50 protein-coding genes (2 of these 50 cut by a window edge) are annotated in these 57,671 nt (G+C 42.2%); 27 read left to right on the forward strand and 23 right to left on the reverse strand.

Going from position 1 to position 57,671, the window contains the following annotated elements; all coding sequences use genetic code 11:
* The 6 genes from V7K44_RS30020 to V7K44_RS30045 form a co-directional block, all read left to right on the forward strand.
* Positions 1-637 carry the final stretch of an MFS transporter gene (locus V7K44_RS30020; RefSeq protein ID WP_334937251.1) on the forward strand. It extends 665 nt beyond the left edge of the window, so 637 of the gene's 1,302 nt are visible here — the last part of the coding sequence; its start codon lies off the left edge, out of view; it ends in the stop codon at positions 635-637.
* Between the two features lie 35 nt (positions 638-672).
* Positions 673-2,799, forward strand: a complete 2,127-nt coding sequence (locus tag V7K44_RS30025) for an acylase (protein WP_334937253.1) — start codon at positions 673-675, stop codon at positions 2,797-2,799.
* Between the two features lie 5 nt (positions 2,800-2,804).
* Entirely contained in the window at positions 2,805-3,542 is a 738-nt protein-coding gene (locus V7K44_RS30030) for a hypothetical protein (protein ID WP_334937255.1), read from the forward strand.
* Positions 3,535-4,566 (forward strand): FecCD family ABC transporter permease, encoded by a 1,032-nt coding sequence (locus V7K44_RS30035; RefSeq protein WP_334937257.1) that lies wholly within the window; start codon positions 3,535-3,537, stop codon positions 4,564-4,566. The genes V7K44_RS30030 and V7K44_RS30035 overlap by 8 nt, the downstream gene beginning before the upstream one ends.
* Positions 4,563-5,615 carry a FecCD family ABC transporter permease gene (locus tag V7K44_RS30040; RefSeq protein WP_334937259.1) on the forward strand — a complete coding sequence of 351 codons (1,053 nt, stop codon included), beginning with the start codon at positions 4,563-4,565 and terminating at the stop codon, positions 5,613-5,615. The genes V7K44_RS30035 and V7K44_RS30040 overlap by 4 nt, the downstream gene beginning before the upstream one ends.
* Before the next feature lie 308 nt (positions 5,616-5,923).
* Positions 5,924-6,739: an ABC transporter ATP-binding protein gene (locus V7K44_RS30045; RefSeq protein WP_334937261.1), complete on the forward strand. Its 816-nt coding sequence runs from the start codon at positions 5,924-5,926 to the stop codon at positions 6,737-6,739.
* A 38-nt stretch (positions 6,740-6,777) separates the two neighbouring features.
* On the opposite strand, the gene V7K44_RS30050 is transcribed toward V7K44_RS30045, so the two are convergent.
* Complete coding sequence (locus V7K44_RS30050) at positions 6,778-6,978, reverse strand: hypothetical protein (RefSeq protein ID WP_334937262.1); 201 nt, start codon at positions 6,976-6,978, stop codon at positions 6,778-6,780.
* Positions 6,979-7,028: 50 nt separating this feature from the next.
* The gene (locus V7K44_RS30055; RefSeq protein WP_334937264.1) at positions 7,029-9,095 is read right to left on the reverse strand and encodes a vWA domain-containing protein; all 2,067 of its coding nucleotides are present in this window, start codon (positions 9,093-9,095) and stop codon (positions 7,029-7,031) included.
* Positions 9,096-9,424: 329 nt separating this feature from the next.
* Here V7K44_RS30055 and V7K44_RS30060 point away from each other — a divergent pair, with 329 nt between their 5' ends.
* Both V7K44_RS30060 and V7K44_RS30065 read left to right on the forward strand, forming a co-directional pair.
* Positions 9,425-10,273, forward strand: a complete 849-nt coding sequence (locus V7K44_RS30060) for an alpha/beta hydrolase (protein WP_334937266.1) — start codon at positions 9,425-9,427, stop codon at positions 10,271-10,273.
* Between the two features lie 136 nt (positions 10,274-10,409).
* Positions 10,410-11,867, forward strand: coding sequence for an alpha-amylase (locus V7K44_RS30065; protein WP_334937268.1), 1,458 nt, complete (start codon positions 10,410-10,412; stop codon positions 11,865-11,867).
* A 633-nt stretch (positions 11,868-12,500) separates the two neighbouring features.
* On the opposite strand, the gene V7K44_RS30070 is transcribed toward V7K44_RS30065, so the two are convergent.
* Positions 12,501-13,898, reverse strand: coding sequence for an ATP-binding protein (locus V7K44_RS30070; protein WP_334937270.1), 1,398 nt, complete (start codon positions 13,896-13,898; stop codon positions 12,501-12,503).
* A gap of 181 nt (positions 13,899-14,079) precedes the next feature.
* Positions 14,080-15,096, reverse strand: coding sequence for a FecCD family ABC transporter permease (locus tag V7K44_RS30075; protein ID WP_334937272.1), 1,017 nt, complete (start codon positions 15,094-15,096; stop codon positions 14,080-14,082).
* Positions 15,097-15,565: 469 nt separating this feature from the next.
* Here V7K44_RS30075 and V7K44_RS30080 point away from each other — a divergent pair, with 469 nt between their 5' ends.
* Positions 15,566-15,745: a hypothetical protein gene (locus V7K44_RS30080; protein ID WP_334937274.1), complete on the forward strand. Its 180-nt coding sequence runs from the start codon at positions 15,566-15,568 to the stop codon at positions 15,743-15,745.
* 166 nt (positions 15,746-15,911) lie between these two features.
* Here V7K44_RS30080 and V7K44_RS30085 read toward each other — a convergent pair whose 3' ends face one another.
* Positions 15,912-16,895 carry a CHAD domain-containing protein gene (locus V7K44_RS30085; RefSeq protein WP_334937276.1) on the reverse strand — a complete coding sequence of 328 codons (984 nt, stop codon included), beginning with the start codon at positions 16,893-16,895 and terminating at the stop codon, positions 15,912-15,914.
* 269 nt (positions 16,896-17,164) lie between these two features.
* On the opposite strand from V7K44_RS30085, the gene V7K44_RS30090 reads away from it, so the two are divergent.
* Positions 17,165-18,232, forward strand: a complete 1,068-nt coding sequence (locus V7K44_RS30090; RefSeq protein ID WP_334937278.1) for a DUF3616 domain-containing protein — start codon at positions 17,165-17,167, stop codon at positions 18,230-18,232.
* 30 nt (positions 18,233-18,262) lie between these two features.
* Here the strand turns inward: V7K44_RS30090 and V7K44_RS30095 are convergent, their stop codons facing one another.
* Positions 18,263-18,667 carry an NIL domain-containing protein gene (locus tag V7K44_RS30095; RefSeq protein WP_094347724.1) on the reverse strand — a complete coding sequence of 135 codons (405 nt, stop codon included), beginning with the start codon at positions 18,665-18,667 and terminating at the stop codon, positions 18,263-18,265.
* A gap of 591 nt (positions 18,668-19,258) precedes the next feature.
* Here V7K44_RS30095 and V7K44_RS30100 point away from each other — a divergent pair.
* Entirely contained in the window at positions 19,259-20,017 is a 759-nt protein-coding gene (locus tag V7K44_RS30100; protein WP_099100838.1) for a sterol desaturase family protein, read from the forward strand.
* Positions 20,018-20,124: 107 nt separating this feature from the next.
* Here the strand turns inward: V7K44_RS30100 and V7K44_RS30105 are convergent, their stop codons facing one another.
* Both V7K44_RS30105 and aroF read right to left on the reverse strand, forming a co-directional pair.
* Positions 20,125-20,427, reverse strand: a complete 303-nt coding sequence (locus V7K44_RS30105; RefSeq protein ID WP_094347947.1) for a hypothetical protein — start codon at positions 20,425-20,427, stop codon at positions 20,125-20,127.
* A 272-nt stretch (positions 20,428-20,699) separates the two neighbouring features.
* On the reverse strand, positions 20,700-21,569 hold the full coding sequence (aroF, locus tag V7K44_RS30110) for a 3-deoxy-7-phosphoheptulonate synthase (protein ID WP_334937282.1): 870 nt from the start codon (positions 21,567-21,569) through the stop codon (positions 20,700-20,702).
* Between the two features lie 835 nt (positions 21,570-22,404).
* On the opposite strand from aroF, the gene V7K44_RS30115 reads away from it, so the two are divergent.
* The 4 genes from V7K44_RS30115 (at position 22,405) to V7K44_RS30130 (ending at position 25,280) form a co-directional block, all read left to right on the forward strand.
* Positions 22,405-22,899 (forward strand): hypothetical protein, encoded by a 495-nt coding sequence (locus V7K44_RS30115; RefSeq protein ID WP_094347731.1) that lies wholly within the window; start codon positions 22,405-22,407, stop codon positions 22,897-22,899.
* Between the two features lie 141 nt (positions 22,900-23,040).
* On the forward strand, positions 23,041-23,700 hold the full coding sequence (locus V7K44_RS30120; RefSeq protein ID WP_334937284.1) for a pentapeptide repeat-containing protein: 660 nt from the start codon (positions 23,041-23,043) through the stop codon (positions 23,698-23,700).
* Positions 23,701-23,901: 201 nt separating this feature from the next.
* Complete coding sequence (locus V7K44_RS30125) at positions 23,902-24,756, forward strand: DUF72 domain-containing protein (protein ID WP_334937286.1); 855 nt, start codon at positions 23,902-23,904, stop codon at positions 24,754-24,756.
* Positions 24,757-24,839: 83 nt separating this feature from the next.
* The gene (locus V7K44_RS30130; protein ID WP_334937288.1) at positions 24,840-25,280 is read left to right on the forward strand and encodes a hypothetical protein; all 441 of its coding nucleotides are present in this window, start codon (positions 24,840-24,842) and stop codon (positions 25,278-25,280) included.
* Positions 25,281-25,378: 98 nt separating this feature from the next.
* Here V7K44_RS30130 and V7K44_RS30135 read toward each other — a convergent pair whose 3' ends face one another.
* The 4 genes from V7K44_RS30135 to V7K44_RS30150 form a co-directional block, all read right to left on the reverse strand.
* Positions 25,379-25,786, reverse strand: a complete 408-nt coding sequence (locus V7K44_RS30135) for a VOC family protein (protein ID WP_334937290.1) — start codon at positions 25,784-25,786, stop codon at positions 25,379-25,381.
* 92 nt (positions 25,787-25,878) lie between these two features.
* Positions 25,879-26,289, reverse strand: a complete 411-nt coding sequence (locus V7K44_RS30140; protein ID WP_334937292.1) for a VOC family protein — start codon at positions 26,287-26,289, stop codon at positions 25,879-25,881.
* Positions 26,290-26,311: 22 nt separating this feature from the next.
* On the reverse strand, positions 26,312-26,716 hold the full coding sequence (locus V7K44_RS30145) for a YybH family protein (RefSeq protein ID WP_334937345.1): 405 nt from the start codon (positions 26,714-26,716) through the stop codon (positions 26,312-26,314).
* 69 nt (positions 26,717-26,785) lie between these two features.
* On the reverse strand, positions 26,786-27,145 hold the full coding sequence (locus V7K44_RS30150; protein WP_334937294.1) for a YciI family protein: 360 nt from the start codon (positions 27,143-27,145) through the stop codon (positions 26,786-26,788).
* Positions 27,146-27,393: 248 nt separating this feature from the next.
* Between V7K44_RS30150 and V7K44_RS30155 the strand changes: the two genes are divergently transcribed.
* The gene (locus V7K44_RS30155; protein ID WP_334937296.1) at positions 27,394-28,647 is read left to right on the forward strand and encodes an RNA polymerase sigma factor; all 1,254 of its coding nucleotides are present in this window, start codon (positions 27,394-27,396) and stop codon (positions 28,645-28,647) included.
* Positions 28,648-28,676: 29 nt separating this feature from the next.
* Here V7K44_RS30155 and V7K44_RS30160 read toward each other — a convergent pair whose 3' ends face one another.
* A complete protein-coding gene (locus tag V7K44_RS30160) occupies positions 28,677-28,817 on the reverse strand; it encodes a hypothetical protein (protein WP_334937298.1) in 141 nt (46 codons plus the stop codon).
* 18 nt (positions 28,818-28,835) lie between these two features.
* Entirely contained in the window at positions 28,836-29,189 is a 354-nt protein-coding gene (locus V7K44_RS30165; RefSeq protein ID WP_334937300.1) for a GNAT family N-acetyltransferase, read from the reverse strand.
* A gap of 423 nt (positions 29,190-29,612) precedes the next feature.
* Here V7K44_RS30165 and chrA point away from each other — a divergent pair, with 423 nt between their 5' ends.
* Together chrA and V7K44_RS30175 are read left to right on the forward strand one after the other, a co-directional pair.
* On the forward strand, positions 29,613-30,833 hold the full coding sequence (chrA, locus tag V7K44_RS30170; protein ID WP_334937301.1) for a chromate efflux transporter: 1,221 nt from the start codon (positions 29,613-29,615) through the stop codon (positions 30,831-30,833).
* A 667-nt stretch (positions 30,834-31,500) separates the two neighbouring features.
* Positions 31,501-32,718, forward strand: coding sequence for a glutathione S-transferase family protein (locus V7K44_RS30175; protein WP_334937303.1), 1,218 nt, complete (start codon positions 31,501-31,503; stop codon positions 32,716-32,718).
* Positions 32,719-32,926: 208 nt separating this feature from the next.
* Here the strand turns inward: V7K44_RS30175 and V7K44_RS30180 are convergent, their stop codons facing one another.
* The 5 genes from V7K44_RS30180 to V7K44_RS30200 all read right to left on the reverse strand — a co-directional run bounded on the left by V7K44_RS30180 (position 32,927) and on the right by V7K44_RS30200 (position 39,392).
* Complete coding sequence (locus tag V7K44_RS30180) at positions 32,927-34,234, reverse strand: CO2 hydration protein (RefSeq protein WP_334937305.1); 1,308 nt, start codon at positions 34,232-34,234, stop codon at positions 32,927-32,929.
* A gap of 169 nt (positions 34,235-34,403) precedes the next feature.
* Positions 34,404-35,900, reverse strand: a complete 1,497-nt coding sequence (locus V7K44_RS30185) for an NADH-quinone oxidoreductase subunit M (RefSeq protein ID WP_334937307.1) — start codon at positions 35,898-35,900, stop codon at positions 34,404-34,406.
* A gap of 167 nt (positions 35,901-36,067) precedes the next feature.
* Complete coding sequence (locus V7K44_RS30190; protein WP_334937309.1) at positions 36,068-36,781, reverse strand: carbonic anhydrase; 714 nt, start codon at positions 36,779-36,781, stop codon at positions 36,068-36,070.
* Positions 36,782-36,958: 177 nt separating this feature from the next.
* Positions 36,959-38,836, reverse strand: coding sequence for an NAD(P)H-quinone oxidoreductase subunit F (locus V7K44_RS30195; RefSeq protein WP_334937311.1), 1,878 nt, complete (start codon positions 38,834-38,836; stop codon positions 36,959-36,961).
* Positions 38,837-39,206: 370 nt separating this feature from the next.
* On the reverse strand, positions 39,207-39,392 hold the full coding sequence (locus V7K44_RS30200; protein WP_334835192.1) for a hypothetical protein: 186 nt from the start codon (positions 39,390-39,392) through the stop codon (positions 39,207-39,209).
* A 451-nt stretch (positions 39,393-39,843) separates the two neighbouring features.
* Here V7K44_RS30200 and V7K44_RS30205 point away from each other — a divergent pair, with 451 nt between their 5' ends.
* From V7K44_RS30205 to V7K44_RS30225, 5 genes are all read left to right on the forward strand, one after another.
* The gene (locus V7K44_RS30205) at positions 39,844-40,089 is read left to right on the forward strand and encodes a hypothetical protein (RefSeq protein ID WP_334937313.1); all 246 of its coding nucleotides are present in this window, start codon (positions 39,844-39,846) and stop codon (positions 40,087-40,089) included.
* 75 nt (positions 40,090-40,164) lie between these two features.
* The gene (locus V7K44_RS30210) at positions 40,165-42,084 is read left to right on the forward strand and encodes a pentapeptide repeat-containing protein (protein ID WP_334937315.1); all 1,920 of its coding nucleotides are present in this window, start codon (positions 40,165-40,167) and stop codon (positions 42,082-42,084) included.
* Positions 42,085-42,406: 322 nt separating this feature from the next.
* Positions 42,407-43,954 (forward strand): FAD-dependent oxidoreductase, encoded by a 1,548-nt coding sequence (locus tag V7K44_RS30215; protein WP_334937317.1) that lies wholly within the window; start codon positions 42,407-42,409, stop codon positions 43,952-43,954.
* Positions 43,955-43,977: 23 nt separating this feature from the next.
* Positions 43,978-44,682: an actin-binding WH2 domain-containing protein gene (locus tag V7K44_RS30220; RefSeq protein ID WP_334937319.1), complete on the forward strand. Its 705-nt coding sequence runs from the start codon at positions 43,978-43,980 to the stop codon at positions 44,680-44,682.
* Positions 44,683-44,724: 42 nt separating this feature from the next.
* Positions 44,725-45,432 (forward strand): actin-binding WH2 domain-containing protein, encoded by a 708-nt coding sequence (locus tag V7K44_RS30225; RefSeq protein WP_334937321.1) that lies wholly within the window; start codon positions 44,725-44,727, stop codon positions 45,430-45,432.
* A gap of 223 nt (positions 45,433-45,655) precedes the next feature.
* Here the strand turns inward: V7K44_RS30225 and V7K44_RS30230 are convergent, their stop codons facing one another.
* Complete coding sequence (locus tag V7K44_RS30230) at positions 45,656-46,078, reverse strand: lysozyme inhibitor LprI family protein (protein WP_334937322.1); 423 nt, start codon at positions 46,076-46,078, stop codon at positions 45,656-45,658.
* 737 nt (positions 46,079-46,815) lie between these two features.
* Here V7K44_RS30230 and crtR point away from each other — a divergent pair.
* A complete protein-coding gene (gene crtR, locus V7K44_RS30235) occupies positions 46,816-47,877 on the forward strand; it encodes a beta-carotene hydroxylase (RefSeq protein WP_334937324.1) in 1,062 nt (353 codons plus the stop codon).
* Positions 47,878-48,025: 148 nt separating this feature from the next.
* Here the strand turns inward: crtR and V7K44_RS30240 are convergent, their stop codons facing one another.
* Together V7K44_RS30240 and V7K44_RS30245 are read right to left on the reverse strand one after the other, a co-directional pair.
* On the reverse strand, positions 48,026-48,952 hold the full coding sequence (locus V7K44_RS30240; RefSeq protein ID WP_334937326.1) for a phosphodiester glycosidase family protein: 927 nt from the start codon (positions 48,950-48,952) through the stop codon (positions 48,026-48,028).
* Positions 48,953-49,247: 295 nt separating this feature from the next.
* Positions 49,248-50,504 carry a DUF4912 domain-containing protein gene (locus V7K44_RS30245; RefSeq protein WP_334937328.1) on the reverse strand — a complete coding sequence of 419 codons (1,257 nt, stop codon included), beginning with the start codon at positions 50,502-50,504 and terminating at the stop codon, positions 49,248-49,250.
* A 476-nt stretch (positions 50,505-50,980) separates the two neighbouring features.
* Between V7K44_RS30245 and V7K44_RS30250 the strand changes: the two genes are divergently transcribed.
* Both V7K44_RS30250 and V7K44_RS30255 read left to right on the forward strand, forming a co-directional pair.
* The gene (locus tag V7K44_RS30250) at positions 50,981-51,127 is read left to right on the forward strand and encodes a hypothetical protein (protein ID WP_334937330.1); all 147 of its coding nucleotides are present in this window, start codon (positions 50,981-50,983) and stop codon (positions 51,125-51,127) included.
* A 23-nt stretch (positions 51,128-51,150) separates the two neighbouring features.
* Positions 51,151-51,348 carry a hypothetical protein gene (locus tag V7K44_RS30255; protein ID WP_334937332.1) on the forward strand — a complete coding sequence of 66 codons (198 nt, stop codon included), beginning with the start codon at positions 51,151-51,153 and terminating at the stop codon, positions 51,346-51,348.
* Positions 51,349-52,264: 916 nt separating this feature from the next.
* Here V7K44_RS30255 and V7K44_RS30260 read toward each other — a convergent pair.
* Positions 52,265-52,408, reverse strand: a complete 144-nt coding sequence (locus tag V7K44_RS30260; protein WP_334937334.1) for a hypothetical protein — start codon at positions 52,406-52,408, stop codon at positions 52,265-52,267.
* Here V7K44_RS30260 and V7K44_RS30265 point away from each other — a divergent pair.
* Positions 52,407-57,671, forward strand: partial view of a translocation/assembly module TamB domain-containing protein gene (locus V7K44_RS30265; RefSeq protein WP_334937336.1) — the 5' portion only. It continues 144 nt past the right edge of the window; the window shows 5,265 of its 5,409 coding nt (coding positions 1-5,265); it begins with the start codon at positions 52,407-52,409; the stop codon falls past the right edge of the window. The genes V7K44_RS30260 and V7K44_RS30265 overlap by 2 nt on opposite strands.

The following is a 57,671-nucleotide window of genomic DNA, read 5'->3' on the forward strand; positions in this document are numbered from 1 at the left end:
CAAAAGCCTACTAGCTTTGTTGATGACGGGAATGCTGTTTTGGTTTTTTCACGATGTTGGTAATGCTGTTTACACACCGATGATTCTGGCACGTTCGGGCAATAACACTCTTTTGTTGGGCAGTTTAGCCTCAGCAGCAGGTATAGGTGGTGTGATGGGAGCATTAATCATGAGTGCTTGGGGTGGATCGAAGCATCGAATTAAGGGCGTTTTATGGGGAATGGTCGGTGCAGGGTTGAGTAAAACCATTTTTGGGTTGGGAAATACAGCCTTCGTTTGGATTGGCGCTCAATTTTGTTCTTCGGTTAATTTCCCCTTAAATGGAAGTTCAGAAAATGCCATTTGGCTATCAAAAGTTACTCCTGAAGTACAAGGTCGAGTTTTTGCAGTGCGATCGCTACTTTTCCAGATATTCTCAGCTATCGCCTATTTAATTACCGGGCCTCTGGCCGATCGAGTTTTTGAACCAGCAATGAAACCAAATGGTCAGCTAGCATGGCTTTTTGGCAATATATTTGGCATCAATAAAGGCGCTGGAATGGCACTGTTATACGTTCTATGTTCTTTATGTATGTTGCTGGTGGGTGTGTTTGGATTTAATGTCCGTTTGCTACGGAATATAGACGAAAGGCACTAAATTTTTCCAGTCAAATTAATTTAATTAAAACCATCATGTTGAATATTAAGGTGTATTTGTGGCTATTTGACCAGCCAATACTGAAAAGAAAATTATCTCGATTTTTAGCTTTTATCCTCAGTGCCATTTTAGTTGTCGTTTTGGCAAATAATAGTTTTGCCACTGCGCCCAGAACTACAGAAATACTATGGGATACTTACGGCATACCACATATATATGGTAAAGATGCTCCAAGCGCTTTCCAGGCATTTGGTTGGGCGCAGATGCAAAGTCATGCTAACTTGCTGTTGCGCCTCTACGGTCAAGCTAGGGGAAAAGCAGCCGAATACTGGGGGGAAAAGTATTTAGAATCTGATAAATGGGTACTGACGATGGGAGTGCCCAATCGTGCTAATTCTTGGTATCAGGCGCAAAGTCCAGCTTTTCGTAGTTATATAAATGCCTTTGCCATTGGGATAAATACTTATGCCAAAGCTCATCCTGATTTAATTGACGAGCAAGTAAAAATAGTCTTACCTGTGAAGCCAGAGGATGTGTTGGCGCATTTGCAAAGAGTGCTGTATTTTACTTTTATTGTCAATCAAGAACAGGTAGCAGATATGACTCATACTCAATCTGAAGCTGGTTCTAACGGTTGGGCGATCGCACCCAAACACTCTGCCAGTGGCAAGGCAATGTTGTTGGCAAACCCCCACTTGTTTTGGTCGGATTTATTTGTCTGGTACGAAGCCCAAATTACTGCGCCAGGGATGAATGCTTCTGGAGCAGCCTTAGTGGGAATTCCGGTTTTAGCGATCGCTTTTAACGATTATTTAGGTTGGACTCATACCGTCAATACCCATGATGGTTGGGATGTATACAAGTTGAAATTGGCTAATAATGGTTATCTTTTTGATGGCAAAGTCCGTCCTTTTACAACATCAAAGTTTTTGTTAAAAGTCAAGCAAAAAAATGGCTCATTAGTCGAACAACCATTATTAGTCAAAAGTTCCGTCCACGGTGCAGTCGTTCAAGAAAAAGATGGGTTTGCTGTGGCGTTGCGGGTTGTCGGTGCAGACCGTCCCGGTGTGTTGGAGCAGTGGTGGGATATGGCACGTTCCCAAAACTTAACCCAATTTCAAAAGGTATTGAAACGCTTGCAACTACCGATGTTTACCGTCATGTATGCAGACAGAGAAGGGCACATCATGCACCTATTTAACGGTCTGGTGCCAATTCGTCAACAAGGAGACTTTCAATACTGGGAAGGTTTAATTCCTGGCGACACATCCAAAACTTTGTGGACAAAAATGCACCCATACAAAGATTTACCGCGTGTAATTGACCCGCCTAGCGGTTGGTTGCAAAATGCTAATGATGCACCTTGGACAACTACTTTCCCCCCTGTCATCAAAGCAGATGATTACCCTGCTTATATGGCTCCACGAGGAGAGATGTCTTTCCGGGCACAAAGTTCTGCAAAAATGCTGGCTGAAGATCCAAAAATCTCTTTTGAGAAAATGATTGAGTACAAACATTCCACCAAAATGGAACTTGCAGAACGCATCCTCGATGACCTAATTCCTGCTGCTCAAAAATATGGCGATGAATTAGCCCGTCGTGCTGCTGATATTTTGGCTGCTTGGGATCGGAATGCTGATGCTGATAGTCGAGGCGCGGTGTTGTTTTCCTTTTGGTGGGAAGAAATGGATGAAAAGCAAATCTTCAGTATTCCTTGGAGTGAGAACTCGCCGCGCACCACACCCGATGGTTTAAAAGACCCAGAAAGTGCGGCGAAAGCGCTACAAATAGCAGCAACAAAAGTCGAAAAAGCTTATGGAAAGCTAGATGTTGCTTGGGGTGAAGTCTTCCGAGTGCGTAGCGGAAACTTGGATTTACCTGCCAATGGTGGCCCTGGGGATCTAGGAATATTCCGCGTCCTCCATTTTGCTCCAGCTAAGGATGAACGCTTTCAAGCCGTATTGGGTGATAGTTATGTTGCAGCCATTGAGTTTTCGCAACCAGTAAAAGCAATGGCTCTCACGAGCTACGGTAACGCGACTCAACCCGGTTCGCCCCACATTACCGACCAACTACCACTGTTTACTCGCAAGCAATTGCGTCCTGTTTGGCGAACTCGTACAGAAGTACTAGCAAACTTGGAGGAACGCAAAACTTTTTGACAGCTATGAGTTATGAATCAATTGCCTGTCTGTACAGTTGGAAAATTGTTCTGGCGATCGCACTTATTAGTCTACCTTTACCAGCGTTGTCAGAAAACAAACAGCTGAATAATTATCAACCACAAATTCTTCAGACAGAGATTAGCGATCGCGATCTGAAAATTATTGAGCAGTTAGTTGCGATCGCCCAACGTCAGTCTTCACATGTACAAAAGGCAAAAGCTGCAATGGGATGGGGTGCTTTCACCGATGTTTTAAGTGTTGAGTTTTCACCATCTCAAAGCACGATCGATTACAACTTACCCGATCTAGTATCTGAAAGTGAGCGCAGTTTTGCGATCGCCATGACAATTGACCCCATTAAAGTTTTGAGCATCATACAGCAATTACCGATAAGAGAAGCTCGCTGGCATGAAGTTAAACAGCAAAAACGAGTAGTAGTAGTACAGTACTACCTTGCTTACTTAAAAGCCCGTCAAGCGACGAAAATAGCTGCTTATCGAATGCAACAGCTTGCTCTGGTGGGAGCAAAAACTGAGCGGATTGCTAGCATGAATTCCCAAGTAACTTTATCCGATCGAGTTAGTCAAATGGCGAATCCTGATTATGTTGCAGCTGCAACGGAAATGCTAAATACAAACGCACGCGATCGCTTGGCATTAGAAGAACTAGCAGCTTGTGTTGGCTTATCTTCACAAGCAACAATTACACTGCTTGAAGCCAGTAATTTGAACAATGAGTAGATCGATTCCTTCATCAGCCAGAGGATTTTTATCATCCCTAACATTTCCCGTTGCGGGTTTAATTGTGGGATTGTTAATTCTTTTAACTTGTCTAATTTTCAGCGTTTCATTTGGCGCAGCAGATATTCCTCTGCATCAGATACTCACTGCCTTTATTCAATTTGACGGTTCCAGAGAACATTTAATTATTCAAACTGTTCGCTTACCGCGATCGCTTTTGGCAATGTTGGTGGGTGCAGCAATGGCTACTGCTGGTGCAATTATGCAGGGTGTGACTCGTAACCCATTAGCCGATCCTGGTATTTTGGGGGTAAATGCAGGTGCAGCTTTTGCTGTAGTCATTAGTATTTTTCTATTTGGAACATCCGCACCAAGTGTTTATATTTTGTGTGCGTTTCTTGGTGCAGGTGTCGCGGTTGTCAGTGTCTATATTTTTGCTTCTCTGGGACGTAACGGTATAACTCCTTTAAATTTGACAATTGCGGGTGCCGCTATTAGTAGCTTACTCTCTTCACTTACAACAGGAATTTTAATAGTCAGTCAGCGAACTTTGGAAGAAATTCGCTTTTGGTTAGCTGGTTCCTTGGCAGGTATGGATGAAGGTATTATTTTTCAAGTCTTGCCTTACATTTGTATTGGCACGATCTTGGCATTTGGTTTAGCAAGACAAATCACAATTTTAAGCCTTGGAGAAGATATTGCTAAAGGTTTGGGTCAACAAACTTTATGGATAAAAATTGCCGCTGCGGTCAGTGTTTTACTTTTAGAAGGTAGTTCCGTTGCTGCTGCGGGTTCAATTGGATTTATTGGATTAGTTATACCCCATATCGTTAGGTTTTTAGTTGGGGTAGATTACCGTTGGATATTACCTTATAGTGCAATTTTTGGCGGAATATTGCTGTTAGTTTCAGATATATTGGCGCGATTCTTAATTCGACCACAAGAAATCCCTGTGGGAATTATGACAGCTTTAGTTGGTGCGCCATTCTTCGTTTACTTAGCCAAATATCAAGTAAAAAAATGAAGAAAAATTCACTGATTTTTCGCTCTACAAAACTAGGATTTTCCTTTCGGATTCAAAACCAAGTTCCCAGCACTTTATTTATCTTGATAATTATCACATTAGCAGCGATGGTAATTAACACTTCTCTGGGAGAATACCCAACACCGCTATTAGCTGTAATTCAAACTGTACTGGGAATAGATACAGGAAATCCCGATTATGCTTTTGTAATTAATACTCTACGTTTGCCCAGAATCTTAACCGCTTGTTTAGTCGGGATGGCTTTAGCAATTTCTGGCACAATTATGCAAAGTTTAACTCGAAATTCTTTAGCTGACCCTGGAATTATTGGCATTAATTCAGGTGCAAGCCTTGCAGCTGTCAGTGTAATTGTATTATTACCAAATTTTCCAACAGGAATTTTACCTTTATCAGCTTTTGTGGGTGCGTTAGTTGCATCTTTATTAATTTACTTTTTAGCATGGGATCGGGGACTTCATCCCGTTCGCTTAATTTTAATTGGTGTGGGAATTTCGGCTGTAGCTAGTGCTTTTACTAGTTTAATCGTGACATTTGGTCAAATTGACGATGTAAGTCAAGCTTTAGTTTGGTTAGCTGGTAGCGTTTACGGTAGAACTTGGGAACAGGTTTTTGCTTTTTTACCTTGGATAGTTATATTTGTGCCTTTGGCTTTAATCAAAGCACCAGAATTAAATGCTTTAAATTTAGGAGATGATATTGCTAAAGGTCTAGGTAATAAAGTTGAATGGCAGCGCAGTTTATTATTATTAATTAGTGCAGCACTTTCTGGTGCAGCAGTAGCAACTGCGGGAACAATTGGATTTGTGGGATTAATTGCTCCCCATATTGCCCGTCAATTAGTAGGTGGAAATCATCAAGGTTTGATTCCAGTAGCGGGAATGACAGGAGCAATGATTGTGGTTTTATCTGATTTTATTGGCAGAATGATTTTTGCTCCTATCGAAATTCCTTGTGGAATTGTTACTGCTGTAATTGGTGCCCCATATTTTATTTATTTATTAATTAACAATCGAAAAAATAAGACTTAGTTTAGTATACTTAATACTCAGTAAATAGAGAAAAATTCTTTTTTAGGTGTAGCATTAATAAAAGCAAATAGTGTGATATTTTATGTCCGGGTAATTAGTTATGATTCCCATAGTACTTGCACCCTACGCGCCAGTTGCTCATGCCATGACCGCGCTGGCTCCCCTTAATTCACTATCTACCTGCGGGGAGGGAAACAAAGCGCTGATTTAGCGGGGTGGGGTTCTTTGGGTTTAATTAAGTAATCAAGCAGATATGATATTACATACTTACAAAATTATCGAAGATTCTCTTAAGTTTAATTATGTCAATGTCATTATTGAGCGATAATTTACATTACCAAATGTCAGCCAAGAATTTGACTTTAGGTTATGACAATATAACTATTATTAAGCATTTAGATTTAGATATCCCACCAGGAAAAATAACTGCTTTAGTTGGTGCAAATGGTTGTGGAAAATCTACTTTATTACGGGGTTTAGCAAGATTATTAAAACCTCGTCTCGGTACAGTCTATTTAGATACAACAGATGTATTTCAGCTATCAACAAAAGATGTCGCTAAAAAATTAGGGATTCTTACCCAAGGCCCCGTTGCACCAGAAGGATTAACCGTTCGAGATTTGGTAGCTTGTGGAAGGTTTCCTTATCAAAACTGGTTGCAACAGTGGACAAAAGAAGATGAAAGATTGGTAGAACTAGCGTTAGAAATTACTGGAATTAAATATTTGGCAGAACGCGAGTTGGATACTCTTTCTGGTGGACAGAGGCAACGTGCTTGGATTGCAATGGCATTAGCTCAAGATACGGATATTTTATTGTTAGATGAACCAACTACTTTTTTAGATTTGGCACACCAAATAGAAGTTTTAGATTTATTGTATGATTTGAATCAAAACCAGCAACGAACTATTGTCATGGTGTTACATGATTTGAATCATGCCTGTCGTTATGCTGATTATTTAGTAGCGGTGAAAGAAGGTGAAATTTTTGCTGTCGGTGAACCTAATTTAGTGATGACTGAGAAGATGGTAAGGGAGGTGTTTGGATTAGAATGTCGGATTATCCCAGACCCGGTTTCAGGGACACCGATGTGTATACCAGTGGGAAGAAAGGGGAGAAAATAGAAGCAACTCAAAACCTTACACAGCAGAATACAGTTCAGTTAAGCATTAATTCTTTCTTGTCTTGCAGAGTAGGGAATAAGTTTTCTGACTAGCAGCGATCGCAAAACATCTCGCAGATATGCAATGCTCTCTTCTGAAATTAAATTGCTGTATTTATTGCAGATATCTAATACAGTGGAGAGCGATCGCTCTTTTGGTGTAGATTGTGAATCTCTCCAAGAGATTACAGCGGTTTTCAAGTAATTGAACTACACCACTCCCTACTCCCCGTCTCAGTTCTGGTCTACAATCATTTTCTTGTAATCAACCCTCTAGATTGCTCCACTAGGCGAATAAACTCACCCCGATAGCCCTCCTGGTCTTCCCCCTTCCCTTGAGTTGCCAATTTCATCACCAAATCATAACTAGCATCTCCCTTATACTCAGAGTCACGCAACACCATCCCAAAGGTCGCTACCGCAGCAGCAAATCTCAGGTTTGTGGAGGGTATCTGGTCGGTTCTCAAATCATCATCTTGGATGGTTTGGGTAATTAGTTGACTGGTGCTGTCTTGAGGCGACTTATAGCGCAGTTTCACTTGCATCAACTCATTACCAGCAGCATCCGAGGCAGTTTCACCAGAACGCTGATACCGCAGAGGGTCTATCTCTGGGAGTTTCACATCGCTTTTTGTGCCAGTGGGAATTATTTCATAAAGCGCTGTCACAGAATGACCAGCCCCAATATCTCCTGCATCTTTCTTATCATCATTAAAATCCTGGTTTTGCAGCAGACGGTTTTCGTAACCAATCAATCGATATGCCTGAACTTTCGCCGGATTAAATTCCACCTGAATTTTCACATCTTTGGCAATGGTAAACAGAGTTCCCCTGAGATCGTTAACTAAAACCTTTTTAGCTTCCAATAAGGTATCAATGTAAGCGTAGTTGCCGTTACCCTTATCAGCCAGTTGTTCCATTTTTCCATCCTTATAATTGCCAGTGCCAAATCCCAACACCGTCAGGAAAATTCCCTGGTCTCGCTTTTGTTCAATTAATCGTGTCAGGTCGCCATCACTGGAAACCCCAACGTTAAAATCTCCATCGGTAGCTAAAATTACTCTGTTATTACCAGACTTGAGGAAGCTTTCTTTGGCTATTTTGTAAGCTAGTTCAATGCCCTGGCCGCCAGCAGTCGAGCCTCCAGCCTCTAAGCGGTCAATCGCCGCCAGAATTGTTGATTTTTGATTACCAGAAGTAGCAGGTAACACCAATCCAGCATTCCCAGCATAGACTACCAAACTTACCCGATCTTCAGGACGCAGTTGATTCACCAACAATTTGAGCGACTGTTGCACCAAAGGTAATTTATTCGGGTCATCCATAGAACCGGAGACATCAATCAGAAATACTAAGTTGCTGGGTGGTAAGGTTTTGGTTTCTAGGCGTTTACCTTGCAAACCCACCTGTACCAGCTTGTGTTGAGGATTCCAGGGAGCAGCAGCAACTTCAGTGGTGACGGAAAAAGGGCGTTCGCCTTTTGGTTGGGGATAATTGTAGGTAAAATAATTGATTAATTCCTCAATTCGCACTGCATCTTTGGGTGGTAATTCCCCTTGAGTAATAAACCGTCGCACGTTGCTGTAAGATGCTGTATCTACATCAATGGAAAAGGTGGAAAGGGGATCGTTACCGACGCGATGAAAGGGATTATCCTCAATCCGGTTATAGTTTTCTGTATTGAATCTCCTATCTGTTTGTGGTTCCGGGGCAACCCTGCCAATACTGCCACTTTGGAGTTTAGGCATATTCGCACGGTTAGCAACTTGATCCTGCACGGATGAGCCAGACGGAATACTAAGGGGTAGGGCTGTGGGTAAGGGTTGAGTCTTTCGGGTAGACTCAGTTTGAATACGTTCTCTGGTAGGCTGATTCGGAGTGATGGGACTACGAGTTTCCAATTCCTCTATCGGACTTTTTAGGGTTGCTAACTCCGGTGCAAATTCTGACTGCAAGCGTTGCAGAATTTTCATATCTGCTGGGGTAACTATCTTGGGATCAGTCGCTATTAGCTCATTGCTGCGATTCACACAGGCATTCAAGACTGTGGCAAACTCAGTCCGGGTTACAGGAAGAGTGCCAAAATTTTGGACGGGGACGACACAACTATACTGTTTTACCAATGCCTGGAGTGCTTGGTAGTCAGGGTGATTGGGTAGAATGGAAGTTTTTGAGGTAGAACTGGTAGGAGTCTGATTGGCTGGAACTGCGATCGTAGCAGACTGGCGTAAGAGCGCAATTCCTACTGACGGTATCAATAAAAACAATATTACAATACTGACTCGCTGCCACATTTTGGACGGAATCGGGTAAGACATGGCTAAATCCTCACACTAAATTTTTTCTGTCACATTTGACTATTTACCTAGAATAGTCCTGAGCAGCTTGGGATTTGATGACCGTTTCAGTTTTGGTAACTGTAATTTATACAACACTAACCATTCCCATCTCGCATTGGGGAATATAACAGTGTTTGTTGGTATCGGCTCAAAAAGCTGGATTAAGTAAATTACTTAGTTGCTTAACTCCAGATACTCATTTGTGACAAAGTTGGCGTGAAGTTTGGTGAAGTTGTATTAGTTGTAGTTAGGAAACATCAGAAATCGGGAAACCTGGAAATAAAGTTTTACCCAATAAATAAAAACTAATGGATAAACAGCAAGTTATAAAACTGTTAATTGGTGATTTGACTTGGCAACGGCTGGTCAAATCTTTAATCTTTATCTATCTATTTTTTGCCGCATTTGTATATTTTCGGGCAGATAGTATGATTTTTCTGTCTCAACCTTCTAGCTATCAGGATGATCCAACAATTCTGAAGTTAAGAAGTGGTGAAAATACGAATATCTCAGCTACATACTTATTGAACACTCAAGCTAAATATACTATTCTTTATTCTCATGGTAATTCTGAAGATTTAGGAGATATCAAACAGATTTTAGAAAAATTACACGCATGGGGTTTTAGTGTCTTTGCTTTTGATTATCGCGGTTATGGTACGAGTCAAGGAAAATCGACAGAAAGTCATACATACGAAGATATCAATAGCGCTTACAATTATTTGACCCAAAATTTAAAAATTCCGCCTGAAAGAATTATAGTTTTGGGGCGTTCGGTTGGCGGTGGTTCTGCGGTAAATTTAGCAATGCAGAAACCAGTAGGTGGTTTAATTATTGAAAGCTCGTTTATTTCCGCTTTTCAAGTAATAGTGCCTTTTCGGATTTTACCTTTTGACAAGTTTCCCAATCTAGACAAGATCAAAAAAGTTAAATGCCCGATATTGGTGATTCATGGAAAAGCAGATAACATAATTCCTTTTGCTCATGGAGAAAAGTTGTTTAAGGCTGCAACATCTCCAAAGCTTTATTTGTGGGTTGAAGAGGCAAACCATAACGATTTATTCTCGATAGCTGAAGAAAAGTATCGTCAAACTTTGCAGGAGTTCACTAACCTTGTCAAGGCAAATCAGCAATTATCCCGTCCCAGTAATTCGTAACTGCTCTTTGTGAAGTCGTTATTGAAACCTAAATAAATTCGGATGAAGTTATGATGTGTGACAAAAGTAACATATCCTAGCATCAGAGATTTCTGACAGAAATCTGTAAAATCAAAAATTCTACAAAGGCGATCGCATGAACAACGGTGTAATAATGCAGTATTACCATTGGTACATCTCCAATGATGGTACGTTATGGGACAAGCTGGATAAAACAGCCAATGAGCTAGCTAATGCAGGCTTCACTGCCTTATGGCTGCCGCCAGCTTATAAGGGCAGTGGTGGAACATGGGATGTTGGATACGCAGTCTACGATTTGTTTGATTTGGGTGAGTTCGATCAAAAAAATACTGTTCGGACAAAATATGGAACACGCGAGCAATACTTGAGAGCTATCAAAACGGCACAGGATGCAGGTATTCAAATCTATGCCGATGTGGTTTTCAACCACAAAGATGGTGGGGATGAAATAGAGCGCATCTCGGCCCAGGAAATGGATTGGAATGACCGCAACCGTCCAGTCAGCGATTGGTACGAAATTGCAGCTTATACAAAGTTCAATTTTTCTGGTCGTGGAGATAAATACTCCAGTATGAAATGGTTTTGGTGGTGCTTTGATTCATTATCATATAACGCAGATACCAAAAAGGCAGACAAGCTCTACCGTCTTAAAGATAAACATTTTGAGACGGAAGTTAGCTACGAACACGGCAACTACGATTATTTAATGGCCAACGACCTGGATACAGGTAATGACTTCGTGCGCGGTGAGTTGATGTATTGGGGGCGTTGGTTTGTTGACACCACAGGTGTAGATGGCTTTCGTATTGACGCTGTTAAACATATCCGCTCTACTTTTTTCCGTGATTGGTTAAATCACCTGCGAGTTCATTTTGGTGGGCGGGAACTGTTTAGCGTTGGGGAGTACTGGTCTCAAGATACCGATGCCTTACACGGTTATATTGCCTCTAGTGATGGGCGTTTGTCGTTATTTGATGTGCCCCTACATTTCAAGTTTCACCAAGCTAGTCGCCAGGGTAGTAGTTTCGATCTGCGATCGATTTTTGATAGAACCCTAGTTAAAGAACAACCTGCCCTAGCTGTTACCTTTGTCGAGAACCATGATACTCAACCTTGCCAATCTTTAGAGTCGCCTGTTGAACCTTGGTTTAAGCCCTTAGCCTATGCACTAATCTTATTGCGTCGCGAAGGCTATCCTTGCGTTTTCTATGCAGATTATTACGGGGCACAATATCAAGATAAAGGACGTGATAATACCCTTTACTCTCACCGTTTTTTGATTGACAAGTTCTTGAAGGCGCGTAGGGAATACGGTTTTGGCGACCAGCATGATTACTTTGACCATCCCAATACTATCGGTTGGACGCGCTTGGGTAATAGTAATCATCCGGGTGCAATGGCTGTAGTACTGACCAATAGCGCATCAGGGAACAAGTGGATGAACGTGTTCCGACCCAATCAGGAATTTTACGATGCCACGGGACATATAAACGATATCATTCACACCAATAACGACGGATGGGGAAATTTCCCATGTCCTGGTGGTTCAATATCGGTCTGGCTACAAAAATAGTTTGAATAGAAAACTAAGGTTAAAGAGGTAGATAGTAAAGAGTTTTCTCCACTATCTACCTCTTTGACAATAGTATTCAACGTAGAAGGGAGCAAAATTTTCAACAGGATTACGGAATTGAGATGACATCGCTTGAAGTCATAATCATCAGGACACAAAATGACTGCGTTCCCTGAATTTTTTGCTCGACTAACTCCAAGCAAGAAATTTGAAAACAGCCAAATAATTAAAGCTATTAAGGAGATAAATTAAGATGAGCGAGAATAATAACCCACAACCAAAAACAAAAAAACAACCTCCTAATACAATAGGAAAACCGCCTAAGACTGAGTTTATTAACTCCGAACAACAGCCCCCAAGATCAGAATTATTAGATAAATAATTACTTTTAACCCAACATATATCAAGATGTTGGGTTACGCAAAGCCTCCACCCAACCTACAATTTTTTTGCAAAATTTTAGCCTAGACAGTCCACTACAAGACTACCGAGATTTTTTCAGAAATCAAATATGATTCTTCTAGTGTGGAAACCAATAAGAAACTAGAAGTCTGACGAAAATATTCACTTGCTGCTATATTTTGGGAACCATTGGTTCCCATTTTTTTATCTCTAATCCCATTGCTTATTGATTCATTTATTTGATAAGGGCAAGCAAATAGTGAAACAAGTTCTGCCTGACTGCGACTCAAATGAAAGCGTACCGTGATGGCGATTTTCTACAATCCGGCGAACGGTTTCTAAACCAAGTCCTGAACCATGCCCCACTGACTTGGTAGTAAAGAAAGGTTCAAAAATGCGGGTTTTAATTTCAGGTGGAATTCCACTGCCAGAATCGATGATGTCAATATGGGCATAGCGATCGCAATGATGTGTTGTAATTTCTAGCAGTCCTTTACTATCCATTGCATCAATGGCGTTGTCAATTAAGTTCGTCCACACCTGATTCAGTTCACTGCCATAGGCAAGGATTTTTGGAAGACTTCGATCGTAATTGCGTTGCACTTGGACACCGCACTTGAGTTTATGAACAAACAATCGCAAGGTATCTTCCAAGCCTTGATGTATATCTACTTCTTGCTGAGTGCCTTGATCGAGGTAAGAATAAGACTTCATCGCTTGCACAAGTTCCGAAATCCTCTCAGATCCTCGCAAACCATGTTTAATCATCGACATGACTTCAAAGGAAAGCGCTAGCCAGTGTAATCCCATTTCTCGCAATTCCGTGTCGTCGTTGCGCCAACGTTCCATAAGTTGCTCTAGGATTTCAACCTCAACACCACCTTCTGCTAAAGGTTCTGCTAATTTCCATGCTTGGTTTACACCATAGTCTTCTAACCATTCCAGCAATATGGCTTCGCGATCGCTTAGTGTCACCGGATCTATGCGATTATTCAAAATCGCTTCATGGCCTAGATCGCGTACTCTCAACCAGTGTTGAGTATGGGCTTCGTCAACATTGCGTTGCCCATAAACTAAGTTCATCCGTTGTAACTCTAGGATGGCGCTTGGCATTTCTTTTAAAGTCCGAACCAGGGCTGCGGCTGGGTTGTTGAGTTCATGAGCTAGACCGGCAGCAAGTGTCCCTAAAGCTGCCATCTTTTCTCGCCCACGAATGAAAGACTCTAGTCCCCGGACACGACCTTGCATAATTCGGAATACCATCCGCTCAAAATCACGACATTCATGCAGCAGTTTGCGGAAATCTTCTCCTTTCATTTCATAGATGTGGCAATTCGTGAATGCCCGCATTGTCACAGGTGCAGGTTCATCTGTGAGTACTGGAATTTCACCAAAAAAGGATGGGGCTTCGTGTTGCCCGATGGGAATTTCCACTCCTTCACTGCGGCGGGTGATGTTGATTTTACCTTTGACTAAGATAAATAAGCGACATACAGGGTCTCCCTCATGGGACAACACTTCTCCGGCAGAAAGTTCAACTGTTTGAGTGCGATCGCAAACCCACTGCAATCGCTCTTTGGGAAGTTGTTGAAATGGGTCTAAGTTGATTAATTCCTCAACACATAACATCGATTAACCTCCTTGAGGGGGCAGGGGGGCAGTAGGGATAAGAAAGTAGGGTTATAGAGTTGTGTTTCTCTGTGGAGAATTATTAGCTTAAATAGTTGAAGAAGGCTTTAGTCTCAGTTTATCAGAATACGCAAAAAACCCGATCCGTATATGCGGTGGGGATGGATGGCGGCCCGATCGCTCAAAATTTATTAAACCCAGCAGAACGACGATAAAGTAACCAGATAAACAGGGGTGAACCCAGCAAGGCAGTGACGGAACCTACTGGTAGTTCTACTGCTCCTAGTCTAGAGAGTAAATCTGCAAAAGTGAGTAACCATGCACCTGCAAGGGCGGAAAGTGGTAAAACAAAGCGATGATCTGTACCAACAATCAGGCGGACACCGTGAGGGACAACAAGACCAACAAATCCAACTAAGCCACTGATGCTGACTGCACCTGCGGCTAATAGAGTGGCGACACCACCAATTAACAGGCGCGATCGCGTCAACGAAAGCCCTAAACTCATAGCTAAATCATCTCCCAAAGCCAGTATGTTTAGCGATCGCGCCAGCAAGCATCCCCCGATCAATGCAACGATGATGTAAGGCCCAGTCGTAGCAATTTCTTGCCAACCCCGTCCATTGAGACTACCAACCAGAAAACTGAGCGCAATTTGAATTTGCCCATCTTCAGCTAAAAGCAGCAATGTACTTTGTACAGCACCAAATAAAGAACTCACCGCCACTCCCCCTAAAATCAACCGCTCAACAGAAATTCCTGACCCCGAACGACCGAGTAAAATAACGATCGCGGCAGTTAAAATCGCTCCTATCCATGCTGCTAAGGGAATTGCGATCGGGAATATGTGGCACACAATCATCAGAATTACAAGTAGTCCCGCACCCGCTGAAATGCCCAAAATAAATGGATCGGCAAGACTATTACGTAACATTCCTTGCAGCAACGCCCCTGACATTCCCAAAGCTGCGCCGACAACGATCGCAGCTGTAATGCGTGGGAGACGTAAATCCCAGAGAATTGTCTGTTTAACCGGATCGCCTTTGTGGAGTATGGCTTGCCAAAATTCCGACATATTTAAAGGTACTGCTCCTTGAGAAAGCGACAGTGCTAGCGTTACCACCAATGCTGTACCAAAGAGTAAAACAGCCCAAAATACGCGGTGTTCAGTAAAAATTGTCTGAAATGGTCTAATCAAATTTCGCGATCCTTTCTCCAAAACAGTCCGCCTGAGCTTCCAAAATTTCTTCGTCACTCAGTTAATTTTATCTACCTCCATAAGCTAATGAGCATTTAAGTTGCATAAATCCAGGGCTGAAGCCCTTACCACGAGCGAGTCAGTCTGGAAAAATGAATGACGATTAGCTTAACATCAGCCCTTATCCCTACCTTCTTGTGGCTGAAAGTGTAATTTGGTCTACTATGGGTTTCTGACTCTTGGATTTCCCATCGTTTTTCCCCTTGATGCACCTGTTGACAAGCTTACCTTTTTCTTAAGTTGTCACCAATAGTGAGGAATGCAAAAGAGCATACAACACTTTACATTACATTTTGGGCGTTGCTGAATTAAGGGATGATTCTTGTGGGGTGGGCATCCTGCCCGCCCGGAAATACAAGGGACGCTCATGTTGCCCATCCCACAAAAATAGTGAAATCATCCGGCAAATATGCAACCCCACATTTTGAAGTGCAAAAAGTGGGTTAAAGCATGGAGTAAAACGATTCTCGGTACTACTCTTAACCATATACGAACTAGTAACAGAGCCATTCTCGATGGCTCTGTTAGAGTAGGATTGTTAGAAGCACCTGGGTCTTTTTCAGCCAAGATGATCCCCGGACAAATTTAGCGGGGAGCAATACTAAAAAGCACTATTAGACTAATTTCCGGTTTGGGTTCCACCGAAAAGACCCGTATTGTATAAATTCCCCAGAGCAATATTTATTTTTTATCTCTAGAAGCTCCTATTCAATTGTCTGTTCGTTAGTCAATCCTTGCCCAACAAAGAATAACTTTTAACTGATTACTCCTGAAAGCGGGTGCAGTATTGTTAAATGAAAACTATGTCTGGTTTCAGTTTTCAGATACCGTTCTTGCAAAGGTTGCCACTGCTGCCACGACTGGTAACGATTTTCAGTTAACAAATTAGCAAAGGTGGGTAACTGAGTCTGAATTTCTGACTTGTATACATCTGTAAGCCAGTCAGTTAAAACAGCACTATCTTGCATCGTACCCAAAATTTCTTGGATATTTTTTACTTCTGTAATATAAGCTTCGTAAGACTCGCCATATAAGTCAGTAAACAACTCCATTTGATAGCGTATACGTTTAGCTTCTTTTCGCAAACTATGAAGACTTTCACCTTCTGTTGTCAATTGTTTTTCTATCTTTTTTGCTTTCCAGTTTTTCTGGATTTTCACTTCTGATTCTACAACTTCAGTACCAATTAGCCAACCCGGATGCAGTAAGAAGTTACTCACTTCTGGCAAAAGTAAGTCTGGTAGCACTTGCTGAATCGAAACAGATGCCAAAGGTTGATAACTAGGTTTCTCTAACCACTTATCCAATGCATCTTTAAGAGACTTGTAAGATTCATCGTTTAATGTTTTCTGCACACTCGATTCTACATCTTCACGTTGTTTAGCCAAAGCTGTAAAAGCTGTTTGCAGAGATTCTTGCTCTTTGCGGGGTAAGTTTGGTTTATAAGTGTTTTCTAAACTTTCTTTGAGTACGTCTAAATCTCGCAGATTACCAAGACGACGGGCTATTTTACCAATATTTTTATCGCTGATTGGTTTCGATACATCCACCGCTAGCCCAAACCGAGTTACCGCTGTCCGTAGGCGGCGCATTCCCACTCGCATTTGGTGCAGCGCTTCTGGATCTTCATCTTTCTTGACTGATTTTTCCCACTTAAAGGTTTTCTTAAAGTGTTTTTCAATCGCTTGGTAGGCGTAGTCACCGAGAGTTTTTACTGTGGGTTGTGTGGCTAATTTCATAATAGGTCTGAATGATTACCTCATGAAGTTATTGCATAATAACAATATTATTTAAAAATTTGCATCTACTTTTGATATTTTTTTTGCCATGAGGATTGGCAGGTTGGCTTATGACTATTGATAGTTGCATACTCTTTTATAAATATACAATATCTATACAAAGGTTGAAATCGCAGTTCACCCGTCGATTTATCAGCTATATTTATGCCATAAAATCACATACTATAATAGCATGGCTAACATTTTTGCAACTCTCAATATAATTTAAAATGCCAAAGTTAGATTTGCTAAATCAAATTTTATTGACTTTCGTAGATTCTTTTAAAGAACATAGAGAAGACTTATCAGCAGTGCTGCTAACACATCAGAAGTATTTATGGTTGGGGTCAGATGAAACCTCAACTATTGAGTGTCTATCTTTGGTTGATACTGATAAATTTACAGATCATCAACAATTTCGAGTAGCAGAATTTATCAATTTACCTGCACCAGAAGATAAAGAAATTGATATAGAAGGACTGGCTTACACTGATTATTACTTATGGTTTGTTGGTTCTCACAGCTACAAACGCAAAAAATTCAAACCTGAAAATACAGATGCCAAAAACTTTAAAAGGCTCGGAAAAATTGAATCAGAACCTAACCGTTACCTCTTAGGACGGATTCCTCTAATAGATGGTAAGCTATTCTCATCTTGCCCACACCCCGACAAGCCAGATGTGCAATTGAATGCCGCTAAATTAGAGGTGACGAATCAGGGTAATTTGCTAATGACAGCTTTAGCAGATGATGACCATTTAGGCTTGTTTATTCAGGCAGCAATTCCCGGAAAGGATAATGGCTTTGATATTGAAGGAATAGGTATTTATCAAAACCGCGTCTTTCTAGGTTTGCGCGGCCCTGTATTGCGGGGTTGGGCTATGGTACTGGAAATAGAGTTAGAAGATTCTACCCCTGGACTGATGAAACTAAAGCAAATTGGGGAAGTGAAGGAGTTATATAAAAAGCATTTTGTCTGGTTGAATGGTTTAGGAATTCGGGATTTGTATGTAGATGGCAAAGATTTGTTGATTTTAGCTGGGCCAACGATGGATTTAGATGGGCCTGTGCAAGTTTATCGCTGGGTAAATGGTGTAAATTTGCGAGAAAATGTCTTTAGCAATCCCGATTTTGTGCAAGATATTCCCTATGGGAATCGGGAAGATCATGCTGAGGGAATGACGCTGTTTCAGGATGTAGCTGGCATACCTTCGCTATTGGTAGTTTATGACTCTCCAGCAAAAAGTAGGCTGGTGGGTGATGGTGGTGTAATTGCGGATGTGTTTAAGTTGGGCTGACTTCAATTTTGGATTTGGGATTTTAGATTGTTAAATGTTAGTAGAAATTGCTTGTACGGGACAGGTGGGAATACACTGTTCGCAGACGATGCAGCGCGATCGCGTGAATGTCAACTTGTACGTCTCTGGCTGGAGGGTGAGGGCTTCGGTAGGACAAACCCCAGTACACAAGCCACAGTGGACACATACATCCTCGTCGATCGCAATTTCGCCTAATGTCGAAGAAACATTAACATTACGCGATCGCATCCACTCAATCGCCGCATCTAATTGATCGATGTCTCCCGATAATTCCACTACCAGTTTGCCAATTTGATTTGGGGCAACTTGGGCGCGGATAATATTAGCAGCGACGTTGAACTCTTTGGCCAGTACGTAAGTGACTGGCATTTGCACGGCGCGTTTCGGGAAGGTGAGTGTTACTCGTTTTTTCACAGATTTAGCAGAGGGTTTTTTCTGTTGTAGCGTATTGAGAGTTTTATCAGTCCTTTTTTTACGGTAAGTTGCACGAACCAGCAAGGCAAGAGAAGGACACTGCTCCTACCTCAACATACATAGCACCATTTCCAAAAATCTTTACAACACATAAACCCAAAATTTTTGCCATTAGCCCTTAAATGAACCATATTGAGGGAAAAGTGATTTAAAAGCTTTTTAGGTGTTAAAGAACACAATGGGTAAAAATAAATTCAATTGTTGTTGAAATATCTAATATAAACAAACAATTTAAATAAATTATAACTTGGTTCCCAAATTTAGCTATTTACTACAATTTAAATTGACTAATAACCTTTTTTTATAAATATGAATAATTTATATTTATATCTATGCAATAAAATTAATTTAATATATATTAATAAAATTTAATATATATTATCTGAACTACTCGATACTGTAAAATAAGCAGTGGATTTTGTCGATTAACAAATTAAATCTTAATTTGGTTATTTTTGGTAATTAAGACCAAAAAAATTGGACATAATCAGCATTTTCATTTCACCAAATTAATATTACGGATGGGTCTAATTGACAAACCACTCATTTTGGTATTATTGCTTTTTCTTCTTCGGTATCACTCTTGCCCGATACTTTCTGATTGCTGGGGGAGCATACTTGCTCTTTTATTTAGTTCTAGGGAAGTCTCTTGCCAACAAGAGTTTGCGTTTGAAACCGTTGATGAGTTGTTCCATTAAAAAGGATATTGAATTATCAGTAATCTCCACAGTAGTTTTTGCTATTTCTGGAGCTTTTATGATCTCAGAGTATAATTTGGGAGCAACACTGTTATACGCTGACATCTGGAAATACGGACTATGGTATTTAATAGTTAGCTTTATGGCAGTGCTAATTCTTCAGGATACTTACTTTTATTTTATCCATCGGATCTTTCACCACCCTCGAATTTTTAGATGGATGCATTATGGACACCATCGTTCAGGAGAGCCAACGCCCTGGAGTTCCTCTGCCTTCGACTTACCAGAAGCGATCGTACAAGCACTTTTTTTTGTAGGTGTAAGCTTCATAGTTCCGCTGCATTTCGTCACCTTAGTTGCCGCACTTATAACTATGACAGTATGGGCAGTGTTTACCCATCTCGGATTTGAGCTATTTCCCTCCTCATCTAAAAGTTACTGGATTGGAAAGTGGCTTATTGGTTCTATGCATCATTCCATACATCATCGCAAGTATAAAGTACACTACGGTTTGTATTTTACGTTCTGGGACAAACTGCTTGGTACTGAAGATCCTAATTATGAAAACGAAACCCACACAAGAGAGTTTTAACTATAGCAGTCCTAAATAATTTGTGAAATATTTTTCTGTTGGCTGTCATTAGTCAGTAGTCATTTGTCCTTTGTAATCACAAATGACTCTTGACAAATGACTACTGACTATTTAATTTTTGTCGAATTTTCAAGCTTGTTTGGATTCACCCAACGATTGACAAATTCGTTGTTATGTTTGTAAACCTTGATTTGCACTTGCTTGGAACTTAACTTGACTATTTCGGCGGGAATTCTTTGGACATCGCTAGAATCAGTGCGGGGCTTGTAAAGCCAAATGACTTTTTGCCCAACTTGAAAGTTGTTAAGATTGCTAGTTAAAGAAAGTGTACTTTCTGCCCAAGAGGGGAAAGCAACTGCTAAGTTGATCAAAAGTACTAAGACCACTAGAGTGATTTGAAAAAGTTTCATAATCATTGCACTTGTCTTAGGTTTCATGGGGCAATCAATCTGCTGCTCTAGCATTTAGTTATTGTCCTTCTTTGGGTTCTCAAAGTTGAAAGATCGGTATATTAAAACTTTTTTAGGCTATTTAGTAAAATTTAAAATGTCTACTGATTTCAGGATAAAACGACTTATAGAATAAAATCAAATAGTCTTATTTGTTAAAACGATAACTTAGATTTATATATAGAAGATTGTGTTGCCAAAATAGGTTTGAGAACAAATGGAATAGCTGAAATTTAAGCAGCCCAAAAAATCGAGGCAGGTTCCAAACCCGCCCCAACATCTGATATTCTACGCCCAACGGCTGTTGCTACAGGCTTTAAACTATCAACTAAATGCACCATATCTTCTAAAGAAAGTGCTTGACGGGCATCAGAAACAGATTTTTCTGGTTCTGGGTGACATTCAATAATTAATCCATCTGCACCGCAAGCGATCGCAGCCCTAGCCACAGGTGCGACCAACTCCCGTTTGCCGACGGCATGAGAAGGATCTACAATTACAGGCAAGTGAGTTATTTGCTTGAGTGCTGCCACTGCCCCTAAATCTAGGACGTTACGGGTGTAATCGTCGAAACTGCGGATACCTCTTTCGCACAACACCACATCAGGATTTCCGTGGCTAAGGATATATTCAGCAGCCATGACAAATTCTTCAATAGTCGCTGCTAAACCACGTTTGAGCAGTATTGGTTTACCAGCTTGTCCCAAAGCTTTGAGCAAGTCAAAGTTTTGCATATTGCGGCTACCAACTTGCAGCATATTAGCGTGGGCGGCGACTACTTCAATTTGAGAAATTGACATTACCTCCGTGACAACTGGCATATTGTAATGCGATCGCACCCTGGCTAAAATCTCTAATCCTGACTCTCCCATACCTTGAAAAGCGTAGGGAGATGTGCGGGGTTTGTAGACACCGCCACGCAACCCATGTACTGATGCAGTAGATAGCCTTTGGGCGACTATCTCCATTTGTTCTAAGCTTTCAACAGTGCAGGGGCCGCCGATAATTACCAGTTCTTTACCGCCGAAAGCGACTTTTTCCGAAATCTTAACGATTGTCTGATGGTTTAGATGAGCTTGTGCAGCAAGTTTGGCATTAATCATGGTTATATTCTCCTGAAAAATTAAGTATTGGGAAAGAGGAGGCAGGAGGCAGATCGCTTTTAGCGTCTCCCCTTGGGAGAAGGCAGAAGGCAGGAGGCAGGAGGGGGCAGAAGTTATTTGATTTTGAATTTTGAATTGATTTCTCCCTTGTGCCTCTATTCCGCTTCTCAAATAACAACAAAAAAGCCCGAAACCAAGAGTTCCGGGTGCGTTCTGATTCATTGGCATGACGCTATTTACCCGGAATTTATTCTGGGCCAAAAGTAAAAGCCATAAAACCAACTAATGAAATAAGTCATGACAATGAAATTCTCCTTAAAAAAACAAAAACCGCAGAGTTTGCTCTGCGGTTCACCGGGCGGTTTCCATTAGGAAACTTAATTCACCCCCGGTGAACCACCCTCAACCAAAAATAAAAGTAGGAATTTGTGTTAAGCATTTGCGGACTTTTTGCTGGAAAACTTAAGAAATATAGGTATCTAATGCAAAGCTAGCAAAAAGAGTGGGCTTTGTCAAGACCTGCACAAACTATAAAAAAACGATAGACTCAGTACAACTCTGGGGATTAAGACTAATGACGCTTTGCACAATTCAAAATCACGCTCTGTCCTGATTATACTAGTTGCTTATTTGCGTAGACGAAAAAAGCGGCTGGTCATTAGACATCACAATAGTTATATAACCTCAGAAGGAAAAGCCAGGATTGAGAAGTTAAAATATATAATTCTCCTGACTTCATCTTACGAAAGCTTATTGCAGGGAATTGACAACTGCCATACATTATTACCCAAGTTCTCATTGACCAGATCAATTTTTTAGGATCATCTGTCTCATTATGCCCAGTTCCAAAATCTTAACCCAATCTTTCGACTATTATGGAGCTTACCCCTGCCCAGTCTGTCGAATAGGTAAGATTTCTCACATGCCATTGATGGAAGCTATGGCTTGTGACTTTTGCCAAGAGATTTTTACAGTCAACTTAGAGCAACAGCAAATCAAGATGCCTTCTAGGCAACCACCTTTAACTTGGCGTTGGAATGGGTTTAGTTGGACAGAAGGCCAGTTGGAAGGTGTGGAATTAGGTTGGGGTTATGGATTAGCAGCAGCAGTTTTTATAATTCTTCCCACCACTCTAATTGGCATAGTAGCTTACTATTTTCCTGCTAATCTGAAGGAACCCATTACCTGGATGCCATATATTTGGACAATATTAACCTTCCTATCACATTTATCAATTATTGTTTGGATTTATATTGAAGTCTATCAGATTCCAGTTGCAGCATATTTTAGAGCGATCGCTCGATGGAGAAATGGAGAGATGGGGAGATGAGAAATCAATTAAAAATTAAAAATTAAAAAACTTCTGCCTCCTGCCTCCTCTTTCCCAATGCCCCATAATCCATAACAAATGATGCAGCGGATAAATGACTCCATCACTCATAATTAAGTTGATTGTCCACCAAAATATCGTATGAGCGATCTGGAGCGGTACTATAGAGTTTTAGAATTAGAGCCTGGGGCTACACTTGAAGAAGTGAACCAGGCTTACAAAGATTTAGTCTTTGTTTGGCATCCCGATCGCATTCCCAAAGACAATCTCCGTTTACAGCAGAAAGCGCAAGACAAGCTGAAAGCTATAAATGAAGCTCGTGAAAAGTTGCGTTATTTAAAAACCAAACATCAAACCACACATCAAACCACACATCACTCACCGCCACCTCAACAGGAAAAACCATCTCAAACAATCCAGAAACCACCAAAGCAAAACTCAGACTTGAGTGGCAAAGACTACAGTCGGGCAAATTTGAGCAATAAAGACTTATCTGGTAGAAATCTAAGTTATGCCAATTTGAGCGGTGCTAATCTTAGCGATACTTTTATGCACAAAGTCAACCTTAGAGGTGCAAATTTATCTGAAGCAAATTTATTTCGGGCAAATCTACTTTTAGCCGATCTCAGGGAGGCGAATTTACGCGCTGCTAATTTGATTGGAGCGGATCTTAGTGGTGCCGACTTGCGAGGAGCCGACCTGACGGGAGCGCGGATTCGCTCTGGTGAGCGGCTTCTGGTTAAATTAGTTGGGACTAACTTAGCAGGGGCAATTATGCCTGATGGTTCAATTTATCAATAAGTGAGGTTGTGCCACAACACCAAAACCCTCATTTAGAGACGCGATTTATCGCGTCTTAAAAGGCAAATTATCTACACCAATAACCCTTAAGTGAAACGTATTGGTGCATAAATAACTACAAGTCGGGAATCTGACCTAGCTTTATCCATCCCTACAACCTACGTGTAAAATTGAATATATACATCAAGGCTTTTAGGCATTGTGAACTTTTTTATCGGTTGTGCTGTTTGGGCATACAAAGGTTGGGTAGGCGAACTCTATCCCCAAGGTACTCGCACTGCCGATTTTCTCCATCTCTACAGTCGTCGCTTCACCACTGTAGAAGGTAACACCACCTTTTATGCCGTGCCTAACCAAGAAACTGTAACCCGTTGGGCTACCGAAACACCAGCAGGTTTTGAATTTTGTCTAAAATTACCGCGAGATATTACCCATCAAGGGTTGTTACAACCTTATATTCCAGCTGCTTTAAAATTTCTAGAGGGGATGCGCCCTTTAGGTAAGCATCTTGGCCCAATTTTTGCCCAGTTACCACCCAGTTATGCACCTGCATTACTTGACGATTTGACCAACTTTCTAGAAGCTTGGCCGCATACAGAAGCACCCCTAGCAGTGGAAGTTCGCCATCCCGACTGGTTCAAGGAACCCCATGCTAGTAATTTGACGGCACTTTTAGAAAAGTTATGTGTCGGACGGGTACTGTTAGACTCGCGCCCCATTTACGCTGGAGATGATGACCCGCAGTTGCAATCGGAACGGCGCAAACCTAAATTACCGTTGCAATTGAGTGTGACAGCACCTTTTACTCTGATTCGGTTTATTTCTCATCCGAATTTATCAGTGAATCAGCCATTTATGGAAGAGTGGGTAAGGCAGATTCAGCAATGGTTACAGATGGGAGTGCGAATTTATTTCTTTGTCCATTGTCCAATAGAAGTGCGATCGCCCAGCACAGCCCGTCACTTCCAACAGCTATTGGAACAGAGTGGTACACCAATTCCACCCTTACCTTGGAATAACCTTGAGCATCCCCCCAATCAACTCAGTTTATGGTGATCGTATTTAGTAGATAATTGGGGTTGTAATACTTTTCTGTTAAAGAAAAATTTTTCAGAGTAGTTCCATCAAAGGAGGTTGAGATGAGTCGTCTTCTTTATGAAAAATCAGTCTCATATAAAGGATATCTCATCATTCCATTTATTTTTGGCAAGGCGGATAATTACGAAATTTATTCGTATAAATTGCTATCTGAAATTGGGCACAGAAGCCAATTTCATAAAGCAGAAAATCCAGCAGAAATCTATGGAGGTGACGTTAGTAAGATTATTGATACTGCTAAAGAGCATATCGATCAAAATTCCGAGTTTGTTCATCGGGGGGATAGTTTTAAGTCTCGCTATGTTTATCGGAACAATTTGATTATCATCTTTCAAGAAGGAGACAAATATTTTTATGACCATTACCCACCAGAGTTATTGAATAATATTGCAGCTCCAAAGTTATTCAAATCTGAATATGAATGTCTGAATTGGATTAAACAAGGGTTTGATGGGCGACATGTGCGGCAAAGAGTGATTTGAAGCAGGTAGGAGTATTTGCATTTGTGTATTACAGCTATTTACTTGAAAATAGCTGTAATTTAGAATTTTGCTTTGCAGCATTATTTAAATGTCTGCAATCAACCTTGATTTATTGCGCTTGGCTCCATGTAGATAATTTCCCAAATGTGGCCATCTAAGTCAGCAAATCCATGTCCATACATAAAACCGTGATCTTGCGGTTCATTGTAGGTTGTTCCACCAGCGGCGACAGCCTTGCGAACTATTTCATCAACTTGTTCTCGGCTATCAGAAGATAAACACACAAGCACTTCTGTGCTTTTTGTGGCATCACAAATTTCTTTGGGAGTAAACGTCTTAAACTTTTCATGGGTCAAGAGCATGACGAAAATGTTTTCGGACACAATCATACAGGTGGCAGTTTCGTCAGTGAATTGAGGATTAAACTCAAAGCCGAGTTGAGTAAAGAACTCGATCGATTGATTGAGGTTTTTAACTGGCAGATTAACGAAAATTTGAGTACTCATGGGTTCTTCTTTTGAATTATTGCACAGTGAAAGATCGGCGAAAAAGCGCTGAGGTTTTACAGGGAAGAGGCCCATAAGCGCCTCCCCACAAATCAAGCAGTCTTCTGGCAGTTGACCATCCACGGAATGCCAAATTGATCGACCAACATACCAAAGCGGACAGACCAAAAGGTTTGATCGATTGGCATCTTCACTTTTCCGTTTTCTGCCAGGATATGAAAGATGCGTTCTGCCTCCGCTGGCTCGTCAACGCTGATTTGCACGTAAAAGCCTTGGGGTGTTTCAAAATATCCAGGCGGGCTGTCAGACCCCATCAAGAGGCGATCGCCTAGATCGAGGCAGACGTGCATGATTTTGTCATGCCATTCGGCAGGTATATGCTCGGCTGAGGGGGCATCAGAGTGGGTCAGCATCATGACAATTTTGCCGCCAAGACAGTGTTCGTAGAACTTGAACGCTGCTTCACAGTTGCCGTTGAACATGAGATAAGGATTGAGTTTCATGGCGTTGGCTCAGTAGATTAGGCTATGGGTTGAGCGTGAATACAGCTTGAGAGGTCTGTGGATCGAATGGAACCGAGAGATGTTCGTGTAATATCTGCCATTCGCCTTGATTTTTCTGGCAGACAGCGGTGACGCGCATCCACGTCTGCATTGCCGGATGGTCTTGGGTTCCTGTGAAGCGAAATAGCCAATGTGCAACAGCTAAGTCTTCACTAACGGTAATCTTGAGGTCTCGTGTTTCAATCTCAAAGGTGTCGGGCAAGTAAGGCAAACATTCTTTCCACACTTGACTCCAAGCATCTTTTCCTTGGGTTTGGAAGGGAGGTTTAACATCGAAGACGATGACCTCGGTGGCATAGCGGGACATGATTTGCTCAACATCCTTGGCGCAGATAGCGCGTTGTTGCTCGGCAATTAGTTGGCGAATCTGAACTTCGTGCGATCGCGCTTTTAGTTGTCATTGTCATCTCTCCTTTTGGGTTGAGGTTGAGTGCAGTTACGAATTCTCTGGCAAACCTGCAACTTCAATCACAGGTCGAATTTCAACAGTCCCGACGCGCGCGCCTGGAATCCGCGCGGCGATCGCGATCGCTTCGTCGAGATCCTGAGCATTAATCAGAAAAAAACCGCCCAATTGTTCGCGAGTTTCTGCAAACGGCCCGTCAGTTACTAGCGGTTTGCCGTCGCGTACCCGAACGCTGGTTGCAGTTGCGACAGGGTGGAGTGGGGCGGTCGCGAGATACTGTCCCTTCGAGTTGAGTTGTTGTGCCAGTTGCGCGGATTCTACATAACAATGTTCCCGCTCGGTTTGGCTCAGGGCATTTTCCTCCAGGTAAATCAGCAGTAAATATTTCATGGGGTTGGTTGTCTCCTTTATTTACCGTTGTTACTTCCCTTTGTGAGTAAGTCGAACGGTGCTGACTCAAATCGACACTCCGCCACAAATTTTTATCGTTTAGTACGATCTGGGTATACCTCCCTTGTTTCCCTTTGTTAGTAAGTCGAACGGTGCTGACTTAAATCGACACCTCGCCAAAAATTTTTATCGAGGAAAAGAGAAAACCTGCCACCTGCCTTCTGCCCCCTGCCTCCTTCAATTCAGGTATGATCCCAAACGCAAAAACAGACGTAAACCAAGCGATCGCCTCCCTTTACCGGGCTGAATGGGGGCGGATCGTCGCTATCCTTATCCGGTTGGTGGGGGATTTCGATGTGGCTGAAGAAGCGGTACAGGAAGCCTTTATAGCCGCCGTGAATCAATGGCAGTCCAGCGGCGTGCCCGATCTCCCCCGTGCGTGGATCGTCAAAACAGCCCGATACAAAGCCATCGATCGCCTCCGACGGCGGACACGCCTGACGGAAAAATTGGAATGGTACGCCGCCTCCGGGTTAATCCCAACCCGCGAGGAGCCAACTTACGACATAGACGAAATTCCAGACGATCGGCTGCGGCTGATCTTTACTTGCTGCCACCCAGCACTGGCGATCGAGGCGCAAGTTGCTTTGACGCTGCGGATGCTGGGCGGACTGGAGACAGATGAAATTGCGCGGGCGTTTCTCGTACCTACGGCAACGATGGCGCAACGGTTGGTGCGTGCTAAACGCAAGATTCGGGATGCAGGTATTCCCTATAAAGTGCCGGACACAACCGATCTGTCTGTGCGGGTAGATGCAGTGCTGACGGCGATCTATCTGATTTTCAATGAGGGCTACGCGACGACTAGGGGCGAGACGATGGTGAGGGCTGACCTCTGCACAGAAGCGATTCGGCTGGGTCGCCTCGTAAGGACGTTGATGGCACCGCAACCGCCCTCAGAAGTAACTGCACTCTTGGCGGTGATGTTGCTGCACGACTCCCGACGCAATGCCCGTTTGGATGAGGTAGGCGATCTGGTGTTGCTCGAAGATCAGGATCGTGGTCGTTGGAACCAACAGCAGATTGCTGAGGCGCTACCGCTTGTTGAGGAGTCACTGCGGGGTGGAACTGGCCCGTTTGGAGTACAAGCTGCGATCGCCGCACTACATTGTCAGGCAGCACAAGCAGAAGAAACCGACTGGTTACAAATTGTCCGCCTCTACGATTTGCTCGAACGCTTGCAGCCCTCGCCAATTGTGTCGCTGAACCGGGCGGTGGCGATCTCAATGATCGAGACTCCTCAGACGGCCCTCGAACTCATTGATGGGCTTGCTTCCCAACTTAATGACTACCATCTATTTCATGCCACCCGTGCCGAGATGCTGCGCCGCATCGGAGCCTCAGCGTCAGCCGCAGAGAGCTACGCGATCGCGCTCATGCTGGTTACAAATGACAGCGAACGCCGCTTTCTGGAGCGTCGGCTGCGCGAAGTTCAGCCCTAACGTCCAGTATCACTGAACATACAAAGAATTCAATCTACTCGGTTGATACGATAAACGAAGCAGTCATCGTCACCAAATCGTCGAAACTCGACAAATTGGAAACCAAGACGTTCATAAAAGCGGTGGACGCGGGTATTGCCAGCAAGTGGATCGACGAGTACAGCTATCACTTGCGGGTCAGCAAAACATCAAGCAAGTGCAAGCTGCATCATTTGGGTTCCATAGCCTTTGCCCAAATCACTCTCTTCCCCAATCCAGATATCAATAGCGCGAAGATTCGCCGGAGCATCACCCCAGTAGTGATTATCCTCACGTGCCGGATCGATGATCTGAATAAATCCGATGGGGCGAGCATCAATTTCAGCAATCAATTGTTCTCTCCATTCAGGAGCGCGGTCAAGTTCTATCTCCCAGCCCCAGTCATCGTTAGGATCGGATTCTACTACATGAGGTTGCTCATCCCAATGTCGCAGCAGATCCAAATCAGCAAAGGTAGCAGGGCGGAGATTTATCCTCATCGGAGGTGGTACGTTATAGTTCATGGCTTTACTCAGGTTAGTTAGCACTTACCTACTCATATTTACCGTGGTGTAACCAAATACCAAAGGATAGGGAAATTTTACCAAGAAGCGATCGCAGAGTGAAGATATATACAAATCTAAAGACTTTATTAAATAGCTACCCAGGTAGAAAACGGGTAGTTCTCCGCTATCTTTCAGCAAGCAATTCAGGGATGATTAATTCTATAGAAAAGCGCTAGCAAAAATTTTAGGCTGGCATTTAATAAACCGCATATAAATCAAAGCCCTGAACTTTTATCAGGGCTTTTTAAATTTAAGCAGAGCGATCGCAATCTTTCGAGTCTGATTATTTCGTGGAAGCGATCGATTATTTATACAGTAGTGCTAGTGCTGAAAAACTGATGGCAAGACTGGGATACTTGAAAAGTATATTGCCAAGCAAAAATGACTAATTCAACACCAAGTCGTTTGGGTGAACTCGCCAACCTGTTTTTTAAATTGGGTGTCATCGGCTTTGGGGGCCCAGTTGCCCATATTGCCATGATTGAAGATGAAGTGGTTAAATGTCGTCAATGGTTGACAAGAGAGCATTTTCTAGATTTGCTGGGTGCAACTAACCTAATTCCTGGGCCAAATTCCACAGAAATGGCTATCCATATAGGATACATCTATGCAGGATGGCTGGGGCTGATTGTGTCAGGCGTTTGTTTCGTCTTACCTGCGGTTCTAATTACTGGCGGGTTTGCTTGGGTTTATGTTGCCTACGGTACTCTACCCCAAATTGCTCCTTTACTTTATGGTATTAAACCAGCTGTTTTAGCAATCATCATCAATGCCCTGTGGGGCTTGGCAAAAAAGGCTGTGAAAACTCGCCAATTACTAGCGATCGCTTTCGTTGTAGCATTGCTGACATTGTTATTCAAATTAAATGAAGTAATTGCCCTATTAATTGGGGGATTGCTGGGTATGGTTTGGTTACATTCTGGCGATAAACACGATAAACCAGGAGATAAAGCTAACTTTCTGATTGCTAGTCTCAGCACAGGTGCAACCTTGAAAGCATCCGCTGTACTTGCTACATCGGTAGCTACTGCATCTACTGTAACCAACGTTTCTTTATGGCAATTGGGTTGGTTTTTTCTCAAAGTCGGTAGTGTTTTGTTTGGTGGTGGCTACCTTTTGGTGGCTTTTCTGCAAGGGGGATTAGTTCAAGAATACGGCTGGCTGACACAACAGCAATTGTTAGATGCGATCGCAATTGGTCAATTTACCCCTGGGCCAGTACTTTCCACTGCTACGTTTATCGGTTATGTGATTGCTGGCATACCTGGCGCAATTGTTGCCACCATTGGAATTTTTCTACCTTCTTTTGTTTTCGTTGCTGCCCTAAATCCTTTAATCCCACACTTACGAGCCTCTTCTTGGACTAGAGCATTTTTGGATGCTGTGAATGTTAGTGCTGTAGCCCTAATGGTTGTGACTACTCTGCAACTGGGGGCAGCGACTTTAACATTACCACAAGCCCCATTTGTAGATTTTCTCGGTTTAGCGATCGCGATCGTCTCAGCCATTTTAGCCATTCACTTTCGCATCAATGCTGCATGGCTAGTCTTTGGTAGCGCCTTCATTGGATGGGGTGCTTCACTCTTGGGCTACACTCGATGAAATTGCAAGTATTTTAGATTACTAGCAGATATTAGCTTGACTTTAGAGGATGTTTTAAAAGTGGGTGGCTGTAATTTTAGGCACTTGTTGATCCCCCCAACCCACGCCAGTCGCTCATGGGGGAAACCCCCAGACGCTCTCTACGAGACGCTAAAAGCGAACGCGGACTCGCTAACGCTGCGCTATCGCCCTTGGCGTCTCCCCTTCTCCCAAAGGGAGAGGCTAGCGCCAAGGGAGAAGACCCCGCTGGCTCCCCTTTTTAAAGCAGGGCAAAGTCTCTAAAAGTCCCCCTTATTAAGGGGGATTTAGGGGGATCTAAAACGTTTTGCTACCGATCAGAGGACTTTTAAAACATCCTCTTATACACTTATTCGTTTAAGTGTATTTTTTGATTTAAGCTTTCTATCCTGTCTATGACTCGAATTGATAGAGATTTTTCTGATTTTGACGGCAAAAGTCAAGTCAAACAATAGATAGATTAAATCTTGCTTTCAAACTATTTTCATGTGATAATTGCCATTAACTCCGGTAAATCTATGTTTTTTTAGTAGTTTATAGTCAGAGTTCAAAAATTCAGCTAGTCATCTATTTAAAAATAGTCAATGATATAACTTCTAATCACTGACTAATTTGTGGAAATAAAGTTAACTTAAACTAAGGTCAAATAATGTCAATTCAAAACACAGTATCTAGTTGGGAACAACTGTTAGAAACTGCCCAAAAAAATACCCCGGCTCGACGGGTGCGTAGACCAGGGCAATCTCCTTCTACCGCTCCCATCCCTAGCAGTCTCCATAAACTGCCGCCAGATACAGAACCATCAGTGCTGCTCTACCGCGATACTAACTCTTGGTGCCCATTTTGCGAACGGGTTTGGTTTGCTCTCGAAGAAAAAGAAATTCCCTTTGCAACAGAGTTTATCGACTTGAATAACAAGCCTAAATGGTATACCGATTTAGTTTCCACAACCCTTGTACCGGCGGCCAAAATTGAGGACAAGTTAGTTTACGAATCCAAAGATATTCTGTTAGCCTTAGAAGAACGATTTGGGCCAACCTTACTGCCTGAAGACCCAGAGGAAAACACCGTTGCAAGACAGTGGCTTGAGGATGCTGAAACCAATGGTGTGAGAGATATCGCCTACAAATTTCTCAGACAACCCCCAGAAGATCCGCATGAATTAGCAAGCTTACAGGCGGCTTTTGAAGCGAAATTAGACGAACTAGAGCAACTTCTCGGAAAGTATCCCGGCCCATACTTTTTGTCAACATTTAGCGTGGTAGATATTACCTATAGTCCCCATTTAGACAGATTGGCGGCTAACTTACCCGTTTATCGTGGATATCAACTCAAGGGAAATCCCCGCTATCCTCGGATCAACGCTTGGTTTGAAGCGCTCAAACAGCGTCCTGCTTATCACCGCGTCAAATCGGATGATACCACCAACAATTTACTTTTGCGTCGTCGATGGGGCGTGACACCAATCGGCAATCCTTTGCCACCTGACCCGGCTATTAGTCAAGAAATCCAATTTCGGGCAGAAGCGGCTGAAAGGTTGACTGATAATCGAGAAGTTGCTTTAGGAGATATTCTGAAAAACTCCGGGGTGCAAGCATTGGCGGTCAATGGCGACACAACACCCGTTAAAGAAGCGGTTGATTTTCACCTTAGATTGTTGGCGGACTATCTCATCAATGGCAATGGTGCAGCATTACCGTGGGGACGCGTGGGTGGTAAAGACAATGCCGATCCGACTGCGGCTGCAGTTGGTGCTATCACACTCGCCTATGTGAGAAATCGCATCTGTGCGCCACGGGATATGAGCGCTGGTGCGGCAACTGCATTCCGGGCAGCAGCTGATAAAGTGTTGGTATCTCTTTATTAGACCTCTTGCAAAAGTCCCCTAACACCCCACCCCCAACCCCTCCCCGCCGGCGGGGAGGGGAGAATTTGACGTAAGTCAAAGGCGGGGTGGGGTTCTTTTTTTGATTTATGCAAGAAGTCTATTAGCGATCGCATTTTCAAGTCATTTGCAAAAAAATGTAGAGACGTAGCAGTGATACGTCTCTACAAAGGTTTTAGATGGAGATATTTTATCGATAATCTTGACTTTGAATGCTCCCTAAACGGGCAGCATCACGAATATTGTAATCAGCACGAGTAAAGCGATTTAGCTGCATTTCAAAAAAGTCTCGATTAGCTTGTAAATGCTTGGGATTTTGGTCATCTAAAGGATATAAAAGTGCAGTTCGCAAAGCTTGAATTACCGCAGAAGTGACACAGTACATTGACCGTTGAAAACTCACTCCCAACTGAATCAACATATCTTCTTGACCCCGGCAATGTTGGCTATAGTAATCAATAAGATATGGTGGCAAAAAATGCAACATATCTTGCATTAATAATGTCGGGGGAATGCCAGCAGTACCGACTGGAAATACATCAGCGTAAAGAATGCCATAGTGAAAGTCTTTCTGGTCTTCTGGTACTTGACGCGCTTGAGCATTATAAGATTTTGTGCCTCGGAAGGGTGCGGTCCGGTAGAAAACTGCTTCTACATAAGGTAATGCAGCTTCGTATAACCACATGAAACCCTTAGATTTGGGGATAATTTCGTAGCATTCACCACGAATATAAACGTGATGGTAAATGGGACGACCTGCGATCGCAAATATACCATTAACTATGAAGCTCATCGCCTCTGGGACGCTGCTAATGGTACCTTCATCATAACGGTCTGACATTTCAAAGAATACTGGGGCCATGATTTCCCAGAATAAGCCCAGATTAGCGTAGTATGACATCTGGCGGCACTGTTCCAAAAACATATCGGGGAACAGCTTGTAAAGCCCCAGCATGACTGGGTTGCCTTGGAAGTAAGCTTTAATTGCTCGGTCAGCGTTGGCTTTGTATTCTTCTGAATCTAGGTAAGGGTCAAATTGTCCACCCATCCCTCTATGCCACAACATCGCCCGCATACAAGCTTCCGCAAATTCCATGTTAATGCGATCGTGCAACAAGTGATGCAACAACTTCGGCATTTTGAAAGTTTCACCCTTCTCGATAAATGCCAAAAGTTCTGGATGTGCAGTAGCTTCACCGCGCCAAATTCGTAAATCGGCATCATCGCCAGCGTAATGATTATGCAGTTCTAAATACTCTTTGGGTAAGAAGTATTTAAAGAAGGGAAGCGGGTTTAAAAATTCGCGTTCGGCAATATAAAGTAGGTCACGCCAGTAAAAATCCATCGGCACAGCATAAGCTTTATATAAACCGATGATTTGCATCAAATTTTCTGGAGTATCGGGTAACATTGCACCGCCAGCTTCTAAGCGGTGAATTACATCAGCAAATTCGTGCGTTGAAGGGGGTAATTTAATTGCTGTTTTAATTGCTGTCATGGTAATCGTAAATTGGTAGAGACGCGATTTATCGCGTCTGGGGGATAGGTTTTGAAACGCAATTTATCGCGTTTGGGGGATAGATTTTGAGACGCAATAAATCGCGTTTGGGGAGATAGATTTTGAGACGCGATAAATCGCCGTCTCTACAAGTGTTTTTATCTATTTACTATTTCAGCGCAACTTCAGAGATTACGGTTTTTTCTAAGGGGGGAATTGCAGCCACCATTGTTGTAGTTGTGGATTCACTCCAACGCACTAACCAAGTTGGTTGTACTCCCAAAAAGATGATGAAGGCTGCCAAAATTAAAGCTGGTATTTTCTCAGACCAAAGAACTTTGGGATAGTAGGCGATGTTATCGAGTCTGCCAAAACAAGTACGGTTGAGGAGGATGAGAAAATAAACTGCGGTTAATCCACTAGCCACTATACACAAAATTGTCGGGATGGGGAAGGCAGAGAAACTACCTTGAAAGACGATAAATTCCGCGATAAATCCTGTTAAACCGGGAATACCTGCGCTAGCCATTCCACTTAAAACTAGTAAGGCGCTAATTAGAGGTAAACCGCGTATGGGACTCATTAAACCATTGAGTTTATCTAACTCGCGGGTACCGACTTTGGCTTCTACGACTCCTACCAAGTGGAAGAGAATCGCCAGAATGATACCGTGGCTGAACATTTGGGCGACTGCACCAACGAGTGCTAAGGGAGTACTAGCAGCACCAGCTAGCAAGATATAGCCCATGTGACCGACAGAACTGTATGCTACCATGCGCTTGATATCTGTTTGAGCGATCGCAACTACTGCCCCATAAATGGCGCTGATTGCTCCCCAAATTGCTAAAGTCGGTGCAATAATACTCCAAGCGTGGGGAAACATACCCAACCCAAATCGCAGTAGTCCATAAGTTCCTAGCTTTGCTAACACGCCACCGAGAAGAATGGCGATTGGTGCTGAAGCCTCAACGTAAGCATCGGGTAGCCAAGTATGGAAGGGAATTAAGGGAATTTTAATGCCAAAACCTAATACTATTCCTGCTAGTAAAAGGATTTGCTTTGCTGTTGAAAGATTTTCTGTAGAGACGGCATCAAAAGCAAAATTGGTAGAACCACTCAGCCACACCATACCCAAGAATGTCGCCAGAATTAAGGCTCCCGAAACAGAAGTATAAATCAGGAATTTCATCCCAGCATAACCCCGTTTTGCGCCTCCCCAAATGGAAATTAGCAAATAGAAGGGGATTAATTCTAGTTCGTAGAATAAAAAGAATAGCAGCAAATTCTCCGCGAGAAAAGCACCTGCAACTCCTCCACTAACTAATAAAATCATCGAGTAGAACAGCCGAGGACGTTTAGTTTCTTTATTGCTACTGTAAATAGCAATCCAGGTAAGTAGACTATTTAACACCAACATCAAGATAGAAAGCCCATCAACACCTATTTGATAGCTCAAGCCAATGGTTTCATTCCAGGGTAAATACTCTTTAAATTGCATTCCTGGATTGCTGATATCAAACTTTAGCAGAATAAAAAGGTTCCAAAAAAGAACTGTCCCAGAAAAAATTAATGCTGTTAAACGAATACGATGATTAGGGAAGCTTACGGGTAATATTGCTATAAGAGCGGCGGCTAAAATCGGGAGCCAAATCAAAACACTTAGCATGGTAATTTGGGATTTAGGAAAATTGGTAATTGTTATAGTTTTTCTCGTTTTCAGTCAGAGATTGGAAAAGCACATCATTGCGGTTATGCCGCGAATTCGTGAGGCAGAGCCTCTGAATTTGCATTCCCAGTCTCCGACTGGGAAGGAGATTTAAAAGTACAAAAAATCTAACTTACTATACTAATCTCTCCAGTATCTAAATCGTAATAGCCACCGACTATTTTCAGCTTCTCCGCTTTGATCAACTCAGATAAAACTGTCGATGATTTCAATTTTTCAACTTGCGCTAAAATATTTGCTTTACAAGCGTTTTCTAACTTATCTCCTGATTTATCTTTTGAGCTTTCTACACTTGGTTTAATTGCTTCAAGTAAGCTTCCAATTCGCCCTGGTACTTCAGCACCTTTAATCGCGGCCTCTACCGCACCACATCTTTCATGCCCCACGACCATGATAACTTTAGAACCTAATACTAAGCTACCAAATTCTAAGCTACCAATTTGCTGTGTCGTGGCAATATTACCAGCTATCCGGCAGACAAATAAATCTCCAAGTCCTTGGTCAAAAACAATCTCTGAAGGTACTCGTGAATCTGCACAACCGAGAATAGAAGCAAAGGGTTTTTGACCTTTGGCAACTTCGACTAAACGTGAATATGTTTGGTCGGAATTACGACGTTTTCTTTTAGCAAATCTTTCATTTCCATCTAATAGCTCTTGCAATGCTTTATCGGGCGTAATATCTTCTTCTACTGGTTTTTTTTCGGCTGCAAGCAAGTTTGAGCTAAGTCCGGCTGTCAATACACCTGTACCGATCGCACCTGCACCAAACTTCAATAAACCTCTTCTGGAAAGATTGATTTGGGGATGTTGTATGCTCATGAAATTCTCCTCACAATATTAAACTGTTAGCTTTTAGGGACTTCCAAGAAATAAATTATCCAATCTTGTGGGGTGGACATCTTGCCCGCCTTTGACTATGGACGGGCGAGACGCTGACCCCACAATAAATAGTTGTATATTTTTTTATTTGTCAGTCCCTTAGTAGGATAGTTACTGCTATCCAATTGTCGAGATTTGAAAAACCATATTTAAAAATTGCATTCCCCAAAATGGCCAAGTTACCCACATTCCTAAAAAACTCACTCCTAAAAGAACAGTGAATGCATAAAATTGGGTTTGTCCAGAGGTGCTGTATTTAAGACCTTCGCCACCTAATAGCGAAAATAAACCAACAAAATTCACGATGCCATCGACTACAAAGCGGTCAATCATATCGGCAAGTTGGGAAATTTTGGCAACTCCAAAAATTATGGTCATTTTATAGAGTTTGGGGGTGTAAAAGTCGTATGCAAATAAATCTTGTAATCCTTGCCAAGGGAGACGAATCGGTTTGGGAATATTGCTTAAATAAATCACACCAGTGATGCTGCAACCGAAAATACTCGACCAAATTAAAAGCAGTGCGACATCTTTATTTAGGCTTGCCCAATCCGGTAAAAGTGATAAGCTTTGCAACACTAAAGGAAGATGTAGACTGACACCAAGTAAAATCATTGTTGGCACAATCATCGGCCAGTGAGCTTCAGGCGATCGCTGACTCATTTGTGTTGGTTTACCGCCAAAAACTAAACTAAATTCTCTGGTTAAACTTACGGCTGTTAAAGCATTTACCGCGATTATTACTCCCACTAACCAAGGTTGCGTTTCCCACAACCCATCTGTTAATTTTACCAGCGCCCAAAAGCTACCCAGTGGTGGAAAACCAATTAATCCTAATGTCCCGACGATAAAAGCGATCGCAGAAATCGGGCGACGCCTCCACAATCCGCCTAATTGGGTAACATCTTGGGTGATGCTATTCCAAATAATTCCCCCAGTACTCATCACTAATAGGGCTGCGGATATGGCATGGGTGAGTACTAACAATAGCGCCGCTTCGTATTGTTGCACTCCTACAGCGATAAATACTAAACCCATGTATGCGCTGACAGAATAGGATTGGCAGCGTTTAAGATCGATTTGAGCGATCGCAATTAAAGAAGCACCCACAGCTGTCACCGCACCAATCGCAACCATCGCCGAGGAAGCTATGGGCGAGATGCTTAACACAGGTTGCAATTTAATTAGCACCCATGCACCACTGGCTACTACTACCGAGTTCCGCAAAATCGTACTGGGAACAGGGCCTTCCATCGCTTCATCTAGCCATAAATGCAGGGGAAATTGGGCACATTTACCCATCGGACCAGCAATTAAAGCTAAACTTACCAGTGCCATAGTTGTCGGGTTGACGTTAGCAGTAGCCGCCCACTCAGCTAATTCTGGATAATTCCAAGTTCCAGCTAAAGGCCATAATGCCAACACGCCCATCAGCAAGAATAAGTCTCCCACCCGCTTGGTTAAAAACGCATCTCTTGCACCTGAAACTACCAAGGGTTGGCTAAACCATAAGCCGACTAGTAGATAGGTTCCCAGCGTCAGCACTTCCAAAATTACATAGCTGAAGAACAAATCATTACACAAAGCAAGGGCACACAATCCCGCTTCAAATAATCCTAATAAGGAATAGAAACGTCCCCAACCCCAATCCATTTCCATGTAGCCGATCGCATAAATCTGCGCTAGCAAATTCAAGCCAGTAATCACAACTAAAGCGCCGACACTGACCGAGGAGATTTCCAAAGCAATGGTTAAGTCTAAACCAGCCGTAGATAACCAAGGAATAAATACTTCTTGGGCTGGATAATTCCAAGTTGCTTGTAAGGCGATCGCACTATGTACAAACGCCAAAAATGTCATTACCAAATTTACGTAACCCGCCGGTCTTGGCCCCGTTTTCCGAATGATCCCTGGCGACCAAGGGACGGCTAATAAGCCACCGATTAAGGCATAGCACGGAACTAGCCAAACAGTCTCTAGTAGAAACTGAGCCATCTAACTCACCTCTATAATTGTTATTAAAAATTTGTGGTTTTGAGTCAACTGGCGTTGATCCCAGTTAACCCAGCGACGATCTACGACGGACGACGCCTACGCAGAACATACAAATTTATGTTTATTTAATTTTGTTAGAAACAGCTTACCGTTATATCTGTCAAAATGGAATTAGTTAATTAAATAAATTTAAGATAATAACTCTAATTATTTCTTATATAACCAACTATTTCAGCAAGAAATAATAGGTATTTATTCTTATCTATACATCAAGTGAGGGATAAATCAATAGTTATCATTAGTTTTATCAATTAATATAAATGACGAGAGACGCGATTGATTGCGTCTCTACAAATCGACTAAATGTAATTTATATTTTGGTGATTTTGTCAACCTGCCAGTGAGAGATAGTAATAGCAGGTGGTGAGTCAACTTGGCTGATGGGGGCGGGTTTCATGTCTCGGTAGTCTAGGAGTTGGACTACGATGAGGTAGGCGATCGCTAAAATCACCGAAATCGCACCTGTAAGAATAGCAATTATTTTTGAACGTTCCATCAATATTTCCTGTAATGCAAGTTATTGCGCTGTGCCTATCTCTACATTAATACCTGAGAAACACATGACACACTTGAGGATGCGATCGCTAAAATAGCAGAAATCGCACCTGTAAACCGTTATAAAATTTTGAGTAGGAATTAAATTGCAAAACCGCAGATGCTTTCTTCACCCATGTGGGTATGCAATACGGTTCGGATAAGATCCCCCCGCCTGCGGCGACCCCCTTAAAAAGGGGGTAAATATCAAAAAAAGCCCCCCTTTTTAAGGGGGGTTGGGGGGATCTTCGAGGGACAAACATGTTAACTAAACCGTATTGTGTAGGTATGAGCTTTCAGCTAGTTACCTAGTTTTAACTCTTGACAAACCGCAAAAATCTTGAACTTGTCACGCATCGGACAGCGGTAAATCATTTAAGTCGCTTTTAATAAAAACGTGTAAAAATGAGCCTTTGAACCTCAACGTTGACCTTCTGAGGCTCGAAGTTGACCTTCTGAGGCTCGACGTTGACCTTCTGAGGCTCAACATTGACCTTCTGAGGCTCGACGTTGACTTTCTGAGGCTCGACGTTGACCTTCTGAGCCTCGATGTTGACCTTCTGAGCCTCAATGTTGACCTTCTGAGCCTCGATGTTGACCTTCTGAGCCTCGAAATTGCGGCTTTTATCCTCGAAGTTGCACCTTTGAAGCTCAACTAACAAATATATCTAACCATTCCTGAATTTACAGGGGTGAGCGTGTAGTAAAATTTGCTCACCTCTGTAAAGTGGAACATGGCTTTAGACTTCTCCGGTCAAAATCTCCGAGGACGCAACTTCAAAGGTAGACAAGACCTTGCGGGTGCAAACTTTAGCTATGCCGACATCCGAGGGGCAAACTTCACTAATGCTAATTTAACAGGTGCAAACTTCAGCCATGCCAAAGCTGGACTGCAACGCCGTTGGGCAATTTTACTAGTCATTGTCTCGTGGCTGTTGTCGGGACTGTCAGGATTATTATGGGCTTTCAACGGTTATTTGGTGTCACTAATATTTTATTCCAAATTAGACAATCACATTGCCGGCTGGACTGCCCTAATCGTATTAATTGCCTTTTTCTTCGTCATAATTCGCCAAGGAGTAGCAGCTGGTTTAGGAGCCGTCGTCTTCGCCTTCGCCGGAGCCGGAGCCTTCGCCGTCGCCGGAGCTTTAGCCGGAGCCTTCGCCGTCGCCTTTGCCGTCGCCTTCGCCTTTGCCGTCGCCTTCGCCGTCGCCTTCGCCGTCGCCTTTGCCGTCGCCTTTGCCGTCGCCGGAACGTTATTTAGTATCTACATCAGCTGGCGAGCCATGAAAGGAGACGAAAAACACTCCTTGATTCGTAATATCGCGATCGCCTTTGCTGCAACAGGAGGTACAAGTTTTTATGGCGCTGACTTAACCAATGCTGATTTCACCCAAGCTACGCTCAAAAGTACAGATTTCCGTAACGCTATCCTTATTAATACGCGTTGGTATCAAGCCAAAATGCTTGACCGTGTTCGTCCTGGTTTGACTTATCTGCAAAACTCACAAGTACGTCAACTGATGATTACAGGACAGGGACAGGATAAAAACTTTGACCGTCAAAACCTCCGAGGTATCAACTTAAAAGAAGCTAACCTAGCAGATGCCAGCTTTATTGGCGCTGATCTCAGTGAAGCTAATTTCCAAGATGCCGATTTGTCAAGAGCAAAGCTGAAGCAAACGCAACTAGACGGCACAGATTTAACAGGTGCAACACTCACCGGAGCTTACATTGAAGATTGGGGAATTACAAATACAACTAAATTGCATGGGGTGAGGTGTGAATATGTCTTCATGCGCTTACCCACCAAAGAAGACCCTGACCCCCTCCGCAAACCTGATAATAATCAAGAGATATTTGCAGACGGAGACTTTGCCGACTTTATCCAGCCAATTTTTGATACCCTCGACCTTTACCATAATCAAGGCGTTGACCCCCGCGCTGTTGCCATTGCTTTCAAAAACCTGGCCGAAAATCATCCCGAAGCCGAGTTAGAAATCGTCGCAATGGAGAAACACGGCAATGATAAATTTTTACTCAGAGCCAAAACCGCACCCGGTAGCGATAAATCTCAATTGAGTGCAGAATATTTTGATGATTATAATCAACTCAAAGCTTTATCGCAGAGTCAGCAATTATTGCTGGTAGAAAAAAGCGATCATATTCGTAATTTAGAAAATATGATCACAACCGCACTTGGGCATCCTAAATCTTATACACAAGGAAATACCATCATGTCTGATATCAGCGGCATCAACATTCAAGGCAGCAGTAATGTCAGCGGTATCGCTGGGAATAGTTCTGTTGCTAATCTGGGAACCATCAGCGGTAATGTGAGTATTGCCCTCAATGAGTTACCTGATGCGCCAGATGCGGAGAAACCAGGAATCAAAGAATTATTGTCGCAGTTGCAAGATGCGATCGTACAATCGACATATTTACCAGAAGAAGACAAAGCCGAAGCGCTAGAACAGGTGAAGACTTTGGCAGAAGCGGGTAAAAATCCTCAAGAATCCACCAAGCAGAAGACGGCAAAAACAGCAATCACCATGTTGAAAGGGATATTTACAGGCTTACCTGCGATCGCCTCGGTGATTGAAGCGGCTAATAAATTATTACCTGCGATTTCTAAATTATTCGGTTTGGGATAATTTAATGTGAGGTTTTTTGAATAAAAAATGCTTAAGAGGATGTTTTAAAAGTTCTTTGGTCGGTAGCAAAACGTTTTAGATCCCCCTAAATCCCCCTTAAAAAGGGGGACTTTGATTTCTGTTCCCTCTTAAAAAGGAGGACTTTGATTTCCGTTCCCTCTTAAAAAGGGGGACTTTGATTTCCGTTCCCCCCTTTTTAAGGGGGGTTAGGGGGGATCTCTCTCGCATAAGTCCTGTTCTAATTACGATTTACCTGGCCACGATCGCATCTACTTTCTTCATTCTCAGGTAGTTTTGGAATGTAGAGTTAAGTTTTTCCAAAATGTCTTTAACTGAAGAAATTCTTTCCCAATTACCCGGCGATGTTTTAGGAGGATTGCGCCAAGGCGATCGCATCTTAACATCTGTGCGCGAAAACTCCGCACCAGTACCAACGTTAGTTAAAGAAAGTCAACAACCTTTAGGCGATACGGACTTCGATGTACTTATCTGCGGTGGCACTTTGGGCATTTTAATTGGTTGCGCCTTGGCGGTGAAGGGATTGCGGGTAGCATTGCTGGAACGGGGAATTTTGCGGGGGAGGGAACAAGAGTGGAATATTTCTCGCAAAGAATTAGATGTATTTGTGGAATTGAACTTGCTGACTGAGGAAGAATTAGCAAGTGCGATCGCAACTCAATATAACCCAGCACGAGTTAGTTTTGCTGGCGGTACAGAAGTTTGGGTAGAGGATGTTTTGAATATCGGCGTAGATCCAGTTTATCTACTAGCTACCTTGAAAACCCGATTTCTCGCTGCTGGGGGAAAGTTGTTAGAAAACACACCTTTTACCGAAGCAGTGGTTCATCCCAATGGTGTGATGGTAAATAACCAATTCAAAACTCGGTTATTAATCGACGCGATGGGACATTTTTCACCCATCACCCAACAAGCACGCCAAGGCAAAAAACCAGACGCTTTATGCTTAGTTGTCGGAAGTTGCGCTCAAGGTTTTCCAGAAAATAACTCAGGCGACTTATTATTATCATTCACTGAGTTGCAAAATCAATGCCAGTACTTCTGGGAAGCCTTCCCAGCCAGGGATGGCAGAACCACTTACTTGTTTACTTACATGGATGCAGAACCCCAACGTTTGAGTTTAGAAGCTCTATTTGAGGAATATCTGCGTCTTTTAACAGAATATCAGGGAGTAGAGTTGAGCAACCTGAAATTTCAACGGGCACTATTTGGTTTCTTTCCCACCTATCGCCAAAGTCCGCTAAAAACCCCTTGGAGTCGCATTCTACCAGCCGGAGATAGCAGTGGTAGTCAATCTCCCTTGAGTTTTGGTGGTTTTGGGGCAATGGTGCGTCACCTGAAGCGTTTAACTTATGGCATTTCCGAAGCGCTGGAAACAGAACAATTATCTGCAAAAGCATTAGCACTGCTGCAACCCTATCAGCCAAGTTTGACTGTTACCTGGTTATTTCAAAGGGCGATGAGTGTTGGTGTAAATCAGAAAATTGCCCCAGATCAAATTAACCAATTACTCTCAGCGGTATTTCAGCAAATGCAACAGTTGGGTACACCAGTCCTAAAACCATTTTTACAAGATATAGTACAGTTTTCGGCACTAACACAAACACTGTTAAGAACTGGTTTATATCATCCTGGATTAGTTGCCAAGATAATTCCACAAGTAGGTTTGGCAAGTTTGTTAGATTGGATGTTACATTACAGTAATTTAGGTGTATACACTGCCTTGTTTTCGCTAAGTCCAATGCTAGAAACATGGATTAAGAATCAACCAAAAGAACAACAATATTATTGGCATCGTTTGATTGATGCTTGGAAGTATGGTTCTGGCGGTGATTACTCAGATGAAACTTAGAATAATATCGGTGTGAGGATAACATGATGGAACGGAAATCATCAGGAATCAAATACTTTGCAGTGCTGATTGGATTCCTGCGCGATCGCCAAGGTTTTCTAGAGGAAATTCGTCAAGGTACGAGATTACCAAATAAAATCATTTCGCTGCTGGTTTGCAGTTCCTTATTTATTGCTGCTTATGGCGGAATCATTGGTGCATACCATAGCTGGATGCAAGCTTTATCTTCCGCAATTAAACTCCCAGCCCTTTATTTAATCACACTTTTGATTTGCATCCCGACGTTGTTCTTTGCCAACATTATTTTTGGTTCCAAACGGAGTTTTGCACAGCATTTAGCATTAGTTTTAACTGCGGTTTCAGTCACGAGCGTACTTTTATTTAGCTTTGCTCCAATCACATTGTTTTTCTTAATTACCACCAATAATTACCAATTTTTAATTCTGTTAAATGTCTTGATCTTTGCCATCACTGGATTTATTGGTGTTTCATCTTTGTATCAAGCCACAAGTTTAGTTTTAGAACAAGATAATGAAGGTAGTAAAACCCGCCAGAAAATTTTACAATTCTGGCTATTTCTTTACGCTTTCGTAGGCAGTCAGTTAGGATGGACTCTCAGACCGTTTTTTGGCACACCTGGTTCTGTCTTTGAACTATTCCGCGAAAGAGAAGGTAATTTCTATTTAAGCGTCATTAAATCTCTTAGCTATCTCTTTGGATTCCGTTAATTAGTCATTAGCAATTCCACAAAATATACAAACTATAAAATCATGCTGAAAAAGCAAAATCGCGGCATTCAACAATTTGGTGTTTTGGTTAATTTACTGCGCGATCGCCAGTCATTCTTAGAAGAAATTCGTCAGGGAGTGCGATTACAAAATAAAATCAGTTCTCTGTTCGTAACTAGTTCTATATTCTTTGCCCTTTATGGAGCAATTATCGGTGCGTCCCACAGTTGGGGACAGGCATTGTCTGGTGCTATTAAGCTTCCGGTATTCTATTTAATCACACTGATTATTTGTTTCCCGACTTTATTCTTTTTTAATGTTTTATTTGGTTCTCGGAGCAGTATTTTACAGCATTTCGTTGTATTACTCACATCTGTATCAGTGATTAGTGTACTTTTATTTAGCTTGGCACCAGTTACCCTATTTTTTCTAATCACTACACCCGATTCTTATCAATTTTTTAAACTGCTGAATGTATTTATTTTTGGCATTACAGGCATATTTGGCGTGAAGTTCCTGTATGAAGGAATGCAATTACTTTCTCAACAAGATGAAGTTGGTAAAAAAACTCGCACCACTATTTTAAGATCCTGGTTATTGCTTTATGCCTTTGTTGGTATGCAATTAGGATGGTTTCTCAGACCATTTTTTGGTGCGCCTGACTCTAAATTTGAGTTGTTTCGGGCAGTGAAAGGTAACTTTTATTTGGATATTGTAACGGCGATTTCCGAAATTTTAGGTTTGCGTTAATCTGAGAAAAAGATAATTACTCTAGTTTCCAGTGACAACTAGTAGTTAAAACTTTCATCGTTCCCAGGCAGCAGCCTGGGAATGCATTCATTAAGTCTCTAACTCAATAGACCTCTTAAGTCCCTCTCCCAAGCTTGGGAGAGGGACTTAGGGTGAGGGCTTTAGATTCATGCAACAAGTCTAATCTCAAAAAGCTTCTTATAGACTGACTTTCAGCTTCAGCTTAAGGGTCAGTTTTCAGATATTCTTGTAATTGCTGGGTACGCAGTTTTGTGGTATCTTCCAAACAACCAAAATAAATGCTAGAAGCAATACTTCCGCCCTCATATCTGCTTCTCTCAAACTCACAATTGGTATCTCGAAACTTGATCCATGCTACCTGTGCAGCAATCAATTTCTGTTTTCTAGGTCTTTCTAATGTAGATATCAATTGTTGATAAACCTGATTCAGTTTTTTATCTGCATTCTGATAAGACAACTTCGTACATTCATTAATTGCTGCTTGAGTTTGAGGATTATTGCAGTTTAACTTTTGAACTAAGCGCATCTCAGATAAATCAGACGTTGTACCTGCTATTGTCATCGCAGAAGTATTTAAACTGCTGAGGGTTAGTATACTGGAAAAAACTAGTAATAATTGACGCATAGCAAAATCTTGATTGTTAAGTATAGAAATTTGATATTCTTGGTAGCCTCGAACTCAGAATCAGAGTAGGAAGTGGTATGCTCCACAAAGAAGTATCATGGTTCATTCTGGCTACCAGTACACCCCAGCGATGGAATTTTGGTTAAAAGAAGAAGACAGCAACTGCACGAAATCGAATAAGCGATCGCTAGTATATATACTTATTGCATCATCCAGAAAAAGGGATGAAATTTTTATTTAAGCAAATAAAATATATATTTTTGTTTGAAGTATGATATCTGTGTCTAAAATATTTTTATTATACAGCCAAATTCCGATAAAACTCTTGCATTGATCGTTAAAATAACTGTATTCTTTATATTGTTGAAAATTGTTTTTCACAAAATCAATAACAAAGCACAATTTCAGCACATCGCAAAAAACATTGACTGGGCAAATCGATAAATGTCGATATCAAACCAAAATCTATGTATGCTGTTGTTGCTGGCATTATGAGTAACAGGAGCAACTCCCGAAATGAAAAATCAAATATTTTATTTATGTGTGTAGTGTAGCAAGGAATTCAAAATTTTTTCTATTCCCTATCTCTTACAGTCCATACCTAATTTGAATAGAGAAGAGTATTGGCTAAATTTTCAATCTTTTCATCTCTTTAATCAGGGCAAGAAATCTATTCTGTGCTGGCTGAGTTTGGGATTTCAAACCCATTTTATCAACGAATCAAGACCAGGAAAATTATGACCTCTTTAGATCCTAATTTTTTTGACATCCCGGACAAAAGCCTAATCATCAACGGCTGGGTCGATGATGACTATAAAAAGCTAAATGGCAACAACTTGGAAGTCATCTTTAAAGACGTAGTAGATACAGAAGTAAGAACGGTAACTTCAGAAGCACAAAAACTGCTGAAAGCTCCACCAAAGGAATTATTAGCGCCTCCTGGTGATTTCAATCCTACACTACTATTGTTTTTTGCATCTGTGACAGTATTGGTGTCATCTCATTGTGGTTACTGGCTTTGGCAATGGCCAGACTGGCTGTGTTTTAGTTTTAATGTTATTGCTTTGCATTGTTCTGGAACAGTAATTCATGATGCTTGTCACCAATCTGCCCACCGCAATCGAGTCATTAATGCCATATTAGGGCATGGTAGCGCCCTGATGCTAGGGTTCGTTTTCCCAGTGTTTACACGAGTACATTTGCAGCATCATGCTCATGTCAACGATCCCAAAGATGACCCAGATCATTTTGTTTCTACAGGTGGCCCGCTGTGGATGATTGCATTTCGATTCTTGTCCCACGAGGTGTTTTTCTTTCGACGGCGACTGTGGCGCAAATATGAACTATGGGAATGGTTAATTAGCCGCTCAATTGTTGTTGCAATTGTTTATATCTCAGTTCAGTATCATTTTTTAATGTACGTTCTCAATTTTTGGGTTGTACCTTCTGGTATCGTGGGATTAATACTGGGCTTGTTTTTTGATTATTTGCCCCATCGTCCCTTTGTTGAACGCGATCGCTGGAAAAATGCTCGTGTATACCCTAGCCCAATTCTTAATATCCTGATTTTAGGCCAGAACTACCATTTAATTCATCATTTATGGACTTGTATTCCCTGGTACAAATATCAGTCTACATACTATCTGATGAAGCCTTTATTAGATGAAAAAGGCTGTTATCAAACTTCAGGGTTACTACAAAAGAAAGACTTTTTAGAGTTTATTTACGATATCTTTGTAGGAATTCGTTTTTCTCATCAAAAAACTAAAAATCAAGATGAATCACAAAGTCGTAAATAAGCCTTAACTCGTGAATTAGTCATTAGTGATTGGTCATTTGTAAATAACCAATGATATCAAGTTCGCTTAATGACTTATTAAACTCTAATCACCCCACCCCGCTAAAACATTGGGGAGGGGTGCAATAACTCTGGGAATTATAACTATTTTATTTTTTGTAAATCAAAAAAACTGAACCAATCGGCCCAAGGTTTTCTACATAAGTTTTCTGGTTGTAAGACAATCCTGGAGACATACCTCCATCAAATAAAATCCCTTCTTGAATCTTACCTAAACAGTTATTGCTAGCAATACCTTCCAAGACATTATCAAACATATCTGGTAGTAACTCTTGATTAAGTTGAGATAATTCAATCTCGGAATTAGCTTTCAAGTCATTAACTAATAAGATTACATAGCCTTGATTGGTGATAGCTGCCAGAGAGCGATTAGTTGCATTTTTACAAGCAAATTCTCCCAAATCTTGACAAATATCTTTAAACTTACCCTGACGATAGAATCTGCCATTACCGCCCACTAAATTGTAATTGAGAATATCGGTCTTTCTTCTGCCAGCTTGAATAGTAGCCTGTCGCTGCTGGGGTGTACCTCCTGATATTCCAAAGGAAGAACGTTTATTTTTAAATGCTCCTGAATACTCTACGCCACGAGAAATATTTAAGCCTTGGGGTTTATCATCAGTATCTATATAGTCCGCATTAATTGCGGCAATGGGTAGCTGTCCGTTTAACTTGGTATTTTCATCAGCGATGAGTTCATGAAACTGTTTTGCTACATATTCTTTACGTAGTTTACCTCTACTATCTTTGGCGTAGAGTTTATGAGATAGACCAACATTAACTTTGAAATCTAATTCTGCTGATTTGGGATTAAAAATAATTACATTGTTAATACCTTTGGGATTTTTTTTACCTTGATTATTGGTTTTAAAAAAATCAATACTGAACTTGGGATCTTTGCCAGAGCAACTTTTAGACGCTTTTGGGACTAAATTTGCTTCAATCTTTTGACAACCTGATAATAAGCTTGCACTAATTATCAAGATAAATAACAAAAATAATTTTTTTGTAGACATAATAATACAAAAAAAACCGCTACAGAATTACTATAGCGGGGAATAATTTAAAATTTCAGTCTGGAGTCAATCTCAGAGTATGTTTGAAAAGTCCTTAGTGATGTATCAAATACTCTTAGATCCCCCTAAATCCCCCTTAAAAAGGGGGACTTTGATTCCGTTTCCCCCCTTTTTAAGGGGAGCCAGCGCGGTCTTGGGGGTTTCCCCCATGAGCGACTGGCGTGGGCTAGGGGGGATCGATAAGTGCCTAAAATCACAGCCGACCCCTTTTCAAACAACCTCTCAGAGCCAAAACTTAAGAGAACCATTCTAAAACAGCTTCTTCTTTGGTGTTAGTATTCCGAGATGGTGTCTCACGATTAAATTTCATCTGAATTGAGCGGGTTTGCTCACCATCAGCAGCTACAGCCAAAATTGGGTAGTCAATTAAACCATCCTGGAAGGACATCTGGAAGCGGAATGTTCCATCTGGATTTAGCTGAATTGGACGGCCACCAATGGTTACAGTCGCATCGGGTTCGGTTGCACCGTAGACTATCAACTCAGCATCGGCAATTAACCAGAACTTGCGCGGACGTACTGGTACGGCGGAAGCCGAGAAGCCAACACCTGACATTCCTGCACCGGAAGCGGTTAAGCCAGACACGGTAGGAGTTGCCCACAGACCTACACCCGATGGGAAAATGTAGGAGCTAATAGCTTGTTCAGGACGTGCTGCACCTTGTTGGGAGCCGAAGATAGAACCAGCAACTCGTAGTGATTCGGCAGATTCTGCTAAACCAAATATTTCGTCGTAGATGGGGTTGCCATTCACAGCATTATTACCAACATTGCCATTGGCGGTAGCTGCAATCTTTTTGGCAGGGGGAACTAGTTCGTACTGAGTTTTGCCACGTAAATCTTCTTCAAAATTTACAGCGATGAAGACATCCTCAATCCAGTCAGAAGGATAGACGGGAGGAATGTGTACTCTACTAGAACGAGCTAGTACTAACCAACGACCATCAGCGGCACGATAGCCAATATCGATTGTATAATCGCGATCGCTAACTGGAACTGGTAGATACCATTCTCTAGCTAGTTCATCAGCAGGATATTCTTGAATGCTATGTGGGCTTTGGTATTCGATATCGATGTCGGTGACATCATAAATCCGTAGTGCTAGTTGTTGTCCGCCTTGCCGACGCAGTTCCTGTTTGTGTTCATTGGGAATATCCCAGTAAGTGTAAGCCCACTGAGGATCGCGCGGTAAAAGTACAATCCGGCTTTCACCATAGCCAGAGGGCAAATCTGCCAGTCCTTCATCAACATCAGCCAAAGATCCGCCAGTACGATCTTCCTGACCTAATTCAAACTTTGCAGCTTCCACGGTTTCTTGTGCCTCCAATGAACGAGATGGGCTGAGTAAGTTTTTGCTACGCTGGACTTCTTGTATTGATGCCAGTAGTTGTGATTTACGCATTCGGCTATAGCGAGAGATGCTATATTCGCTAGCAACTTTGCGTAGTTGGCGTAAGGTCATCTCTTCTAGTGGCGGGCGTTCTTTTGCCATTAATTTGGCCTCCAGTAGTTTAAGCGGTAAATGATTTCCCCTGGTTAAAGAATGCTATGTAAAATCTCATCCATTCCAGATGAATTTCTTATCCTGACTCCTGGTTTTGCCCAGTTTTTAAGTTTTTTAATCTGTTTTTAAATTGAGCCAACACCCTTTCAATTCCTTATTGTGCCAAAATTAGCATTTCTTTGGGATCGGAGGATTTTTGTTTGTTAAGTCAATATTAACCACTAAGCATATCTAGGGATCAAGGGGTCAGAGGTAGGTTTTTTAGATGTTTCACGAATTTATCAGCTCTTCTGGGATCTAATTATGATGATTTCATAACATTTATCGTGGTTTACACGTTAAGCGATGGCAATAATATCAAGTTTTCATGACATTGCACTTTTGGTTAGCCAAAAATCACAATCCACAAGGAAAGGAGTAGGATTCAAAGGGATTGGGCATTGAACCCACCGCTAAATTCCTAGTTGGCCAATACCGATCGCAAACCAAAGCGTGGAGCAAACTTAGTTAATCGTTACTTTAGCGATCGCCTTTCTCACCCACCGTTATGTGAAATTAAGTCCCCAGATAGTGTGTACCCGACCATCGAAGAACTTAAGCTTGGCGTATAAGTTTAGGGTTTAGGGAAATAATTATGAATAAGGAAACAGTTCCTAGTCAGGCTGAAAAGTCTAATCCAGAAGATGATGCGCCACAATTAAGTCCAGAGGTACTGGACAAAATCAAACACCCTGCGAGAATAGACGATGTTATTCGAGAGCAATCACCAGCAGAACGTAAAAGTAACCCAGCTTTAGTACCAGAAATGATTGACGATCCAACTGATGATTAATTGGGTTTGCAAAAGAGGAATCGGAAAGCTCAGATTCCCGACGTTTTAGAGGATGTCTGAGAAGTATCAAAATTGATCGAGATCCCCCCCAACCCCCCTTAAAAAGCTATCCATTAGTCACATCTTTATTTACAATCTTGAAACGCTTGTTCTGTCGGCATCTTGAACACTGAGGTGTCAAACATACTTGACAGATTGGCTCTTAGCCTTATCGCTAAAATTAGGTTTTTATTGAGAATTGATGACGAACTAATCAGGGTTAGAAAAAGCGTGAGTGAATACTCTCGCAAATGTTAAGAAAGATCCGGGTAATGGATAGCTTTTTAAGGGGGGTTAGACAGGGTGGTTTCATAGGAAAAAAGAAAAACACATAAGTCTTGATTTCTCGTTTTGTGCCTAGGTTTTTTCCCTCTCTCCAAACCTCTCCCCCACAGGGGGAAAGGCTTTGAAACCCAGTTTAAGTTTTTCTCTGTTTGTATGAAACCACCCTGCCTTTTTAAGAGGAGTTAGGGGGGATCTAAATCCAGCTTTAAGAAGTGAATTTCCACTCTACATTACTTCAAAATCTAAGATTACTTATCATCGTCATCTATACTAAGTTAGATTTAACAAAGATTAAATTTTATAACCAGAGTCGTATATACAGGTGCGATCGCAAAGTAATTTAATCATGAAATGTACCTAATTTCTGAAAACTAATATCCACACAAATTCTGTTGAAGACGCAACAAATTCTGTTGAAGACGCACATAAAATTCTAAATACTCTTCCTAATACCAGCAAAGTTTCCAAATTTTAAAACCAACAAAACTAAATATCTGGTGATAAATTATTAATCGAAATCAACTCAGGAATTATGCGAAATTATGAAATAACATAAGCACACCGCAAATGCGTCTTATTGGCACAGCCTCTCCTAAAAAATACCAGCAGCTTGCCACAAAGTTGTTGCGTAAGTCCTGATATTGTGAAACCATAGCTTGTAACTTGCTAATACAACTGCAACTAACCTGTCTCTCGCCTCACTCCAGAAAAAAGTACTGGTACTGATAACAATCATGACGCGATCGCCAAATTCAGAGAACAATCAGGAACCATCTAATCGTCGTCTGTGGCTCCTGCTTCTAGGACGTACTAGTTTGGCTCTGGGTGGGGTTTTGCTAGTTGGAATTATAGTTGGTGCTTGGTGGGCTAGAAACTATATATACAAAGATTTAGCACCGTTAGTACAGCAAAATCTTGAGCAATTACTGGGGCGTCCAGTAAAAGTTGGGAACGTTGAACGTTTTTCGCTTTCTAGTCTGAGATTTAGCTCTCTATCGATACCAGCAACTTCCAGCGATGCAGATCGGGTGGTAGCAAAAGCTTTAGAGGTGCAGTTCTCGCCGCTGCAACTTCTTCTTAGCCGAAAACTGGCATTAAATGTCACCTTAGTTCAACCCAACGTCTACGTTCAACAGGATAAAGATGGTCGTTGGGTGACAGCCCAAGTTAAGGCTGGGGAGGGACAAGGCTTTATTCAAACTGAGTTGCAGTCACTTCAAATTCAAGATGGCAATATAGAGTTGATGCCATTCGCTGCACCAACTAAACCCAAAGGCTCAGTCATATTAGATCGAGTTGGTGGTATTGCCCGATTTTCCGATCAAAATCAAAGGATCGGTTATGACTTTAATACTCAACTCGCCAGGGGAGGCGCTGTTAAAATTGTTGGCGAAACCCAACTCAAAGCTCAACAAACTAACCTCCAGCTTTCAGCACAAAATTTACAAGCATCTGATATTACTCGATTAATTCAGTTACCGATCGCTCTGCAAGCAGGGTATTTAAATGCTGACTTAGGGGTTCAGATTCCACCCAAACTTTCAGACATCGCAATTACGGGAACAGCTACAGCGAATCAAGTCACCGCTAAAATTCAAAATCTTCCTCAGCCAATTTCTAATTTTAATGGGAAATTTCTATTTCAGGGTCAGACAGTTACTTTAGATAATCTGAGTACGAACTTTGGGAAAGTTCCCATTCTGGCTAATGGAACAATTAATACTCAAACAGGTTTTAATGTTTCTGCTCAGATAAAACCTGTTACTGCGAAAAATATCTTAGATACCCTGAAAGTAAATTCGTCAGTCCCAGCTAGTGGCGAAATTCAAGCAAATATTAAAATACTAGGCGCACTTCAACAACCAATCGTCAGTGGTACAGTAAGTAACACAAAACCGATTCAAGTTGACCGCGTTCAATTTAAAACCATTAACACTGATTTCCGCTTGAATGCATCTCAAACTGCATCTCAACTTACTGTCTCCAATCTGAAAATAGTCCCCGCAGCTGGTGGTCAAATTATCGGCGGCGGTCAAGCTAATCTGGGAGCCAAAGATGGGGTAATATTTAATGCTCAAGCTGATGGGATATCAGGAGATATACTAGCAAAAAGTTATGGCGTTACTCTACCGATCGCAGTGGGGAATGTTTCAGCAAAAGCCCAAATTTCTGGCTCACTTCGCAAACAGCCTTTAAAACTTGATGTTTCCAATGTTCGGGTAACGCCGCCAGCCGGGGGACAAATCACAGCCAATGGTCAAATTCAACTTGCTCCCCAAGGTGAGGTAGGCGTAGATATTCAAGCTGAAGGTATCCCAGGAAATGCGATCGCTCAAGGTTATGGTATTTCAACTCCCATTAATGTTGGTGGTATATCTGCAAACGCTAAAATTACTGGTTCTCTGGGTACACCGTTAAATGTCAACGTTTCTCGCGTTCAAGCAAATCCAGAGGTAGGAGGGCAAGTCACAGCTAGCGGACGAGTTCAGCTTGCACCCCAAGGTAGGGTGGCGTTGATTGTGCAAGCAAAAAATATACCAGGAGATGCGATCGCTAAAGCCTATAATTCCTCACCCTCCATCACCATTGGGAATGTCTCGGCAAATGCCGATATTTCCGGCACTCTGAGCAATCTGCAAACAGTAGCGCGGGTACAAGCGCCTAGTGCCACCTATCCCACCACCGGACGAGTTGTTGTTACCAAACAAGGAGAGAATATCGTCTTTCCCGATGCGGTTGTGAACGTCGCCGGTGGGACAATCACAGCTCAGGGTCAACTTGCACAACAACGCTGGCAAGGGGTTGTCAAAACTTCTCAAATTCAACTCAACCGTTTCTCACCACAACTACGAGGACGGCTGAATAGCAATATACAAGTAGCTGGCACAACACAATCTTTCCAGCTTGCGGATATTCGCGCCGCCGGACAAATCAGCCTTCCCCAAGGAGTAGCGCAGCTGGCAAAACCGCTGACTGCAAGATTTCAGTGGAATGGACAGCAGATTATCGTTGAAAACGCAAGTACCGCAGGATTTAGTGCTAATGGTGCGATCGCTATTCAGTCTCCCCCAACTGGCGCACCCCAAATTGCCGGATTTGATTTAAATGTACTGGCACAGAATTTCAACTTACAAAATACTGGTTTTAAAGTTCCTGGGGACGTAGCAATAGCAGGACGACTGGATTTTAATGGAAAAGTTACAGGAACTCCAGATGTACCCCAAGCTAATGGGAATATCCGGCTGCGGAATTTCAATGTGAGTAACTTGGCATTTGACCCACTTTTAACCGGAAATGTGAATTTTCAAGGGGGACAAGGAGGAAGTCTGCGATTAGCTGGGAAACAAGACCGGATTGCGCTTAATTTAGGTGCAGATTATCGTCCCACCTCATTTTTAGTTAAACGCGATGAGGCAGTTACTACAGGTAGAACTGAGGGAGATAACTTGATTATCAACGCCCAACAGTTTCCCATCGCTCTTGTTGGCGGCTTTTTACCTAACAATCAATTGAAACCTTTGGGGGGGCAATTATCGGGTAATTTAGTTGTCAATCTGAATAATTATGCCATTGCGGGAGACGTTGCGATCGCAGGGCCTCGTGTTGCCAGAGTTGCAGCGGATGAATTTCGCGGCAGCATCAATTATGCCGATGGTACGGCTAGCTTGGCTAATGGTCAATTGCGGATTGGCGATACCAACATAGCTCTCAGTGGTAATGTGCAAGCAGGGAATGATCCGCAATTTCAATTCCAAGCTAATTTTGCCCAAGCCAATATTCAGAGACTTTTACAAGCGTTTAATATCTTCGACTTTCAAGACCTGAGTACCGGGTTGCAGCCTCCAACGTTAGCTGGTGCAGAAGCACTTCCAACTGAATCTATCAGTTTGCCTGATGCAGATTTGAAAACACAGTTAGCATATTTCTCGAATATTACAGCAGCACTTGCAAAAGAACGGCAAGCTGAAACAAAACAAACCCCATCTTTACCCAGCCTTGCAGAATTAACAGGTGCTTTAAACGGAGCAATTACAGCCAATGGCTCGTTAAAATCTGGGTTGAATGTTGGCTTTAATTTTCAAGGTGCTAACTGGCAATGGGGTAATTATTCCATCAATCAAGTCGTTGCTCAAGGCAATTTTGCCGATGGTATCGTCACCCTTTCACCCTTGAGTGTGGGGATTAATCAAGGACTAGTGGCGTTTTCAGGACAGTTAGGAACTGAGCAACTATCTGGAAAATTGAATGTAGCCAGTCTGCCCTTATCACTTTTAGAACCTTTTATCGAAAAATACCCCGTAGATATCACTGGTAATGTAAATGCTGATGCCACTTTAGCGGGTAGTTTGCAAGACCCCAGAGTTCAAGGGAAAGTAGCGCTAGCGAATGCAACTCTCAACAAGCAACCCGTGCAAACAGGACAAGTGAACTTTGATTACAACAAAGCTCGCTTGAATTTTGATAGTACCTTACTAGTAACAGGAACGCAGCCAGTCGCCATTACAGGTAGCGTACCTGCTCCTTTGCCTTTTGCCAAAGTGCAACCTGATAGCAATCAAATCAACATCAACGCAAATGTGCAAAATGAAGGATTGGCACTGTTAAATCTGCTTACCAACAATCAAGTCGCTTGGGTAGACGGTCAAGGAAAAGTAGATTTAAATGTTCAAGGTACTTTAAACGAACCAATTATCAACGGCAACGCCACACTTAATAATGCAACCTTTCGCGCTGAAGCCTTATCTGAACCTCTAACGAATGTCACAGGAACAGCGCAATTTAATGGTACTACGGTAAGCGTTGAAAATATCCAAGGTAATTACAATAAAGGGCAAGTAACTGCATCAGGCATCTTGCCAATTTTTGATCCTCAACAAGCCGCAGCGAATCCCCTGACAGTATCAATAGCAGACAAACTCAATTTTAAGCTTGCAGGATTGTATGAAGGTGGTGTCGGCGGCGATGTCGTGATTCGCGGCACAGCCTTAAAACCTGTAATTGGTGGAGAGATTAAACTGAGTGATGGTCAGGTAATTATTGGCAACTCGACTACTACTGCTAAAACATCAGCAGCGACAGCAGAGGCTAATACTAAGGTCATAAATCTAGATAGACAAGAGGTTAACCCTAACGTCACACCGACAGCAGAGAATAGCGCTAACTCAGTAGCTACAGTAGACGGAAGTACTAAGCCACTAGCTACAGTAGATGGAAGCACTAGCGCCGCAACTCCACCCAATTTACCTGTAGAGTTTGCAGATTTAAAGTTGATTTTAGACAAAGATATTCGGGTTACAACTCAGTCCCTACTAAGCTTTGTACCAGGAGGAGCGGCATTAAGTCAGCCTCTATTGAGGTTTGACGCTAAAGGCGACTTGACTATCAATGGTACATTAGCTAAACCACTTCCTGAAGGAGTCATTCGTTTGACAGGAGGAGGACTGAGCTTATTTTCCACTCAGTTCACCTTAGCGCGCGGCTATGAACAAACTGCGCGGTTTACTCCAAGTCAAGGACTTGACCCGACTTTGGATGTCCGACTGACGGCAATTGTACCGGAAGCATCAGCAAGGAACACTCAAACTTTGGAATCACCCTTGTCTTCTGAAGTCAGCGATGTTTCTGTAAACAACTTTGGGACTTTACGTAGCGTTACTGTTCAAGCTAGGGTGGACGGGCCAGCTAGTAAATTGGGCGACAATCTAGAACTGACGAGCGAACCTAGCCGTAGTAAGGGAGAAATAGTTGCTTTGCTGGGTGGCTCAATTCTGGGTTCTTTCGGTCAAGCAGATGCAGGCCAAGGGCTGACTAATTTCGCTAGTTCTACCATTTTAGGTAGTTTACAAGGAACTATCACTGCGATTGGACAGGCTGTTGGTTTCAGCGAATTTAGGATATTTCCGACTCCATCTATTACTAATGATGAATCAAAAGCATCAAGAGCTTCAATTCTTAATTTATCAGCGGAAGGTGTGTTTGATATTAATAAAAATTTCTCT

It is taken from the genome of Nostoc sp. (assembly GCF_036917235.1).
GTDB lineage: Bacteria > Cyanobacteriota > Cyanobacteriia > Cyanobacteriales > Nostocaceae > Nostoc.

What these genes read in the sequence shown, in the direction of transcription:
- V7K44_RS30025 (WP_334937253.1), top strand. Translation starts at nt 673, where the DNA reads ATGTTGAATATTAAGGTGTATTTGTGGCTATTTGACCAGCCAATACTG.
- V7K44_RS30030 (WP_334937255.1), top strand. Translation starts at nt 2,805, where the DNA reads ATGAGTTATGAATCAATTGCCTGTCTGTACAGTTGGAAAATTGTTCTG.
- V7K44_RS30035 (WP_334937257.1), top strand. Translation starts at nt 3,535, where the DNA reads ATGAGTAGATCGATTCCTTCATCAGCCAGAGGATTTTTATCATCCCTA.
- V7K44_RS30040 (WP_334937259.1), top strand. Translation starts at nt 4,563, where the DNA reads ATGAAGAAAAATTCACTGATTTTTCGCTCTACAAAACTAGGATTTTCC.
- V7K44_RS30045 (WP_334937261.1), top strand. Translation starts at nt 5,924, where the DNA reads ATGTCATTATTGAGCGATAATTTACATTACCAAATGTCAGCCAAGAAT.
- V7K44_RS30055 (WP_334937264.1), bottom strand. Translation starts at nt 9,095, where the DNA reads ATGTCTTACCCGATTCCGTCCAAAATGTGGCAGCGAGTCAGTATTGTA.
- V7K44_RS30060 (WP_334937266.1), top strand. Translation starts at nt 9,425, where the DNA reads ATGGATAAACAGCAAGTTATAAAACTGTTAATTGGTGATTTGACTTGG.
- V7K44_RS30065 (WP_334937268.1), top strand. Translation starts at nt 10,410, where the DNA reads ATGAACAACGGTGTAATAATGCAGTATTACCATTGGTACATCTCCAAT.
- V7K44_RS30070 (WP_334937270.1), bottom strand. Translation starts at nt 13,898, where the DNA reads ATGTTATGTGTTGAGGAATTAATCAACTTAGACCCATTTCAACAACTT.
- V7K44_RS30080 (WP_334937274.1), top strand. Translation starts at nt 15,566, where the DNA reads ATGCAACCCCACATTTTGAAGTGCAAAAAGTGGGTTAAAGCATGGAGT.
- V7K44_RS30085 (WP_334937276.1), bottom strand. Translation starts at nt 16,895, where the DNA reads ATGAAATTAGCCACACAACCCACAGTAAAAACTCTCGGTGACTACGCC.
- V7K44_RS30090 (WP_334937278.1), top strand. Translation starts at nt 17,165, where the DNA reads ATGCCAAAGTTAGATTTGCTAAATCAAATTTTATTGACTTTCGTAGAT.
- V7K44_RS30105 (WP_094347947.1), bottom strand. Translation starts at nt 20,427, where the DNA reads ATGAAACTTTTTCAAATCACTCTAGTGGTCTTAGTACTTTTGATCAAC.
- aroF (WP_334937282.1), bottom strand. Translation starts at nt 21,569, where the DNA reads ATGATTAATGCCAAACTTGCTGCACAAGCTCATCTAAACCATCAGACA.
- V7K44_RS30115 (WP_094347731.1), top strand. Translation starts at nt 22,405, where the DNA reads ATGCCCAGTTCCAAAATCTTAACCCAATCTTTCGACTATTATGGAGCT.
- V7K44_RS30120 (WP_334937284.1), top strand. Translation starts at nt 23,041, where the DNA reads ATGAGCGATCTGGAGCGGTACTATAGAGTTTTAGAATTAGAGCCTGGG.
- V7K44_RS30130 (WP_334937288.1), top strand. Translation starts at nt 24,840, where the DNA reads ATGAGTCGTCTTCTTTATGAAAAATCAGTCTCATATAAAGGATATCTC.
- V7K44_RS30135 (WP_334937290.1), bottom strand. Translation starts at nt 25,786, where the DNA reads ATGAGTACTCAAATTTTCGTTAATCTGCCAGTTAAAAACCTCAATCAA.
- V7K44_RS30140 (WP_334937292.1), bottom strand. Translation starts at nt 26,289, where the DNA reads ATGAAACTCAATCCTTATCTCATGTTCAACGGCAACTGTGAAGCAGCG.
- V7K44_RS30150 (WP_334937294.1), bottom strand. Translation starts at nt 27,145, where the DNA reads ATGAAATATTTACTGCTGATTTACCTGGAGGAAAATGCCCTGAGCCAA.
- V7K44_RS30155 (WP_334937296.1), top strand. Translation starts at nt 27,394, where the DNA reads ATGATCCCAAACGCAAAAACAGACGTAAACCAAGCGATCGCCTCCCTT.
- V7K44_RS30165 (WP_334937300.1), bottom strand. Translation starts at nt 29,189, where the DNA reads ATGAACTATAACGTACCACCTCCGATGAGGATAAATCTCCGCCCTGCT.
- chrA (WP_334937301.1), top strand. Translation starts at nt 29,613, where the DNA reads ATGACTAATTCAACACCAAGTCGTTTGGGTGAACTCGCCAACCTGTTT.
- V7K44_RS30175 (WP_334937303.1), top strand. Translation starts at nt 31,501, where the DNA reads ATGTCAATTCAAAACACAGTATCTAGTTGGGAACAACTGTTAGAAACT.
- V7K44_RS30180 (WP_334937305.1), bottom strand. Translation starts at nt 34,234, where the DNA reads ATGACAGCAATTAAAACAGCAATTAAATTACCCCCTTCAACGCACGAA.
- V7K44_RS30185 (WP_334937307.1), bottom strand. Translation starts at nt 35,900, where the DNA reads ATGCTAAGTGTTTTGATTTGGCTCCCGATTTTAGCCGCCGCTCTTATA.
- V7K44_RS30190 (WP_334937309.1), bottom strand. Translation starts at nt 36,781, where the DNA reads ATGAGCATACAACATCCCCAAATCAATCTTTCCAGAAGAGGTTTATTG.
- V7K44_RS30195 (WP_334937311.1), bottom strand. Translation starts at nt 38,836, where the DNA reads ATGGCTCAGTTTCTACTAGAGACTGTTTGGCTAGTTCCGTGCTATGCC.
- V7K44_RS30200 (WP_334835192.1), bottom strand. Translation starts at nt 39,392, where the DNA reads ATGGAACGTTCAAAAATAATTGCTATTCTTACAGGTGCGATTTCGGTG.
- V7K44_RS30210 (WP_334937315.1), top strand. Translation starts at nt 40,165, where the DNA reads ATGGCTTTAGACTTCTCCGGTCAAAATCTCCGAGGACGCAACTTCAAA.
- V7K44_RS30215 (WP_334937317.1), top strand. Translation starts at nt 42,407, where the DNA reads ATGTCTTTAACTGAAGAAATTCTTTCCCAATTACCCGGCGATGTTTTA.
- V7K44_RS30220 (WP_334937319.1), top strand. Translation starts at nt 43,978, where the DNA reads ATGATGGAACGGAAATCATCAGGAATCAAATACTTTGCAGTGCTGATT.
- V7K44_RS30225 (WP_334937321.1), top strand. Translation starts at nt 44,725, where the DNA reads ATGCTGAAAAAGCAAAATCGCGGCATTCAACAATTTGGTGTTTTGGTT.
- V7K44_RS30230 (WP_334937322.1), bottom strand. Translation starts at nt 46,078, where the DNA reads ATGCGTCAATTATTACTAGTTTTTTCCAGTATACTAACCCTCAGCAGT.
- crtR (WP_334937324.1), top strand. Translation starts at nt 46,816, where the DNA reads ATGACCTCTTTAGATCCTAATTTTTTTGACATCCCGGACAAAAGCCTA.
- V7K44_RS30240 (WP_334937326.1), bottom strand. Translation starts at nt 48,952, where the DNA reads ATGTCTACAAAAAAATTATTTTTGTTATTTATCTTGATAATTAGTGCA.
- V7K44_RS30245 (WP_334937328.1), bottom strand. Translation starts at nt 50,504, where the DNA reads ATGGCAAAAGAACGCCCGCCACTAGAAGAGATGACCTTACGCCAACTA.
- V7K44_RS30255 (WP_334937332.1), top strand. Translation starts at nt 51,151, where the DNA reads ATGAATAAGGAAACAGTTCCTAGTCAGGCTGAAAAGTCTAATCCAGAA.
- V7K44_RS30260 (WP_334937334.1), bottom strand. Translation starts at nt 52,408, where the DNA reads ATGATTGTTATCAGTACCAGTACTTTTTTCTGGAGTGAGGCGAGAGAC.